The following is a 57,671-nucleotide window of genomic DNA, read 5'->3' on the forward strand; positions in this document are numbered from 1 at the left end:
CGACCGCTTGCCGGTGATTACCAACACCACCTCTAACGGCGTGACCAGCGAAAACGTCAATTATCAGGATGTGGGTTTAACGCTGAATGTGGAACCGACGATTTCGATTGATGGCGATATCAGCATGAAGGTAACGCTGGAAGTCTCCAATATCGTCGACACCATCACCACGCAAACCGGTTTGCGGGTTTATCAAGTCGGTACCCGCCATGCCGAAACCGTGATGGCTTCGCGCGATAGCGAAACCCAGGTCCTGGGCGGGCTATTAAGCCGCAATGATCAAATCAGCGGCAGCGCTATTCCGGGTTTGGGCGAAGTGCCCGTGCTGGACCGGATTTTTGGCAGCAAATCGACCTCCAAAGGCAAAACCGAACTGGTGCTGCTGATTACGCCGCACGTGGTGCGCAATCTGCCGCTGCCAAGCTCGTATATCACGCAGTTTGATAGCGGTACTGAGGGCTCGATTTCGACCGAACCTTTGCGTTTACGCAGCAAATCGACGGTCAATATCGATAGCTCAGGCAGTGGCGCGGGCAATCCGGGTATTCAGCAAAACCCGGCGATCGTGCAACAGCCGGTGCAACCGGTCCCCCAACCGCAAGCACCGCAACCGCAACCGCAGCAACAAGGCGGCAATCCGCCCCCGGCGCAGCCCACGCCGCCGCCGGCACCCGCGCAGCAAACCGAGCTCCCCAAGAGCGGCACCATGGGACGGCATTAAGCCATGCAAGGCGCGCGCGGTTTTACGCTGATCGAGTTGATGGTGACGCTGACCATCCTCGCCGTGCTGGCCACGGTGGCTTTGCCGCTGTGGCAGATCGGCGCGCAGCGTAATCGCGAAGAGGAATTGCAGCGCGACCTGCTGCAGATTCGCGCCGCCATTGATGCGTATAAACAGGCGGTGGACGATGGCCGTATCAATAAATCGATCGATGAAACCGGTTATCCGCCAACGCTGAATATCCTGGTGGACGGCGTCAAAGACCTGAAAGACCCCACCGCCAAAAAGATCTATTTTTTGCGGCGCTTGCCGCGCGATCCATTCTGCGATTGCGCCAGCCGCGCCAATGACGAAACCTGGGGCAAGCGCAGTTACGCCAGCCCGCCCGACTCGCCGCAAGAAGGACGCGACGTGTACGATGTTTATTCCTTATCTGAGGGCGTCGGTTTAAACGGCGTGCCCTATCGACAGTGGTGACCGATGTTGTGTCGTAATTTGCGCCGTGGCTTTACCTTGATCGAATTGCTGGTCGTTCTGGCCATCATGGCCAGTCTGTTAACGCTGGTGGTGCCGCGTTATTTTCAGCAAACCGACCGCGCGCAGGAAACCGTGTTGCGGCATAACCTGATCGCCATGCGCGACGCCATCGACAAGTTCGACGCAGATACCGGTCGCTATCCGGACAATCTGGACGAGCTGGTCAGCAAGAAATATCTGCGCGAAGTGCCGCTCGACCCCATAACCGGCAAACGCGATAGCTGGGTGATTTCCGCCCCCGAGAACGGCACCGGCGTATACGACGTAAAGAGTGGTGCAGATGGACAAGCGCATGACGGCACCAATTTCAAAGACTGGTAGGCACGCGACGGCGGCCCCGGCGCCACAGCGCGGCTTTGCCTATGCCTGGGCGCTGATGATGGTGCTGATTACCGGCATCTACCTGGCCGAGGTGGCCGATGTCTGGCAAACCCGCATCCGGCGCATGAAAGAAACGCAGTTGCTGGCCGATGGCGACGAAATCCGCATGGCGATCAAGCATTACACCGAGCAGGGCAACGCCAACAATCTGCAATATCCGCACACGCTGGACGATCTGGTCAGCGACAACCGCGTGCCGTTTCCGCGCCGCTTTTTACGCCATGCGTACAAAGACCCCATGACGGGCGAGGACTGGATGTATATCGGCGCGCCGGGCGGCGGGTTTATGGGCGTGTATAGCAAATCAACCGATAAACCATTAAAGCGCGATAACTTTCCGGCCAGCTACGTCGGCTTCGCCAACAAAGACAGTTATCAGGAATGGAAATTTGCGCAATGGCCCACCGGCGGGGCTCGCGTGCGCTAACGGCGCGCTTTGGCGCTGCGGCGGCGCTACCGTCTCTGCTCTGCGGCATGGGGTGGGTCAAGACCCACCTATCAAAGCCGATTGCCAGTATCCCCCTGTTTAGATGCTCGACACGCTAGTCCATGGTGGGCGATCTGCGCATGCTGATTTGTCAGTCCTTCTTTGGCGGCTTTGGGTGGTGGGTCTTGCTGCGGTGCATCCCGTTGCTATGCGCATCAGGCATAGGGTGGGTCAAGACCCACCCATCAACGCCGATTGCCAGTGTTCCCCCTCCTGTTTAATGCTCGACGCGCTAGTCCATGGTGGGCGATCTGCGGCACGCTGATTTGTCAGTCCTTCTTGGCCGGCTTTGGGTGGTGGGTCTTGACCCACCCTAAGTCTGACTGCGGCGTCAGCGTGTTGTGATCCGTATCACTTTGGCCGCTGGGGCCGCGTACCTCAGTTCTATCCATCTCGGCCCCGTTGCGGTGCGTCAGTGTCCTGGCTGACAGGGCCACGCACTGTCTTTGCCACCGCTTTTGCTGACAAAACCGCCTACAAGCGTGTCGGAACATATTCCTGGATACCCGCCATTGCTTGCAGCCTTAGAACCGGCTGCGAGCCAGGCTGCACGCCACATTCAGCGAAAAACTGGAATATTACTGTAAGCTAATACTCTGTTGTATCTGAAAGTTTCTACCTTTCGTCGGCATTCAGTATTTTTACAACGTTTTAAGAATTGCTTATAAACCAGCATTCATGCGGGTTACGTCAGATTTCTAAACAATTTGCTGTGATGAGTATTTCTTAAGTCGTCTTTAAGATATTGACTTATCTGACCGAAAATTTAATATCCGGGTCAGCAGTAGCGAACAACGATCATAAAACCTTCCGGAGCACTACCATCATGAAAAAACTTGCCGCAGTTGCAGTCCTGGGCATGGCCCTCGCGTCTGGCATGGCCAGCGCCAAGGTCATCGAGTCGGGTTCTTCGACCATCAAAAATGACATCTTCTGGAGCACCGGCCTGTTCGGTCTGGACTTCGGCACGCTGGCAGCAGGCGATTACAGCCTGACGTTCTCGTTCACCAACAAGGTGGCCGAGAAGTTCATGGCTGGCTATGCGCTGGTAGAAAACTGGAACATCTTCAAGCCGGTCAGCTATTCCTATGACAAGGTCAACGGCAAAACCTGGACCGAAACCATTGATTTCGATCTGAACAAGAGCACCGATGTCCGCCTGTTTGCCGCGCTGTACGCCAACTGGAGCAAGAGCCTGAGCTGGTGCGATACCGGCAAGCTCAATGGCAAATTCAACTGGGAACTGAGCACGGTGGACGTGTCCGCGCCGATTCCGGAACCGGAAACCTACGCGCTGATGGGTCTGGGCCTGGTGGCGCTGGTCGCTGCGCGCCGTCGCAAGGTCTCCAAGTAAACAGCTGTACCCGGGTTTGATGATCGCTGGATCGTTGTAACACCCGTTTCCGACTTGCCAATAAACGGCCCCCACGGGGGCCGTTTTCCGTTGCCGGGCGCCCTGCCCGCGCCCGCATTGCTTGCAGCCCACCTACAGCATTCCGGTCGATTCCTACCCTGCATTCATCCAGCCGTAGACAGTCTGGTGCAAGCAGCCCGGTTAAAGTCTGTTTGATCCCGATATCCCTAATCCTCTTGCGCGCTCGCCGCGCTTAACCGTGGAGACCTGCCATGCCTCAAAAACCCGGTAACCCTGTTGAACTGCCCGCTGTGGACGCCGCGCGCCGTGAGTTCGACCCGGTCAACATCACCACGCAGCAAGGCCTGAAAGAAAGCGATGACGCTAATTCTTTAAAAGCCGGCGTGCGCGGACCGTCTTTGCTGCAAGATTTTGTGCTGCGCGAAAAGATCACCCACTTTGACCATGAACGCATTCCCGAGCGCATCGTGCATGCGCGCGGCGCGGCGGCGCATGGTTTTTTCCAGGCCTATCCGGGCAACGAGAAATACACCAAGGCTGGCTTTCTGCAAGATCCGGCCAAACAAACGCCGGTGTTTGTGCGCTTTTCTACCGTGGCCGGTTCGCGCGGTTCGGCCGATCTGGCGCGCGATGCGCGCGGCTTTGCCGTCAAGTTTTATACCGATGAAGGCAACTTCGATCTGGTGGGCAATAACATCCCGGTGTTCTTTATTCAGGACGCCATCAAGTTTCCTGACTTTGTGCACTCGGTAAAGCCGGAACCCAATAACGAGATTCCGCAAGCCGCCAGCGCGCACGATACGTTCTGGGACTTCATCTCGCTAACCCCCGAATCGTTCCACATGATCATGTGGGTGATGTCAGACCGCGCCATTCCACGTAGCTATCGCATGATGGAAGGCTTTGGTGTGCACACCTTCCGCTTTATCAATGCGGCCGGTGAAAGCCAGTTCATCAAATGGCACTGGAAGCCGCTGCTGGGCACGCACGGCGTGGCCTGGGATGAAGCACTCAAAACCAACGGTGCCGATCCGGATTTCCATCGCCGCGATTTGTGGGAAGCCATCGAAAACGGCGTGTACCCGGAATGGGAACTGGGCGTGCAGATCATCAGCGAAGCCGACGCGGCCAAGCTCAAGATCGATTTGCTCGACCCGACCAAGATCATTCCCGAAGAAGTGATTCCGGTGACCAAGCTGGGCAAGATGACGCTCAACCGCAACCCGGACAACTTCTTTGCCGAAACCGAGCAAGTGGCCTTCCACCCCGGCCACGTGGTGCCCGGCATCGACTTTACTAACGATCCGCTGCTGGCAGGCCGCCTGTTCTCGTATACCGATACGCAATTGCTGCGCCTGGGCGGCCCCAACTTTGCCCAGATCCCGATCAATCGCCCGGTTTGCCCGGTACATAACTTCCAGCGCGATGGCTTTAGCCAGCAGAACGTGGATCTGGGCCGCGTGGCGTATGCACCCAGCTCGCTGCAGACCGACGCCCCGGCGCATATCGGCAAGCTGCCCGGCGGTTATGAAGAGTTTCCGCAGAAGGCCGAGGGCGAGTTTTTGCGCGCCAAGCCCGAACTGTTTGCCGACCATTACAGCCAGGCCACGCTGTTCTACGTGAGCTTGACGCCGGCCGAGCAAAAGCATTTGCAGAATGCACTGAAGTTTGAGCTCTCCAAGTGCGACACCCTCAAAGTGCGCGAGCGCGTGGTCGAAAACCTGGCGCGTATCGATGCCGAGCTGGCCAGCGAAGTGGCCAAGGGCCTGGGTCTGGTGGCGCCTGCCGTACCGGCGCCCAAGCTGGCGCCGCAATACAAACCGTCCCCCGCCTTGTCGATGGTGCATCCAGGCGGCTCGGTGGCCGGTCGCAAAGTGGCCATCATCGCCGGTGAAGGCCACGACGCCGCCGAAGTCGCCGCTTTGCAAGCCGCACTGAAGGCTGAACAAGTGAGCTGGCATCTGATCGCGCCGACCCTGGCGCCGGTGACCGACAACGCCGGTCAAGCGGTCACGCCGGACGCCACGCTGGAAAACACCCGCTCGGTGTTGTACGACGCCGTGTTTGTGCCGGGCGGCAAGCAGCATATCGATAATCTGCGTTTGCTGGGCAAGGCCAAGGCCTTTGTGGCCGAAGCGTTTATGCACTGCAAACCGATTGCCGTGGGAGTCGATGCAGCCGCCGTGCTGGATGACGCCAACCTGCCGTTGGCGGATATCGGCACCGATCCGCAAGCACTCAAGGATCAGGGCATTGTGGTGGCGGACGGCAGCGGCCAGAGCGTGCCGCAAGACCTGTTGCATGCCATGCGTTTCCATCGCTTCTGGGACCGTCCAGGCATCGACAAAGTGGCGGCCTGACAGGCTTTGCGCCACGTAGGCAGGCGGCCGACAGCGTGTGGCCGCCCGCCTACAAAAGAAGCAGACGCGGCCCAAATGTGATCACCCGCGGCAAGCTTTACTCTGACGTGGTCAGCCTGCCGATCATGCGACCAGGCGACCACCAGAACAGCACGCATCGGACAAGAATCACGGGGACACACGCAATGCTCAAGACGCACAACGAACGCATCGCCGGCTTTATGGAAGACGCGTTGCTGGGATATTCCGGCGAAGAGTCACGCGGCAGCCATCAAACCCGGCGCGCCAACCCGCATGAGGGCCAGCAACTGGGCCAGATGTTTGGCGGCAGCGCATCGTTGCGCCAGGCTTTTGCCATGATCGAACGGGTGGCACCCACCGAGGTGCCGGTGCTGATCCTGGGCGAATCGGGCGTAGGCAAAGAACTGGTAGCGCAAACCGTGCATGAAAAAAGCGCCCGTAGCGCTGGCCCGTTTGTGCCGGTGAACTGCGGCGCGATTTCGCCGACGCTGCTGGAAGCCGAATTGTTTGGCTATGAAAGAGGCGCGTTTGCCGGGGCGCAAAAAGCCCATCCCGGCGTGTTTGAACGCGCCGCCGGCGGCACTTTGTTCCTGGATGAAATTACCGCCATGTCGCCCGATTTGCAGGCGCGACTATTGCGGGTGCTTGAAACCGGTGAATTCATGCGCCTGGGCGGCAGCGAAGCGCTGACCTGTAGCGCGCGGATTGTGGCGGCCACCAATCGCGATCCCGCCGAGGCCATCCCGGCCGGTGCGCTGCGCCGCGATCTGATGTTCCGCCTGGCGGTGTTTCCGATTAATTTGCCGCCGCTGCGTGCGCGCGAAGGCGACGTGCTGATGCTGGCGCGCCATTTTCTGGCGGAGATGAATCGCCAGTACGGCACCAGCAAGAAATTTACCGCCGAGGCAGAAGCCCGGCTGGCCAGTTATGACTGGCCCGGCAATGTGCGCGAATTAAAAAACTGCGTGCAACGCGCTTATATCCTGGCCGACCACGCGCTGGATGCCGCTGCGGTGGCGCCCCTGAGCAGCTGGAGCGGGCCGGAGGCAGCATCGCAAGAAACGCTGACCTGGCGCGTGGGGCAATCGCTGGCCGAAATGGAACGCGATGCAATTCTGGCCACGCTGCAACATTTTGATGGCGACAAACGCCAGACCGCCATCGTGCTCGGCGTCAGCCTTAAAACGCTTTACAACCGCTTGAATGCCTGGGCAGCGCAGGCGTCCTGAACGCCCTGCCCGCCCGCGATTCAGGCGATCGCACAAGAAATGGATCGACGCGGAGATACAGCGCGCCGTACCGCAATTTGCGCAATGCGCGCGCTGAAACCCGCTGTATGACCACAGATCAGGAGTAGCAACCATGGCACTTTGGAACTTGAACAACGGCATCGAATTTGACACCCCGCACGTGCATGAAGCGCAAAACGACTTCTCGCACGACAGCCCGCATTTTTCCAGCCGCAGCAACCCCAGCCCGCGTCCGGCCAGCAGTGCCCGCGCGGCGTGCCCCAGCATGCGTCTGGCCGTTGCCGGCGAAATGGCGGGTGGTGAGGTTGTGGATTTTGAAGGCCTGGCACTGGGCGATGTGCGTGGTCTGGTCATCGACGTGTATCAAGGCCGCGTGGCCTATCTGATTGTGTCGCTGCGGCCCGATCTGCGCACCGACAGCGGTTCTTTGCGCATCGTGCCGTGGCACTCGGTGTCGGTGGACCCCAACCAGGCGTGCTTTACCCTGAATGTGGAAGAAGAAACCCTGGTCAACGCACCCGCCTGCCATCCGGGCGAGCTGCCGGATATGAGCCAGCCCGATTGGGCGCTGAACACCCACAAGCATTACGAAGCACGGCCGTATTGGGATTAAGCGGATTGCCGCGCCTTCACTGAATTTCATGTCACCGGATCCGGCAAGCCCAGGTATAAGCCCGGGCTTGCCCCGGCGCTCTGCCTGAGTCAACAGCACGTATAACAAACAACAACGGAGAAACTCACATGAAGACCCTGACACCCAAATCCACCCTGGTAGTGACCGCTGCCTTGCTGGCGCTGAGCCTGTCTGCCTGCAGCAAAAATGAATCCACCGATACCGCCTCCGCGCCCGCTTCGAGCGCAGACGCAATGTCGGCACCGGTGGCACCGGCCAGCACCACCGAGGTGACACCAGCCAGCGACAGCAGCAGCACCGGCAGCACGCTGTCCAATGACGCGTCCGCCGCTGGCGACAAGATCAAGAGCGAGGCCTCGGAAGCGGGCGACAAAATCAAATCCGCCAGCGCCGACACCAGCGACAAGGTCAAGGCTGAAGCTTCCGCCGCCGGCGATAAGATCAAATCCGCCACCGCAGATGCGGGCGACAAGTTGAAGCAGAATTCCGACAAGGCTGGCGCGGCACTGTCCGATGCGGGCCTCACCGCCAAGGTGAAGAGCGCGCTGGCCAAGGACGCCGGGCTGTCTACGCTCAAACTGAATGTGACTTCCAAAGATGGCGCGGTCACGCTCAGTGGCACGGTCGATACCGCTGCGCATAAAGACCAGATCAAAACCGTCGCCACCAATGTGGAAGGCGTGAAATCGGTGGATGACCAGACCAGCGTCAAGTAATCAGGGCAGCTGACCGCCCCGCCCCGTCCAGCCACGGGGCACCGAACGATAGACGCCCCGCTCAACCGATCGGGGCGTAACCCGATAAATGGACCGGCCGGCAAGGCCGGACCAGGGGACTGGAGCACATCATGAAGCGATCTCTTTTACTGGCCGCCGTGGCAGGCCTGGGTGTCATGCTGTATCGCAATGCGCGTGACCAACAGGCACACGGCAAACTGGTGGACACCGGTCGCGCAGCGGGCGCGACGCCGATCAGCGACTGGGAAAGCGAAGGCGGCACCGCGTTGACGCCAGCAGGCACCGGCACCAAACCCGGCGTGACGCAGACCACCACGCTGGAGTAAACGGCGTCGGGTCTGCTCACCCACTCAAACCCTCGCGTTTGCACGTTCCGTGTTCTGAACGGCAAGCGTTTCTACGCTCGCTTAATGCGAGCGTATTTTTGTCTAGCGCGCCCCCGGCATCCGGCGTTTTTTGCACGCGCTTGCTGGGGCGCAACATCTGGCGGTTTCCCTGTATTGGGGTTGCCTCGAATCCTGTCTATACCTCATAGACAACGACCGCCAGCCGCGGAGAAAACTGAATGGCAGTCAATCTGGCCGCAATCAAGGAAGGTTCGCCGGTGCCGCAAGGCGCCACCTGGGACGGCAACGGCGTTAACTTTGCGTTGTTCTCGGCGCACGCCACCAAAGTAGAACTGTGTTTGTTCGACGATAGCGGGCAAACCGAACTGGAGCGCATCGAGCTCCCCGAATACACCGATGAAGTCTGGCACGGCTATATCCCCGATATCGCCCCGGGCCAGGTCTATGGTTATCGCGTGCACGGGCCGTATGCGCCCGACGCCGGCCACCGCTTTAATCCGAATAAATTGCTGCTGGACCCCTATGCCAAACGCCATGTCGGGCAACTGGTGTGGGCCCCCGAAGTTTTTGCTTATACCGTGGGGCATAAAGACGGTGACCTGAGTTTCGACAAACGCGATAGCGCTAAATACGTGCCGAAATGCGTGGTGGTCGATTCCAATTTTTCGTGGGAAATCGGCAGCGGCGTGCGGGTGCCGTGGGACAAAACCGTGCTGTATGAGACGCACGTACGCGGCTTCACCCAATTGCACCCCAATGTGCCCGAGCATTTGCGCGGTACGTTCGCCGGTTTAAGCCAGCCGGAAATTGTCGATTACATCAAAAGCCTGGGCGTCACCTCCGTCGAATTATTGCCGATCCATTCTTTTGTTAATGACGATTATTTGCTGCAGCGCGGGCTGGCCAATTATTGGGGCTATAACACCATCGGTTTCTTTGCCGCCGACCCGCAGTATTTTTCTTCGAATTCGATTTCCGAGTTCAAGAATATGGTCGATCGCTTTCATCGCGCCGGTCTCGAAGTCATTCTGGACGTGGTGTACAACCACACCGCCGAAGGCAATGAACTGGGGCCGATGCTGAGCTTTAAAGGCATCGATAATGCCAGCTATTACCGGCTGCTGCCGGACAATCCCCGCTATTACATCAACGATACCGGCACCGGTAATACGCTTAATCTCAGTCACCCGCGTGTGCTGCAAATGGTGACCGACAGCCTGCGTTACTGGCTGACCGAAATGCGCGTCGATGGCTTCCGGTTTGATCTGGCCACTATTCTGGGGCGCGAACCGTATGGCTTTGATGAAGGCGGCGGCTTTCTGGACAGTTGCCGCCAGGACCCGATACTGGCCAGCGTCAAACTGATCGCCGAACCGTGGGATTGCGGCCCCGGCGGTTATCAGGTGGGCGGCTTTCCACCCGGTTGGGCCGAATGGAATGATCGCTTTCGCGATACCACGCGTTGTTTCTGGAAAGGCGATGAAGGCAAGGCCGCCGAATTGGCAACGCGCTTGACCGCATCGGGCGATCTGTTTAACCGGCGCGGGCGTCGGCCCTGGGCCAGCGTTAATTTCGTCACCGCCCACGACGGCTTTACGCTGAATGATCTGGTTTCGTATAACGACAAACATAACGAAGCCAATGGCGAAGGCAATCGCGATGGCAGCGACAATAATCATTCGTGGAATCATGGCGAAGAAGGCGAAACCAGCGACGAAAGCATCAACGAATTGCGAGAGAAGCAAAAGCGCAATATGTTGGCCACGCTGTTATTGGCGCAGGGCACGCCCATGTTGCTGGCGGGGGATGAATTCGGCAATTCGCAAGGCGGCAATAACAATGCCTATTGCCAGGATAATGAAATCAGCTGGCTGGATTGGGAACATATCGACACCCGCGGTGAGCATCTGACCGAGTTTGTGCGACGCTTGACGCTGGTGCGCAACGCCTTGCCGGTATTACGCCGCGCGCGCTTTTTGACCGGCGAGTGGAACGACAAGCTGGAAGTGCGCGATCTGACCTGGATTGCCCCGGACGCCACCGAACTTAGCCAGGAACACTGGCACGATCCGCATATGAAGTGCTTTGGCATGCTGATGGATGGCCGCGCCCAGGCCAGCGGGATTATGCGGTCAGCGGGCGATTCGACCTTGTTGCTGCTGATGAATGCGCATTACGAAACGGTGGATTTCACCATTCCGGAAGTATCGGGACCGTCGGAATGGACGGGCTTGATCGATACGGAAAATCCGCTGCCCGACGAATTGCCGCATTACCTGAGCGGCGATGTGATTGCGCTGGCAGGCCGCTCTTTGCAATTGCTGCGGCTGAAGAGCGAAGGCGATACCGAAGTGATCGGCCAACGCGTTGAAGCCGAATTGACCCGCCGCTTCTAACATAGGGTGGGTCGAGACCCACCATTCAAAGGCATCAACAAGAATAGATAGCGTTCTTGTTTGCGGCTTTGGATGGTGGGTCTCGACCCACCCTATGCGTCTAGATCTGGCCTAAAAACCAGTTCACGATATAGAAATGGTCTTCAAACAACTGCGCTTCCATGCGGTTGAATTCAAACAGCGGCACCCATTGCGCGCGGTCGGCGTCGTCGCTGCCGCGCACTTTGGGCAAGCCGTCGCCGGTGGGTACCAATTCAAAGAGAAACGCATGGGTAATGGTGCGACCGCGCAAACTGCGTTTGGGATGATCAAACACGCGATTTGCCCGGATCGAACCGGCTAATACCGGCGCGGGCACTTTCAGCCGCGTTTCTTCGCGCAATTCCCGTATCGCCGCATCGCGCACCAATTCATCGCCATTTACAAAACCGCCCGGCAAAGCCCATAAACCTTTGCCCGGCACATTTTTGCGCCGTACCAGCAGGATATGGCCCGAATGAATCACCACCGCATCGGTAGTGACAAAGGTGGGCGGATACGGCGCATTGGCCCACGCTTTGCGGTAATTCTGGATATAGCGGTATTCCTCGGCCAACTGCGCATAAGTGGCACTAGCGCGAAATTGCTGCAGCCAGCCATACACGGCGACTGGCAAACGCGGCGCCGATTGGGCAAAGCCAGCGCCATTTTCATTAAACAAACATTGGCGCACATGGCTGGCGTCGATACCGGGCTCATCGGCCACTTCCACGCGCTGCCATTGCGGAAATAAATCCAGATACCAGGTATGTCGGCGTGAGGGACTGCCGATGGTGCCAATGCGGAATTGCGCCTCGCTTTTGCCCAGGCTGAGCGTATCGACTGCAATCACCTTATCCACCAGGTTTTGCACTTCGGTGACCCATTGCTGATCGTTGTACATGCGGTCAGAACAACCCACCACAAACACACGGTCTTGCCATTCCGTGGGCAAGGCGGCGCGCAGCATGTCTTCGCGTTGATCCAGCGTAAACGGATTGCGTGGGCTGGACGCCTGGCGGGCCGAGCCGCAAATCACGATCAATTTGGCCGCCTGCTGCATGGCCGCCTCGATCACCTTTAAATGCCCAAGGTGAACCGGCTGAAACCGGCCAATAAACACCAGATAGTCGTATTGCATCGTGCGTTGCATCCCCTCGGCAATAAAAGTGCGGGCGGCATTCCGGGATCAGCCTGCGCTTCTCAGAATAGCCGCCCGTGCGGATGGCGCTATTTACGCGTAATAACGTTTCGAGAATTCAAGCATGCGTTCGATCGGCTGCCGCGCCAGATCCATCTGTGCTTCGCTTAGATAATCAATGCGGATGCCCTCGCCCGCCTGCGCGCGTTGCACCGCCTGCGTGGTGTTCAGCTTCATGTACGGGCATTGGTTGCACTGGCAACCGGCATAAATCGGCGCTTGCTCGATCTTCAGATCCGGCCGCGCCAGACGCATGTTGTAGAGTATGCCGTCTTCCGTCGCCACAAAAATGGTGGCATCGGGCTCGCTGGCGTAGCTTTTGATCCAGTTGAGCATGCCGGAAGTGGAACCGACGTAATCAGCCTGCTGCAACACCGGCAGCGGGCTTTCCGGGTGCGCAATCAGATACTTGGCGGTGCTGATGCTGGCAAAGGCTTCGTCCAGCGCGGCCTGGTTGAACTTGTCGTGCACTTCGCATACGGCCGACCACAGCGGCATGTCGTAGCCGTACTGAAAATTGAGATAAGCGCCCATATTGCGGTCGGGCGAGAAGATCACCTTTTTGCCCTCGGCATAGAGGTGGGCAATGATGTCGTCCACGTTGCGGCTGGTCACAATCCAGTCCGACAGCGCTTTGTGCTCGGCCGAAGAATTGATATACGACACATGCACGTGGTCCGGATGGGCCTCGCGCCAGGCTTTCAGCGCGGTGACGTCGGTCTGCGTGACCAGCGAACAGGTGGAACCGCGATCGGGCAGAATCACTTCGGCTTGCGGATTGAGAATCTTGGCGGTCTCGGCCATAAAGCGCACACCGGCAAACACGATGGTGTCGGCCTGGCATTCTTTGGCGTAGAGCGAGAGTTCCAGGCTGTCGCCGACTTTATCGGCCATTTGCTGGATGTGGGGCTCGGTATAGTAATGCGCGAGCGTGACGACGCGACGAGACATGGCATTCCTCCATGCAGACGTTGTGGATCACCCGACAACGGTTCTGGCTAGACATTAAAAACAGTTAAAACCGTAAAAACGCTTTCAGATCAGGGCCCTTGCAGCGCATGGCGTTTCCCGCCATCAACCCAGCCCGCAAGATTAGCACAGGCGCCCGCAAAGCTGCGCACACGCTCATCGCATCAGGGTGTTGACACGCTGAGCGGCCTTCTCCATAATGCGCAGCTCTTGCGGTGAACGCAGTGCGGGAGTAGCTCAGTTGGTAGAGCGCAACCTTGCCAAGGTTGAGGTCGAGAGTTCGAGACTCTTCTCCCGCTCCACTGAACGCACACAGCAAGAACGGTTGTACAAAATGATTTATCCGGGCGGGAGTAGCTCAGTTGGTAGAGCGCAACCTTGCCAAGGTTGAGGTCGAGAGTTCGAGACTCTTCTCCCGCTCCAGTTAAATCGTTTCAGGCAATCTGCAAATTACTCCGCTGCGGGAGTAGCTCAGTTGGTAGAGCGCAACCTTGCCAAGGTTGAGGTCGAGAGTTCGAGACTCTTCTCCCGCTCCAGATTCAAGATAAAAAGGGAAAGTGCCAATACTTTCCCTTTTTAGTCAGCACCACCGGTTCATATTGGCGCGATAGCAAAGCGGTTATGCACCGGATTGCAAATCCGTGTAGGTCGGTTCGACTCCGGCTCGCGCCTCCAGATACGCTGCTTGAAATTCAGGCAGCTACCGCAAAAAAGCCAACCCCACCGGGTTGGCTTTTTTGTTTTCTGCGCGCCGCAGACCATAGCGCATTACGGCTGCTGCCCCAGCTTCTGCCCAGCAAACCCGGTAGGTCATCACCCCGGCCGCACCTTGCTGGCGGATGCGCTTACGCGCCGCCCATCTCCCGAATCAAGTCAATCAGGGCGCGCAGGCTGCCTGGCATATGTCGGTTGGCCGGAAAATACAGCATCAGCCCAGGAATCGGTGGGCACCAGTCTGCCAGCACGGTGACCAGGCGGCCGTCGTCTAACGCTTTGCGGGCATAGGCTTCGGGCACATAGGTGATGCCCAGGCCCTGCAAAGCGGCGTCGACCATCAAGCCACTGTGGTCCAGCGTCAGTGCGCCCGGCACATCAATTTCCACCACATGTCCACGCTTGCTGAATTCCCAGCGATAGCGTTTGCCACTGGGCAAGCGCTGACGTATGCAGCGATGCTGCGCCAGCCCATCGGGCACCGTCGGCGCGGGTTGGCTGGCCAGATAAGCGGGAGAAGCCACCGCCAGAAAGCGCACATCCGGGCCCAGCGGCACTGCCACCATGTCTTTCGGCACCGCTTCGCCCAAGCGTATGCCCGCATCAAAGCCCTGCTCGACGATATCCACCAGCCGCCCCTCCGCGCTCAGGTCCAGCTCCACCCGCGGGTAGCGCGCCAGATAGGCGGGCACCACGGTATGCAGCAGCAGGCGCACGGCACTTTCGTTGCCGTTGATGCGCAACTGGCCTTGCACCTGGCCGTGCTCGCCCGCCACCGACTCCAGCGCCTGATCCAGATCGTGGACCAGTGGGTCCAGCCGCCGCAGCAGGCGTTCGCCCGCCTCCGTCAGTGCCACACTGCGCGTGGTGCGATGGAACAGCCGCGCGCCCAGATCGTCTTCCAGCCCGCGGATGGCGTGGCTGAGTGATGAGCGCGTCATGCCCATCAAATCGGCGGCGCGCCGAAAGCTGCGGTGTTCCGCCACTGCCATAAAGGCGCGCAGATCAGCAAGGGTAGGTTTGGCCATTGGTGGGTTTATTTCACCGAAACATGCAATTTATACCGTCTTATCGCAACGATGCTACGGGCCTAGCATGGTCTGCGAAATCCTTCTGATTACTGACCGGAGCAAACTCATGAGCAAAACCTGGCTGATTACCGGCACCTCCAGTGGCCTGGGCCGCGTGCTGACCGAGCAACTGTTGCAACGCGGCGATACCGTGCTGGCCAGCGTGCGCAATGCTGCCGCACTGGCTGACCTGGCGGCGCAATACGGCAAACGCTTGCAGATACTGACGCTGGACCTGACCGATACCACGGCGCTACGCCACACCGTGCAAGCGGCCTTTGCGCAAGCGGGCCGGATTGATGTGGTGGTCAGCAACGCCGCCTATGGCCTGCTCGGCGCGGCAGAAGCGCTGACCGATGCGCAGATCGAGCGCCAGATCGCCACCAATCTGACTGGCTCGATCCAGTTTATCCGCGCAGTGTTGCCCTATCTGCGCCAGCAAGGCGGTGGACGCATCGTGCAGGTTTCATCCGAGGGCGGACAGATTGCTTATCCCGCCTTCAGCCTGTACCACGCTACCAAATGGGGCATCGAAGGCTTTATCGAAGCGGTGGCGCAAGAGGTGGCGCCGTTCGGTATCGATTTTCTGATTGCCGAACCGGGCCCGACGGCGACGCGCTTCGGCGCCAACCTGGAGCAAGCGGAGCCGATTGCGGCCTACGCGGGCACCCCCGCCGACGTGGTGGCTAACATGATTTCAGCGCGCCAGTTTCCGATCAAGGGCGATGCTGAACGCACCGTGGCCGCCATCATCGCCGCCGCCGACGCCAGCAAGCCAGCGCTGCGCCTGCCGCTGGGTAGTTCTGCCTATGACAACATCACGCGGGAGCTGGCCCGGCGGCTGTCGGCGGTGGAGTCCTTGCGCGAAGTGGCGTATTCAGCCGATGCGGACAGCGGCCTGTAACGGCCACCGCCACGCGAGTCGGGCAAGCGGCCAAGTCGGATTGAATCGACAGCGACGAGGGCCGCCATGCTGCAGCAAGCCCATTGAAATTGGCGCGCGCTGCGCAATATTGAGGTCTGTACGCCCGCCGCGCGGCCTGCGCCGCGCAGGCCGGCGGCAACAATAAATTACGCGACCGCGCCGATCAGCCCGATTCCACCCCACCAGGAAATACATGCATGTCCGATTCCTCCAGCCTTAAAGGCCGTCTTGACTGGCGCTATGCCGCTAAAAAAATGGATCCGTCGCGCGTTGTGCCCGCCGACAAGATCGAACGCATCATCGAAGCCGCACGCCTGGCGCCAACGTCCAGCGGCCTGCAGCCGTTCGAGATCTTTTCGATCAGCAATCCGGCAATTCGCGAGCAAATCAAAGCCATCGCGTGGAACCAGAGCCAGATCACCGATTGCACCCGTCTGCTGGTTTTCGCTGCGTGGGATAACTACACCACCGAGCGCATCAACCATATGTTCGATCTGGTCAACGAAGTGCGTGGCTTTACCAATGAAGGTTGGGAAAACTATCGCCAGATGCTGCTGAACACCTACCCGCAGCGCGATGCTGAGGTCAATTTCCAGCATGCGGCGCGCCAGGCGTATATCGGCATGTCGGTGGCGCTGGTGGCCGCGGCGTATGAAGAAGTCGACAGCACGCCTATGGAAGGCTTCGATCCGGCGGCACTGGACGAAATCCTTGGCCTGAAAGCGCGTGGTCTGCGCAGCGTGGCCTTGCTGCCGCTGGGTTATCGCGATGCCGAAGGCGACTGGCTGGTCAACCTGCCCAAGGTGCGCCGTGCCCGCGAAGCCTTTGTCACCGAAATTGACTGAGATTGCCTGCGCGCCTGACTCGATCAGTCGCAGTCAATTCTGAAAATGGCGCCGCCACACGCGGCGCCATTTTTGCGTCCGGCCCCCTACTGACTGCGGCCATCTGCCCCTGCACATACAGCGCCAGCGGCGTTTTGCCGGGCTGGCGCGGTCGATGCATGCTGCGTTGCGCCACGTGCCGGCGTGGCCAGCTAGCGCGCCCGTACCAGCGCGTCGCGTCATAAGCTCAGACCTCTCCTACGGCCTCCCCTTACGCCTTTCCACCAGAATCCGCCCCACGCTGACGGCGCCATCGGCCGCGCTGTCCACTCGCCGCACTCCCCCGCGTCGAAGGGGCAGCGCGCAACTGGTGGCCCACGGGGTGGCGGTGCGAACGGTTTTGTTGTCAGCAAAACCGGCTCGACGCCGTCGCCTCGCCAGCACCCTTACAGGAAAGCCCTTCATGAAACGGATACAGAAATACGCACGCGGCCTGGCGCAGCAAAGCGGGCGCAGCTGTAGGCTGGCTGTGGCGCAGCCGCTGCACGTTGCGCTGGGCCACGCCGCACTGGCCACCGGTAGCCTGGTGCTGGCCGCCAGCGCCAACGCCGCGCCCGCAGTTCCCACCAACATACAGCCGCAAGCTGGCGCTTATCTGGCCAACCAGTATTTTGCCAGCACGCTGTTTAACAGCACGCTGCAAGATCGTGGCGGCCAGAGCCGCTTCAGCCTGGGCGATAACGACTATAAAAATCCCTCCAGCGCCTGGGCACGCATTGTCGGCGGCGAGTTCGATAGCCATGCCGTCAACAATCAGATCGCGACCGACACCGATACCGCGCTGGTGCAAATGGGACTGGATCTGCTCGATAACGAAGTCGCGGGCGGCCGGGTGATCACCGGTTTGATGGCGGGCTTTGGCCGGGCCAAAAGCAACAGCAAAGCCTGGCGCGCGGCAGACAGCGTCGACGCCGAGACCAGCGGCTACAGCGTGGGTGTCTACGCCACCTGGCTGGGCGAGGGTCAAAGCGAAGCGCGCCGCCACGGCCCCTATATCGATACGTCGCTGCAATATGCGTGGTTTGATAACCGCGTCAGCAGCAGCCTGCAGCACGATGAGAAGTATCGCAGCGACAACTGGACCGCTTCGCTCGAAGCTGGCTACGACTTGCCGCTGGTGTTTAATCAGGACGACGCGTTTTTTCTCAAGCCGCAAGCGCAGTTCAGCTACAGCACTTTCGGCCAGTCCGACCACATTGATCAGTTTGGCCGCCGCATTGCCAGCAGCGAGCTGAACGGCTGGCAAAGCCGCCTGGGCCTGCGTCTGTACGGCACATTCCGCGACAATGCCGGCACCCGGACCCAGCCCTTCGTGGAAGCCAACTGGCATCACGCGTCGCACGTCGGCGCCATCGCTTTCGACGGCAACCTGCTGCAGAACGATGCACCGGCCAGCCGCTATGAACTCAAGTTCGGCCTGGAACGGCAACAGAATCGCGACTGGAACTGGTGGTTCAATCTAGGCGTGCAAGTCGGCGACGCCGGTTATGAAAGCGTGCAAGCGATGTTCGGGTCACGTAATTTGTGGTGAGCGGTAAAAGCTGCCCATGCAAGCGCCAGGTCGCAAAGACTGGCGCTTTTTTTACGCCGCGACGCCTGTTTGATGCAGCGCGACCCAACTGCAGCGGAGCACTTGGGCAAGCCCGCGACGGCGAAAACCCGGATGGCGGCATGAATGATTGGGCAGGGTGTATTCAGGGAAATGTGCGGGTGTCCCCGCAAGCGAGGACAAGAACTCTGCGTGCTTGCGGCGGGTGGTGGATAGGGTTGGGCGTTCTTGCTGATGGCTTGGGTTGCTGGGTCTTGCCCCGCCCTGTTGGCGTTGTTACCCGGTCGTGTTCAATTAATTGCACGGTCTTTAACTGATCGTGTAGTCCAGAATATTCTGCAACACATTGATTTCATTCGACGAACGGCCTTTCTTACGGAATACCCGAATAGCATATCGCAGCGTTAGTGATGTCTAATACAGCTTCCACGCCCATACCCGAAGCTATAAAAAATGTCCCTGAAAACCCGATTGCTATTCGCCGTTGCCTTCCTGGTGGCGGTGGTTATTGCTGTATTGTCGTCCGTCGCTTATTTCCGCATGGAGACCGAGATTGTCGCTGGCGCGCGCAACGAGATCCAGGCGTCGGTGCGTGGCAATAGCCAGGCGCTTAGCCGCTGGTTTAGCCAGCATCAAGATGCGGTGACCGCCGTGGCAGCCCACCTGGGCGGCGTCGCCGAGCCGATTCCGTTTTTGCAGACCGGCCAGCAAGCGGCTGGTTTTGATCAGTTATTTATTGGTTATGCCGATAAACGCATGATCTACCACAAGGTCGACAAACACGCGCCCGCAGGCTACGACCCGACGTCGCGCACGTGGTACAAAAAGGCCGCGGCAGCCAACGCACCCATCGTGTCTGATCCCTATGTGTTTGCTTCGACCAAAGCGCTGGGCGTGACGTTTGCCGCGCCGGTGCAAGAAAACGGCCAGATGACCGCCGTGGTCGGTGGCGATGTCGCCCTGGAAGGCGTGATCAAAGTGGTTGGCGGCATTGAGCTGCGTGGCAACGGCTATGCCTTCCTGGTCACCCAGGACGGCAAGATCGTAGTGCATCCGGCGGCCGAATCGACCCTCAAGCCGGTGGCGGATGTCATGCCCGGCCTGACCATGGACACCCTGAGCAAAGCGGTGGCCCAACACGATCTGGTTGAAGTCAAAATCGGCGATGACGAGAAATATGTCACCGCCAGCGCCGTTCCCGGCACTGACTGGATCATGGGCACCGTCACCGACAAATCGGTGATGCTGGCCCCCTTGCACAGCATGCTGACCGTGTTGCTGATCAGCGGCATCGGCATGGGCGTGGTTGCGGTCATCCTGGCTGCGTTTGCGCTAACCAGCTTGCTGGGCGGACTGGTGCGTCTGCGCGATGCGCTGACTGAAATCTCCTCCGGCCATGGCGATCTGACCCGCACCATCCCCGTTACCCATCGCGACGAAATCGGCCTGACCGCCGAAGCCTTCAACCAGTTTGTGAGCAAGCTGCGCGGCATGTTTATTCAGGTGCGCGACAACGCGGTGGAGCTGTCAGGTGGTGTGCAGGATTTGCATAATGTGACCGAGCGCCTGAGCAGCGAATCGCAACGTCAGGCCGATATCTCTAGCGCAACGGCAGCCACCATCGAAGAAATCACCGTCAGCATCAGCCATATCGCCGACGGGGCCTCGCAAAGCGAAGCGGCTGCCAGCGAAACCGGCGCAGTCAGCCTGCAATCGGCGAGCGAAGTACAACAGCTGGCCACCGATATCGATTCGATTGCCACCTCGGTCGATCATCTGGCCGAGACGCTGGCGGCACTGGGCGAGCGCTCCAGCCAGATCACCAACATCATCGGCGTGATCAAAGAGATTGCGGACCAAACCAATCTGCTGGCGCTTAACGCTGCCATCGAAGCCGCCCGCGCGGGTGAACAAGGCCGCGGGTTTGCGGTAGTGGCCGATGAAGTGCGCAAGCTGGCCGAGCGCACCGGCAAAGCCACGGTCGAGATCGGCACGCTGATTGGTCAGACCGACGACCAGATCCAGACCGCGCTGGCGGATATGGATAACACCCGGACCTCCGTCGCAGGCGGCGTGCAGAAGTCGCATGATGTCGCCACGCAAATCGGCCGCATCCACGAAAAAATGGATGATGTTGTGCGCAGCATTCGCGACATCGCCGATGCCACGCGCGAGCAATCGATTGCCACCACCGACATGGCCAAAGCGGCGGAACAGGTAAATCGCTTGTCCACCGAGACTGATGCAGTGGTGCAACACGCGTCTGGCACTGTCGCCGCGCTGAACCAGCGCGCGCGTTCTTTGCATGCTTTGGTGGAGCAATTCCGGCTTTAATATTTGCTTCAAATGTAAGGGGCAGTACACTGGCGGGTGATGCTAATGGCATCACCCGTTTTTTATTCGATTGGCCACCGCACATGACTGAAGACCTGTCCACCGACAAGGCTGACAAGAACAACGAGCAGCTCAAGTCCCAGCGCTTTGAAATGCTGGAAAGCATCGCCGCCGAACTCTCGGGCGAAGTGGTGTTTCCCACCTGTTTTGATATCGCCATCCGCGTGCGCAACGCCATGCGCGACCCCAACGCATCGCTGCCCAAGATTGCCGGCGTCATCAAAACCGAACCGCTGGTGGTAGCCAAACTGTTGCGCGCCGCCAACTCGGCCGCACAAGGCAATAACCGCAAAATCACCGACGTTGAAAGCGCCATTGGCCGCCTTGGTATCGACGCCGCCCGCTCGGTAGCCCTGGCCACGGCAATGGACCAGTTGCTGCGCTCGCGAGAGCTGGTGGTGTTCTCCAACCTGGCGCGCAATCTATGGAACCACTCGCTGCTCAGCGCCGCCGCCGCCCGTGTGCTGGCGCAAAAGCTGACGCGGGTGAACCCGGACGACGCCTTGCTGGCCGGGCTGATCCACGATCTGGGCGCGTTTTATATGCTGTACCGCGCCGCCAAATATCCCGAACTGGTGGCGCGGCCCAATACGGTGGAATACCTGATCGCGCAATGGCACGGCAGCATCGGCGAATCATTGATGTATGCGCTGGATATTCCCGAACACATCATCGAAGCCACCCGTGAAAACGACAATCCGCGCGATGAAGTCACCGAATTACGCAACCTGACCGACGTGTTGTTTGTGGCCAATTTGCTGGCCGGCGGCTTGATCGAGATGGAAAGACTGGATTTGGGCGAAGTCAAAGGCCGCCCGGAATTAAGCAACCCGCTGTTCACCGAGCAAATGGAAGAAATCAAGGTGGTACACAAAGAGCTGCTGTCGACGTTTTCGATGTAAGTGCGGCGCGCGAGAAATCGATAACAAGAACCCCTCGCCCAGCCGCAGCAAGCCCTGTTACAATGCCCGACCTTCCCGCCCGGGTGGTGAAATTGGTAAACACAGCGGACTTAAAATCCGCCGGCTTACGCCTTGTCGGTTCAAGTCCGATCCCGGGCACCAGGAAAGCTTCCGAATTCTTCCGTAAGAGCCGAAAAGCCGCATCAACATTAGGTTATGCGGCTTTTTTGTTTCCGGGACCATCCAAGACCTACGGTTGAATCCGCGGGTATATGGGGTAAGTCCGGTTCAATTAAGAAGTTACCCCCAGATGCCGCTTACAGATATCCAGATTCGCAAAGCCATTGCGGAAAATGGGTCATGCGTTCATTGAACGCCGCCAGATGAGCCCGGTACGCGGCCCAAGCCTCCTCAAAGCTTTGGGGTGCCGTGCTGGTGGCCAGCGGGGTTTCACGGAGCGGGTAAGTGGTTTTTCTTTTGAACATGCTGGTCCTTGGTTCAGGCGTTACGGAATGCGCTGATGCGCTCGTTCCTCCAGGTGCAAGATTTAGAGGTGCCAAAAAACCCGGATGGCGCCAGTACTGGCGCGGCTTGAGGGGTGCCACATGAGTGCGAGAAAAGCGACCGATTTAGCCTGCAGGCGTGGCGGGTAGACGATTGCGCGCGCTGGGAGAGTAAGGGGATCGAGCATAACGCCGACTTGCGGTCAGCCACGCGAGAACCGCGGCAAGTAATCGGCCAAAGCGGACTTTGATGTCAGTAAGTTAAAATGGCCGCTGTAGCGAAGAAGGGATCATTTGGAGGCACCTACCTCAGAATCATCCATGCCGTAGTTTTTTTACGGCTGCGCGAAAGAATGGTAGTCTCACCCGATCGATCAAACGGGGTTACTCAGATGCTACATAAATTTTCAGTGAGACATTTCCGCAACTTTTCAGAGTGGTTACATTTCGATTTAACCAGCCAACAATACGAATTTAATGAGAGCGCGGTCAACAAAGGCATTGTAAGACATGCCATGATTTATGGGCCTAACGGTGGCGGCAAGTCCAACTTGGGTCTTGCAATGGTTGACCCAGTTTTGCATTTGATCGATTCTCCAAGTTACTTTTCCTCATTGGAAAACAACTATCTTAATGGAAAAAAACAAGACATCATCGCGGAGTTTGTTTTTGAATTTCGCATTGACGACGTCGATATAATATATAGCTATGGAAAAAAATCTATAACAAAGTTAGTTTATGAAAGTCTTTCGATAGATGGCATTGATATTCTTCACATAGATCGCCGCAATTCACATTTAGCGAACATTGAATTGAAAGGCGCGGAACATTTAAAGAAAGATGTTGGCGACTCTGGAATATCACTACTTAAATACATCAATAGCAATTCAATTCTAGATGACACAAAAACAAACAAGACATTTGCCAAGCTACTAAAGTTTATTGAGGGCATGGTTTTCTTTCGTTCGTTGCATGCGAACAACAAGGGGGAATATATAGGCAAAAATATTGGTGTTAAGCGCTTATCGCAAAGCATCATCGAGACCGATTCCCTTTCGGATTTTGAAAAATTCCTAAATGATGCTGGCATAGAATGCTCGCTAATTGTTGATGTCGACGCAAGTGGCAACAAAGCTATATATTTTGATTTTGGCGAAACAAAACTTGAATTCGGAACGGTTGCATCCACAGGCACGTTATCTTTAGGTATTTTCTATTTTTGGTGGCTCCGATTAAAAAGTGGAGCGGTGACTTTCGCATATATAGACGAATTTGATGCGTTCTATCATCATTCTTTAGCTTCAACTATAGTTGAAAAAATAATTGCGTCTCAAGCTCAAACCATCCTGACCACTCACAATACTGGGGTTATGAGCAACGATCTTCTGAGGCCTGACTGCTATTTCGTACTGGACAGGAATATTGCGCCGATAACTGAGCTAACTGAGAAAGATCTTCGCAAGGCTCATAATTTAGAGAAAATCTACAAAGGACTATCGAGCTAATGGAGCGCACCCTATTCATATTTGAAGGTGAAAAAGCGGAGAAACTCTACTTTAAAAGTTTAGAGCGTGCATTTTTCCATGACCAAGAAAATCGGATCTTGGCGAGTTTTCAAAATGATCTCTATGAACTTTATGAGCAAATCTCGGCAGACGAAGACCTGGATCTTTTTGAACTAATTAAAGAGTTAAATCCGAGCGCGAATGAAGACGAGCAAATTAAAGGGCTCAGGCGCGACCAAATTGGCCAAATTTATCTCTTTTTTGATCTCGAACCAAATGACGAAAAGTTCACCGGGGAAAACCTGCTAAAGATGCTGGCTCGATTCAACAACGAGACAGATCATGGGAAGTTGTTCATAAGCTACCCGATGATTGAAGCCATACGAGATTTTCAAGACATTGACGAATATCTCGTTAGGACTGTGGCTCTTTCCGACTGCGTGGGTGCGCGTTATAAACAAATTTCCGCCGATCGGGGCAGCCACGCTTACCAAGACGCAAAAAAAATTGACAAACAAGGATGGCTTGTTTTGATTGAGGCCAATCTTCGAAAGGCCAACATACTTACGACTCACATAGACACCCCAGCTCCTGTGAGCGATCAGGCATCCATTGCCGAGGCGCAACTAACAAATGGCTCGCCGAATGATCCCATGTCCGTACTCAGCGCGTTCCCGATTTTTCTTGCCGATTATTTTGGGGACGCTTTGAGACAGGTTGCGTCAACTACGTAAGTTATAGACTTTAATGAATAGGTGACAACGCTCGCGAAAGGTGCAACAGCGCCCCGGATTTAAGTAGTTCGGCGATTCAGTCACAATAGATACATAGGTCAGCAATCAAACCTAGTTCCTGATGGGTTTTCGTTGGACCCCAACCGGAAAAGTGTTTCCGCAACGCGAAGAACACGCGTTGATTTTAAAGGATTTGTTTGATGTTTTTGATCACCCGTTATAGAAGCAAAATGGCGACAACCCCCTGATTCTAAAGCAACATCGCCCAGGCAGTTGAAAACTGCCGAGAATGTGAGTCCATGGGAGGCTGCCAGTTTCGTGGACACCTTGTTAAGCGGTATGGACTGCCTTAGCGTCCATAGCCCCTGGTGACCGCACACAGAGCAGACTCGAGTTACGGCGTGCTCCACCGTCCGCTCAGGCCAATTACCTGCCTAAGGCCAACGCTCAATAATCGTTCAAATGGAAGTTAGCTGCACGCGCCTGCATCTGCGCAGAAACGTGTACTGAAAGCTCTGACGCAACCTTTTCATCGAAGTGCTTCTTTCCAATGCCAGGACGTTTCAGCGCGTGGAAGTAATAAGCTTGCCGAAATCTCTGGCCTTCCTAATGAGTGCTGTGCATGCGAACGCTACCTCCAATTACATATGGGTCGGCCCCCAAGGCACCATGATAAAAACAAGCGTGGGGGGTAACATCGGGGGTATATATCAATTTCATACTCCACGAATACCAAACAAATAAAGTGTTACAACCCGCCTTTTCAAGTCCGATCCCGGGCACCAGGTCAAATACAACGCAGCACACCGCAGTCCAGAATCCCCCGCCAGGCTTTGCTTTCGGGGGATTTTTGTTTTGGGGCGCTCTGGCGGAACCGGGCCGTTGTGATGCGGAAGACGAATACCGTCGTCTCACGCTCAAAATGAGCAATAGGTTGATATTTTCGACCGCTTTTTATCATTATTTTGATATCTCGCCGCTCTCGCCCAAGCGTGTGGGCCTGAAAAGACCTGAGCCTGCGGCAGCGCCTCATGCCGCCTAACTCAGGGGCCGCCCAAAGGCAGCAGCACTGCATCGTCCTCATGCACCCCGTCCGGCCGCGTCACGATACTCGTCTCATCCACCGCCACCCACCGTCCCGTCGCCAGTTCGCGCAAATACACCCGCCAGTTGCGCGTCAGCGCTTGCAGTACGGCGGGCGTGGCGTGGCGGATTTCGGTCATGATGGCGTAGCTCTGCAGCCCCGCCAGAAAACCCTGCGCACCCAGCAGCACAAATGGCTCCACGCCTTCCACATCGATCTTGATGCACGCGCGCCTGGCGGCAGACCCGGCAAAGTACGCGTCCAGCATTGTCGTCGGCACCTGCAGCGCCGTAATGCGGTTGCCGCTGCCGGCCGTGCGGGGCAGCGCCAGTGACGATGCGCCCGACCAGTCCGTGTCGATATTCAGTGGCGCGGTGCCCACTTTCTCGCAAACCGCCATCGCCTCGATCGTCACGTTGTGGCGGTAGGCCAGCGTGGCGCGCAGATACGGCAGCAAGGCCGGATTGGCTTCAAAGGCAACGATCCGGCCGTCGAATTGGTCGGCAATTTCCAGCAACATCTCGCCGTAATTGGCGCCGATATCGATGATCAGATCCCAGTCCGCCAGCGCCAGCACATCGCGCCACAGCGCTTGCGCCACCGGGCTGAACGGTTGGCCGGATTGCAGCAAGCGGCGGCCGCGTTGGTCGTCCGGGTTAAGGTATAGCGCATGACCATTCAGCTGGATTGAAGCAAAGCCGCCGTCCATAACTCCCCACTTGTTAATCACACGCCATGCAGATAAACCAAGGGGCCCGCCCCACGGCAAGCCCCTCGTGCTTCTATCAAGTTAGGCAATGCAGCCGCGTCAGAACGATTTGCGCAGCTTGACCGACACCGTCTGGTTGTAAAAGTCCTTATGCCCTTCGCCGTCGTAGCGCGCGGTAATTTCCAGGCCGTTACTGCGATGTAGCACCAGGCCCGCGCCGCCGCGGAACAGCCATGGCGACGGGTTCAGCCCGTACGTCACAAAGGCCGGGCCGCCGCCCACAAACGCCGACGTCACTTGCGCCTGGCGCGCCATCAAGTCATAGCCCGCGCCAAAGTTGGCCGTCCATGACACATCGTCATTGATGGTCTGGAACAGTTTGGCGTCGGCCGACACGATGAACTCCTGCGTGCTTTGTTCCGCCACGTTCAGGTTCAGGCTGTCTGCGCCGGTTTCGCTATAGCTATCGTTGTGCACGCTGCGGTAATCGGCACGAATCGACGGGGTGAGATTGGTGTTGGCGTTGTATGCAATCGTCTTGCCCAGGCCCACACCGGCATGGGCGTTCCAGCCGTTGTAACTGCTGTCGGCGGTGCGGATAACGTCACCAAAATCAATGCCGCGATTGCCACTGGTGTGGTTGCGGCCGTAGTCGATCTGCCAGCTCAAATCGGTGGCTGGCGCCAGGCTGTGGCTGCCATAACCCATCAACTGATAGTTGTTGATGCTGGCCGATTGCGGCGCGTCGGTGCTGGCGCCGCTGACGTGAGTATGCGCATAGGTAAACGCAATACCGGCGCGGTCTTTGGCGGTGACGCCACCATCCACGCCCACAATCACACCGGCGCTGTCGGCGTCATAACCGGCCACCGCGTCTTCCTGGTCTTGCTTGGCCCACGAGCCAAACGGCTTCAGCCATATTTGCCGATCAGTCACATAGCCATCACCCGCCGACAAACCACGGTTGCTTTCCTCGCGCGCCTGGATCACGCGGTCGGTCAGGTTCAGCGTCATGGCGGTGGCGCTGGACGTCCCCCCCGCCACCAGCGGCACCATTTGATGCACGGCTTTGTTGATATCGGCATCGTTGGTCAGCTGGCCCAGCTGGCTGATCACGTGGTTCATGTCCGCGCTGCCGCCGCCGTTGCTGATGATGGCATCCAGCGCGCCCGCCGCCCCACCGGCCGCGCCGCTATTGGGACTGTTGTTGACCACGGTTTGCACTTGCACGCCGCGCTTCACGTTCAGATCCACGTTGTTGCCGTCGATAACGCCTTCAAAGTCGAACAGCACGCTGTTGTCGGTCACGTTAAACGTGGACGCAGTCAGCCCGCTTGAAGTAATCACGCCCGGCAGCACGCCGCCTTTAACCAACGTTGCGCCTTGAGTTACGTCCACCGCGATATTGGCGTTGGCCGGCAAGCTGGCGGTGCCGGTTACATGCAACTGACCGTATTGCGTGGGCGACGTGGCTTCCATGCTGTAGACACCGCCCGCTTGCTGCACGTAATTGCCGGTCAGCGTAATCGGCGTGGCCGAGCGCACGTCCAGCGTGCCGCTGTTGGTCAGCGTGCCGGTCAGGTTGTGGCGTGCGTTCAGCAAGCCATCGCTGCTGATATTGATGGCGCTGGCGGCCAGCGTGTTCTCGGTGGTGTAAGTGCCGTTGACGTTGATGGCCGAAGCGCCACCGCCATCCGCCACCGCGCCGGTCACGCGCGAACCGTTAACCAGATTCAGCACACCGCCATTCAGCGTCAGCCCGCTGTCGATCAGCGCCGAGTTGTTCACCGTGCCCGCCACGTTAAACACGCTGCCCGCCACGGTGTTCTTGACGTTGAAAACGCCTTCGCCAGCCACTTCCAGATCGCCCACATTGATGGTGTTTTCAGTGCCAAAGGTGCCGTTGACCTGCACCGTGCCGGGGCCGCTGATGGCGCCGGTTACCCGGCTGCCCAGGCCATTCAGCGCCAGCACGCTGCCGCTTTGCGCCGTCACCGCGCCATTGATCACCGCCGTGTTCTGCACATTGCCTGCGTTAACCAGCGCGCCGGTCAGGTCATCATCCAGCGTCAGCGTAGCGGGCGCGGCCACGTTAACGCTGCCCGCCGTGATGGTGCCTTCCGAGGCGAAATTGCCATTCACGTTAACCACGCCGCCGCCGGTGATATTGCCGGTAACGCGGGAGTCGGCGTCCAGGTTCAGCGTGCCGTTGTTGCCTACGGTGGGCGCGGTGATGGTATCCACCACTTCCAGCGTGCCGCCCGTGCCGACATTCACTGCGCCAACGTTGATCAAGCCGGTGTTGATATAGCTGCCATTCACGTTAACGGTGGAACCCGCGCCGGTAATGTCGCCTTCGACCACGGCATTGTTGCCATCCAGATTAAGCACGCTGCCCGCCGCGCCCACCACGCCCACGCCCAGCGTGCCGCTGTTGTTGATGGTGCCGGCGTTGGCAATCGGGCCAGCGGCAAACACCGCGTTGTTGTTGCTTAAGGTACCGGCGTTGCTGATGGTGCCGGTGGTGGTGACGGCGTTGTTTACCGTCAGCGCGCCACCGCTATTTACATTAAGCGTGCCGGTGTCGATGGTGTTTTCAGTGGCGAAAGTGCCGTTGACGTTAACGGTGGAGCCGGTGCCGGTAATCGCGCCCGTCACGTGCCCGCTGGGGCCATCAAGATTCAGCGTGCTGTTGGCCAGCTCCACCGTGCCGTTCAGCACGCCGCTGTTGGTCACGGTAGTGGGTGCAGCCGGGTTGCTGATCAGGATGGCTTGCGGCGCGTTGATGGTGCCGGTGTTAATGATGCCGCCGCTGATGGTGGAGGCATCCACCGCAATGCCGGTCTGCCCGGCCGTGATGGTGCCGTTGTTGGTGAGCGTGCCGCTGATGGTGGTCGGGTCAATACTGATGCCGGTGCCGTTAACGGACGTGATCTGGCCAGAGCTGATCACACTGCCGTTGATGGTGGCGTCGATCAAGCGCACGCCGTAGCTGTCGCCGCTGATGCTGGCGCTGTTGCCGCTGCTGCTCAGATCGCCATTCAGCGTCGAGTTACGGAAATACACGCCGGTATCATCGCCGGTCAGGCTACCGGTATTGCTGATGCCGGTGCCGATAGTGGCCGCGCCGTTGACCGACAACGCGGTCGGGCCGCTCACGCTGCCGGCATTCTGCACGCCGCCTGCCAGCGTGGCGTCGTTAATGTCGATGCCGCCTGCATCGCCAGCGATATGACCGGTGCTGGTGTTGATAATCGCAGCCGCCGTGCTGCCGCCATGCAGATCAATGCCACGGCCGCCTTCCCCGCCGCCTTGCAGCGATCCCGAGTTGCTGATCTGGCCAGTCACGCTGGAGCTGCTTACTTCGATGGCCGACGCTTGCGTGGCCACCACCTGGCCGCTGTTGAGCAGATTGCCGGTAACAGTACTGCCGCCGCCCACAAAGATACCGCCGCCATACCCGGCCGAGCCAAAGGTCACCAGGCCTTCGTTATTGATATCGCCCGTCACGTTGGCATTGCTGTTGACGTCGATACCCAGCGAATCCGCCTTGATCTGGCCGCTGGCGGTGTTGTGGATGCCGCCCGCGCCAATCACGCCGCCATCCAGATAAATACCTTCCGAGCCGGTGTTGAGCGTGCCGCTATTGCTGATGCCTTGGGCGATGCTGCTGCCGTCGTGCACATAAATGCCATAAGCCACCTGGGCGTTGCCCGCACCGTGCGCGTTGACGGTGCCGCTGTTCACCAGCGCGCCGGTCACGGTGCCCTGGTCCAGATTGATGCCGCTGTTATTGATGGCATCCAGCGTGCCGCTGTTGGTGACATTGCCGTTGACGGTGGAATGGTTCAGCGCCAGCGCGTCACCGGCGGCATTGATGGTGCCGCTGTTCAATACATTGCCGGTTACGGTCGAGGTGGTATCGATGCTGAAGCCGCCCCCATCCACATCGCCGTTAACGCGGTTGATATGGCCCGCGTTGATGACATCGCCCACCACCGTGCTGCCGGTCAACTGCAAACCGTAGCCATTGGCATTGATGGCGCTGGCGCTGCCCAGGTTGATGCCGCCCGCCAGAATGTGGCTGTTGTTGGCGATGACGATGCCGCTATTGCCGCCGGTGTTGATGGTGCCGTTGTTGATGACGCCGTTACCCACGGTGCTGTTGTTGACGTTAATGCCGGTGCCCACCGCCGCGGTCAGCGTGCCGCTGCTGGAACCCACCTGGCCATCGACCGTGGCGCTCGCAATATTGATGGCGTTCAGGTCCGGCGTATTGATGGTGCCGCCGGTATTCAGCACCGCGCCGTGCACGTTGGACGTATCAATATTGATGTTGCCGCCGTAGTCGCCCACATTGCTGTGCAGATTGCCCGCGTTGCTGATGTCGCCGCTTACGTTCGAGTTGTTGACCACATCAATCGCGGAGCCCGAGCTGGCAATCTCGCCGCCTTGGGCCACGGTAATCCCGCCTGCTGACACCGTGGCGGCATTCAGCTCGATGCCCGCCATGGCGGAGGTGATCGCGCCGCTATTGCTGATGCCCGCGGCCACTGCGCTGTTATCCACCCGGATGCCGTAGGCGGCCGTATAGCTATTGCCGCCCAGCGCATTGACAGTGCCCGCGTTGCTGATGCTGCCCACCTGGCTGCTGCCGGTAATGCTGATGCCCGAATCGCTATCGCTGTTCAGCGTGCCACCCAGATCATTGCGCACCGCGCCCGTCACCGTACTGTTAACCACGGCCACGCCATTACCCAGGGCCGAATTGCTGCCGCCCGGGGTGCTGTTAACGGTGCCGGTATTGATCAGGTTGCCGTTAATGATCGACGTGCTGATGCCGATGCCACCGCCGTAGCTGGCCGCGCCCACATTAATCTGCCCGCCATTCTTGACGTCGCCGGTTACCGCCGACCCGGCAACGTTAATGCCCAGCCCGTTGGCGTTAATGATGGAACTGGGTCCGGTACTGATGCCGCCGCCCTGGATGGTGGCGCCATTGCTCACCAGGATGCCGTCACCGGCGGCATCGATGGTGCCGTTGTTGACGATGCCCGCCCCCGAAATACTGCCATCCAGCCCGATGCCGCTGGATGCGTTGGGCTGCGTCGCCCCACTGGCCACGATATGGCCCGAGTTGGTAATGGTGCCCGTTACCGTACTGCTATTGGCGACGCTGACTGCCACGCCCTGACCACGCGTAATGCTGCCCTGGGCGTCGTTAACAATACTGCCGGTAATCACGCCGCTGGTAACGCTGATACCGCCGCCATCCGAAGTCTGGCCGCCGTAGCTGTTGACCATGGTGCCGTTGTTGTAGATACCGCCGACGACCTGGGTGCCGGTGACTTCAATCCCCAGGCCGGTGGTACCGATGGTGCCGGTATTGTTGATGCCGTCGGCGTTCACCCCGCCCCCGTTAATCACGCGGATGCCGACGCCACCCACGCTGATCGAGCCCGCGTTATTGACGGAGCCCGCATGGCCACCATCCAGCAAGATGCCATCGCTGAACGCCGTAATCTGGCCCGTGCTGCTGCTGGTGATATGGCCGGTGACCGTGCCATTCACCACCAGGGCGTTGCTCAGTGCATTCAGCAAACCGCCGTTGTTATCAATGCTGGCGGCGGTAATGCCGTTGGCGACGTGCACCAGCGGCGCATCGCTATACCAGCCGCCCCCCTGGCTGATAACCACGGCTTCGCCGCTATCCACTTCGCAACCGGTGCCGGAATTAACGGCGGTGGTGCAGGTGGCTAATGCTTGTGCGCCTGCTAGACCAAAGCACGCGGCGGAAATGGCGAGGGCCAGTTGGGAGGGCCTGGGTTGGCGGGTTTTTGTAGACATGAGTAAGCGCCTCTTGCGGACTAAGCGGAAAGATTTGCGCCCAAAGCAAGCAACACGGCCCCGCGTAGAGCAGGGTCCGGCCGGGATGATCGTTACGATCTGATAATTGTTCTGCTCACCCAATATAGAGGCGGCAAACCGCGCCACGGTGACGTTTGTCGGGGTCTGACAGGGCTGTAGGTCAAGGCCGACGCCCTTAGCCTGCTCTGGCTGACGCGGCAAAGCAGACGGCCTCAACTATGCTGGGAGCATTGCAAAAACCTGCGGCGGAACTGGTCTTGCTGACTTTTGTAACCACGTGCAAAGGCCGTCTCAGCCATTTGCAACTCACGCTGCCGACGTGGCTGGCGCAACGCGACTGCGCCGTCATCGTGGTGGACTACGGCTGCCCCGATGGCGCGGGCGACTGGGTGGCGGCGCACCATCCGCAAGTAGCGGTGGTGCGCGTTAGCGATGACGACAGCTTTTGCCTGGCACGGGCGCGCAATGCCGCATTGCCCCATATCCGCACCGAGTGGGTGTGTTTTATCGATGCCGATATTCGCGTCACCGGCGCGCTGGCGGGCTGGTTTGCTCAACAGCCGCACCCGGCCGGCTTTTACCGGCCAGATCCCTTTGATTTTGATACCGGCGGTACCGTGTTGTGTCGCGTGCAAGACGTGCAACGCGCCGGCGGCTACGACGAATTGATCCGCGGTTATGGCGGTGAAGACACCGATCTGTACGCGCGCTTGTTGCGTATCGGCGTGCCGCGCAAAACGTTTAACGGCGCCTGGCTGGCGCCGATACGCCACGATACCGCAGCGCGCCTGCGCTTCTATCCCGACCAGGATCTGGACCAGCATCGACGACTGTTTCTGCTGTACCGGACCATCAAGCTGGATCTGATCGATCTGCATAAACGCATGCTCAGCGCCGAAGAAATGCGCACGATATTTGGCCTGGCGCAGCAAGCGCTGGCGGCTAACGCACCGCTGTCTATCAATCTGGGCGAACAACCCGAATTTCCCGCCTTTGAGGGCTTCAGCCTGCAGCGCAGCCTGGTCTACAACCTCACACCGCGGCAAACATCATGAGCCGCATCCTGTTTGCGTGGGAACTGGGCGACAACCACGGCCATCTGTGGCGCTTGTTGCCGATTGCCTTGGCGGCGCGCGCGCAAGGCCATGACATCAGCTTTGCCCTGCGCGCCATGCGCAGCGCACAACGTTATCTAACGCCGCGTAGCGTGCCCTTTGTGGCCTGCCCCAATCCGTACGATGTGCCCGCGCTGGGGCGCGACCCGTCCACCTATGCCGACGTGCTGGCGCTAAATGGCGCCACCGATGTGGATTTGCTCGGCGGCATGGTGCGCGGCTGGCGGCAGTTATATCGGCTGGTGCAGCCCGACGTGGTGGTCATCGACCATGCGCCGACGGCCTTGATGGCCAGCCGCGTGGCGGGCATACGCAGCGTGCAGATCGGCACCGGCTTTGCCATCCCGCCCAGCCTGATGCCCGCACCGTGCTACCGCGCCTGGGATAGCGATATCGAGGCACGGCAACACACCCAGGCGGCGGTGGAGCACGCCGTGGCCAGCGTCTGCGAAATGCCCTTGTCCACCGCCTTGCAAGCCGACCATACCCGCTTGTTATCGCTACCCGAACTCGACCATTACGCCACGGTGCGCCCCGCTGGCGCGCTGTTTCTCGGTGGCATGCCGCAGCCGCCCGCAGGCCAGGCGGTGCAATGGCATACCGACAAAACCCACATCCTGGTGTATCTGCAAAGCGGGGACTGGCTGGGCACGGTGCTGGAAGGCCTGGTCAATAGCGAAGCCGAAGTGATCGCCGTCGTGCCCGGCATTGCGCTGGCGCAGGCGGCGCAGTTTCCGGAATTGCGCATCTACCCGCAGCCGGTGCAGCTGGAGCCCTTATTGCCGCGCTGCGATCTGATCATCAGCCACGGCGGCCACGGCACCGCGCTGAATGCCTTGCGCGCCGGTGTACCGCTGCTGATGTTGCCGCAGCATATGGAACAACTGCTGGTGACCGAACGTGTGGCCGTCGCTGGCGCGGGGCTGGGCGTGTTTCCCACTCATATCGAAAGCAGCTTTGAACACGTGCTGTTTACGCTGCTGATGTCGCCGCAATATCGCGCCGCCGCACAACAAGTGGCCACGCGCTACGCCGAATGGCGCGATGAATTTGCGCTGCAGCAGATGCTGGCGGTGCTCAACACGGCGTGCGCCGAGGCCGCTTGAATGAGCGCGTCGGCTGCATCATTCGTCGTCGCGCCGTCCCCACGCTGCGTTGTCGGTTTTGATCGGGTGATACAGCAGATTGGGCAATTCAAAACTGGCCGGGTCTTCATGAAAATACGCGGGCCGCGCCGGCCGCCACACATAAGTGCCGGGTGCGAGAAAGGGTTCGCTGGGCGTATTCAGATAATTGCGCGCCAGCCGCTGTCCGGGCCGCCGCGCCAGATCCAGCGTGCGCAAGCCGCACACGGCGGCCACGGTGGGCAGAATGAATTCGTAATGCCCCGCCCAGGCCGGGTCGGCCACGGCGTGCTGGTAGGCCAGCGCCAGGGTTCTGGAAACGCGAATCAGCGGATGAAAACCACGGCAGAACAAATGCGGGTCTACCGCAGCGGGCGCGCTGGCTTGCTGCCAATGAAACCACTCGATATCACGATCCCGCGGACGCAACGACGAGCTCAGCAAATCAGCGGGCTCGGCATGGTACTGGCTGAACAGATCAGCCCAGTTGCCGGCGAAATCGACGTCGTATTCCATAAACCACACCTGCGGCTGCGGCAGCGCCAGCAAACACGGCAGCATGGCGGCATCGAGCAAACCGCGCTGCACGCCGTCGTTGCGCAGCATTTGCGCATGGCGCTGTGGCAATACCGTGGCCGGGTCGGCGATGGCCAGATCGCTGTCCAGATCGATAAAGCGGCTGCGATTAAACACCAGCCGCCATTGCACCCACGGCGCACTCTCGGCGGCCAGCCGCGCAAAATGCGCGCGCACGCGCGGGGTATCGATATGCGAAAAAAACACGCCACCGGCGCGCTGATCGGGCAAAGGGGGCTGCGGCACAGTCATGGGGGTGATTACACACGGTGGATTGGGCGGGCTAATGCCAACAGCATAGCGGCTGGCGACGCAATATGACGCGGATTTGCGTGGTACTGGCCACCTACCACGGCGCGGCCTTCCTGCCCGAGCAACTGGCCAGCCTGGCGCAGCAAACGCGGCTGCCTGATGAATTGATCATCGCGGATGACGCCTCCAGCGACGGCAGTCTCGACACCGCCAAAAGCGTGGCGCTGCCGTTTACCGTGCATTACTTTCGCCAGGCGCAACGTGTGGGCTACGCGCATAACTTTGCCGCTGCAGCGGGCCAGGCGCGCGGTGATCTGATCTTGTTTTGCGATCAGGATGATGTGTGGTTGCCGCACAAAATTGCGCAGATCGAGGCGCTGGCGGCCACGTCGCCCGCGCAGGTGTTCACGCATGATCTGAGCTGGTTTAGCGCCGAACGCCCCGCCGCCATTCCGTCCTATTTTGCGTATCTCCAGCAACTGGGACTGGACCGGGCCGTGTGCCTGAAAGGCTGTGCCCTGGCGGTGCGCGCCGAATTTATTGCGCAACACGGCTGGCCCGACCCGGCGGCGCAAATGCCGCATGATTTCTGGTTTGCTTTTTTGGGCACGGCGCTGCAACAACGCGCGTTTATAGAGCAGCCACTGCTGCGCCATCGCATGCACGGTGGCAATGCCTCAGCATGGTTGCCGCAACAAGCTGATCTGCAATTTGTGCGGCCCGAACAACTGGCCCACACCAGCGCCGTCGCGCAATTGATCGACCTGTGCATCAAGCCGCGCACCGTACGCTGGATTGCGCCATTGCTTGAAACCTTGGGGCGCATCGATACGCCCGCCGCCCACGCCGCCATCGCTCAGTTGCAATCCCAGCGCGCCAGACTGGGTGATCCCCAGCCCTGAACTGATCGCCCCCGCGGCAAAAAAACGCGTGCTGCGCTGCGCAAAAAGTGGCCTCGCATGATACCGTCCGCATATCCACTGACCCCGCCGCTGATGACGCGTTAGCCAAGGCCTGCGCCCGGTTGCAACCGAGCGCCACAACACTTGCGCAACGCCCTTCCCCGTCAGCACATCCACGAGACATTTGATGGAATCGAAGATTGACCCCCTTGATCATGAGCTTGCCACCGACCCCACCCACACCCCGACCGCTCTGGTCCAGCCACCGCATGGTCTGGCGTTTGCCGAGCTGGCATTGGCGGTGGGCGGCTTTGCCATTGGTACCGCCGAATTCGCCGCCATGGGCATCCTTCCCGAAGTCGCCAGCGATCTGCACGTAACCATTCCCGAAGCGGGCCACATGATCAGCGCCTACGCGCTGGGCGTAGTGGTGGGCGCGCCGCTGATCACCATCCTGCTGGCGCGTATGCCGCGCCGCGCTTTGCTGATTGTGCTGATGTTGTTGTACGCCGTGGGCAATGGCGCCACCGCCTTGCTGCATCACTACGGCCTGATGCTGGTGAGCCGCTTTGTGGCGGGCTTGCCGCATGGCGCTTATTTTGGCCTGGCCGCCCTCGCCGCCGCCGCGCTGGTGCCGCCACATAAACGCGGTGCGGCCATCGGCAAAGTGATGTTGGGCTTGAGCGTGGCCAACGTCATCGGCGTGCCCGCCGCCACCTGGCTGGGCCAGGCGCTCGGTTGGCAGGCGTGCTTTGCCGGTGTGGCCCTGATCGCCTTGTTTACCGCAGGCATGATTGCGTACACCGTGCCGCCGCTGCCGATGGCGCAAAAAGCCAGTCCGCTGACCGAACTGGGCGCGTTCAAACGTCCACAAGTATTGTTGACGCTGCTGGCCTGCGCCATCGGCTTTGGCGGCATCTTTTCGGTGTACAGCTATGTGGCCTCCACGCTGACCCAGGTCACCGGCATGAACGCGCAGCATGTGCCGTTTGCGCTGGGCTTGCTCGGCGTCGGCATGATCGTCGGCAATATCGCTTGCGGCTGGTTTGCTGATCGCTGGCTGGAACGCACAATGCTCGGCTGGTACGGCTTTACCGTGCTGATGCTGCTGGTGTTTGTGCTGGCCGCACCGCATCTGTGGGCGGTGTTGCCGGTGCTGTTTGGCATCGGCGTGGCCTCGGCTTGCAATCCGGCCTTTCAGTCGCGCTTGATGGACGTGGCGGGCGACGCGCAATCGCTGGCGGCGGCGCTGAACCACAGCGCCTTCAATATCGCCAATGCGTTGGGCGCGTGGCTGGGCGGCATGGCGATTGCGGCGGGTCTGGGCTGGACCTCGACTGGCTGGGTGGGCGCCATCCTGGCCGTGCTGGGAATCGTCGTGGTGCTGTGGTCGTTTGGCCTGGAACGGCGCACGCTGCAGACCGCGTAAAACGCTTTTTCCTGCTATTTATGCGGGTTAGCTCGCTTAAATAGCGGGATTTTGGTAGTTACATACGCAAATAAAACACCCGGCCAGAGCCGGGTGTTTTGCATTACAGGGACCGCTTTACGCCGGGGCGATTACGGATTAACCAGCGGCTTCATCTGATTGGCAAACGGCCAGCCCTGCGCGTAATCGGTATCAATCTGCCAATCGAACACACCCAAGGTGGCTGGATACGCCGCCTTGATGGCATTCCACGTGCTGGTGGCCTGGCCGATGCTCATATAGTTGGTCACGCCCGGGTTTACGCCAAAGCCGACCACCACATGGCTGGGGCCCAGCAACGTCATCCAGGTTGCGATATTGCTTTGTACATAGCTCGGGTCCGCCAGGTTGGGGCCGTCGTAGTACTGCGGCGCGCAATAATCCAGCGCGTTGCCCTGCAGCAGTTGCTGGCAGAAGGTCTGGTCCACCGCACTCCACGGCGCGGGTGCGGAGGTGATGATAAAGCCCGGCCAACGCGCTTTCAGTTGCTGGCCTATCCACACCATTTCGCTGGTATTGGGGTTGTCGGACGCCTCGTAATTGTCCCAATCAATCCCGTCAAAACCGCCCAACTGGCTGTAGATGCTGATGATGCTGTTTACAAACGCCTGCGAGCGCGCGCGCGTTTCAAAGGTAACGTTCTCGTTGGCCCCGCCTATGCTGAGGATCACCTTGCGGCCTTGCGCACGCACCGTGGCGATATCGGCCACCAGATTGGCGGCGGCGGTGGCGTTCTCAGGGGCAATCCATTCCACCGCGCCCGTGCTGCCCGGCTGCCCATCCACGGGCGTGGCGGCAAACAGATAGATCACGTTGTAGTTGGCGTTCACGTTGGCAATGCGCACCGGATCGCTCAGCCAACGCGGCCAGTAGCCGCCCACCACATGCGCGGGCAAGCCGCCGGAAGGCGTCGGGGTGGGCGTGGCGCTGCCGCAAGTGGTTTGCGCCCAGTAATAAGTGCTGATGGTGGGATTGGTGGCGTCGCTACCATTGGTGCCGACGGCTTTTTCCAGATAGTAGAGACCGTTGGGCGTGTATTTGACGATGGTGCCCAGCGGATAGTTAACGCCCGCAGTCCACACCACGTAGTTGCACGACGCGCTGGGCGTGGGCGCTGGCGTTGGAGCCGGAGTGGGCGCTGGCGTGGGCTTGGGCGTCGGGGCCGGTGTAGGAGCCGGTGTCGGCGCTGGCGTGGGGGCAGGCGTCGGCGTGGCGCTGCCAGTATCTACGCCCAGATCTTTCCAGAGCGAGCCCACCGTCACAGCCGGATTCCAGCCCGCCCCCACATAAGCGGTATGCGCAATCAGCGCCTGATAATCATGCCCGTTGTAGCTGACGATGGTGCCCACGGCGTACGTGGTCCCTTCTTGCCAGGCCGGATAAGTAGCCGCGCTGCTGTACGCGACCGGAACGGCCAGCGCAGCGCTGACCAGCCAAAGTTTGCTGTGTTGCATCTGTCCACATCCTCAGTTGGGGTTAAGCCCAGGGCGGTGGCGCGCCGAATCGGCCTTTGCGGCTCTATGGGGCGGCCGGGCGAATTTGGTATCCCGTGGCTGGATACTAGCTTGCAGATTCTGTAATTTCAGTGCCACTCAGGCGGCAAATCGGGCCGCCAGGCCATTGCTTAGCGGTCCTACCGGCCGTGGGTGACCCCGCGCGACCAGCCAGAAAACTTTAATAGCTAGGCTGCTTATTAAAGCTTTCTGGTATAAACCTTTAATTAGGCCCTACGCTATTAAAGGTTTCTGATGCGCAAAAATGATCTCCATCCGCGTCTTCGCGCCACCGCTGTGCCCATTCCAGAGCGCAGTGGCGCGTTTGCGGTGATGCCATTGCCTGTCCCGCACCGGCTGGATACCGGCGTGGATGCAGCATTGATCGCGCATGCCCGACGCGAGCTGGATGGATTGTCCGACGCCATGCGGCGCTTTCCGTACGCCGATTTACTGATCCGCACACTCAATCGCCGCGAGGCGGTAGGCAGCAGTCAGATCGAGGGCACGCGTACCGGCTTTGATGAGCTGCTGCTGTATGAACTTGCGCTGGGTGCCGAAGATGCGCCGGACGACGCCGATGCCAGTGAAACGCTGGCCTATGTACAGGCCTGGATGCATGGCGCGGAGGCTATCCAGCAAAACGGCGTCGCTGCATTAAACCAGGCGCTGATCTGCAACCTGCATGCGATCTTGATGGCGCGCGAACCCCGTGCGCAGCCCGGCGAATACCGGACTATTCAGAACTACATTGGTAGCACGCTGGAACTGGCGCGTTACGTACCGCCCCCGCCCGAAGCCATTCCCGCATTGATGGCCGACCTGGAGGGTCTACTGCAGTACGAGCCCGAAGACGTGATGTTTGCGCCCGTGCTAACCCGCGCTGCGATTGCCCACGTGCAGTTCGAGGCCATCCACCCGTTTCGTGATGGAAACGGCCGGACCGGCCGCATGCTGTTACCGCTGATGTTTCTCGCGGAAGGTGACCCTCCCGTCCATCTGGCGAGCTTTCTCAAACTGCGGCAGCAGGCCTATTACGATGCGCTGCTTGGCGTACAGATGCAGCTGGATTGGGGCCCATGGGTGGCGCTGTTTCTGGAGTGCGTGATCGCATCTTGCCAACACACGGTGGGATTGATCGCTCAGCTGGAAACATTGCTCGCGCAATGGACGCAGTTGCTGAACGACGCGGGCAAGCGCAAACACGCCACCGTGCGCAAATTGCTGCCCCTGCTGGCTGGCCATCCGGTGTTGTCCACACGTGAAGTGGCCAAACTGCTGGACGTGAGTTTTCCCGCAGCCAACACTGCGATCAATGATCTGGTGGAGCTGGACATCTTGCGGCTGGCGCGAGGCCAGCAACGCAACCGTTATTTTCAGGCGCATCAGGTACTTAACGCCATGTACGCCGGCATGGACGAGGTTTTACGCAATGCCGAACGTCACCGCCATTTTTGAATGATCTTCCACCTTATCGCCTGAGAGAGATTCATGCTGTCACGCCGTACTTTCGTCACCAGCCTCACCCTGTTGGCCGCCCTTGCGCTGGCCGCTTGTGCCGATTCCAACAACGCCGACCCCAAGGTCTATCACAAGCTGGAAATCCGGCTGGATAAAAGCCTGAAAGAAGCCAGTGACATCCACTGGAGCTACGGCCCCGATGTGCCGGCGGGTTATATCGCCAGTGCGCGCGATATCAACAACTTTGAAAACCACTTTGCACCGATGCGGATTCCGGACGAATTCAGCATCAGCTGGCAAACGCCCGATGGTGTGAAACACAGCGCACGCGCGCCGGTAAAAGGCCATCTGCCCAAATCAGCCAGCGAACGCGTGGTGGGTATCCTGGTGTTTTACGACCATATCGAAGGCTATCTGGTGGAGCGCGGCGCATTGGGCGAACAGGAATGGCGGTTTTATTGAGCGCCATCGGGCAAATGCCGTAACTAGTAATTTACCGCGCGTTATAACGCTTTAACCCCTTAACCCGTTGTATTTCAATTTTTATGGACATCTTTGAACTGGGTGCGGCGCTGAAAGCAGCGCACATCGCAACGGAAATCACACAAGCCGAACTGGCTGCCCGCACCGGCGTCAGCCTGTCGACCATCTCGGCGCTGGAACGCGGCCGCCTGGGCGAAATCGGCGCCAGCAAACTCGGCCAGCTGTTTCGCGCCACCAATATGGAACTGACGGTCAAGCCGCGCGGCCAGCGCCGGACCCTGGACGATGTGTACGAAGAACAACGGCTACGCAGAGTCGCGGCGGCGGAGGCCCAGCAGTATCCGCCAGGTAGCCGGCGAAAAAACCAGCCGCGCCAGCGTGTGCGCAAAAGTACTAAAAAAGCGCCCGCAGACTGAGCATGGCGTCGCCGCGCATCGGGTCATCATCCAGTTACCCGCTTGCCACGCGCGGTGCCCGCTCAGCAGCCAGTACGCACCCGCAAGCGCGCACGCCGCCAGCCGCGTAGCACGTCCGCCTCAGTTCTCAAACCGATAGCCCGCCCCATAGACTGACTTGATCCACTCCTCGCCCACTTCCCCCAGCTTGCGCCGCAGGTTTTTGACGTGGCTATCCACGGTGCGGTCGGTGACGATGCGGCGGTCGAGGTAGAGGTGGTCCATCAACTGGTCACGCGAGAAGATCCGGCCGGGTTCGGCGGTCAGGGTGTTGAGCAGGCGAAACTCGACCTGGGTCAGGCCCAGATCGCGGCCGAACAGGCTGGCACGCGCGGCCGCTTCGTCGATGCTCAGGCCGCTGGCGACGTTGTCGCCGGGGGCGCGGTGGTGGCGGCGCAACACCGCTTTGACACGGGCGACCACTTCGCGCGGGCTGAACGGTTTGCAGATGTAATCGTCGGCGCCAACGTCCAGCCCCAGCAGGCGGTCTACCTCATCGACGCGTGCGGTCAGCATGATGATGGGGGTGTCCGAAAACGCGCGGATTTCGCGGCAGATCTGGATGCCGTCGACGTTGGGCAGCATCAGATCAAGGATGACCAGGTCAGGTGCCTGAGCGCGAAAACGCGGCAACGCCTCGGCGCCATCCAGCACTTGGGTGCAGCGGTAGCCGCTGGCTTGCAGGTAATCGCGCACGATGGCCGATAGATTGGGTTCGTCTTCGACGATCAGGATATGCTCAGCGGGCTGTTCGCTCATTTCCCCTCCACGCTATAGATTTTTCCAGCCCCCGGCAGCGTGACCGCAATCCGCAAGCCCCCCAACGGCGAGGCACTGGCGCTGATCTGGCCATCGTGGGCTTCGACGATATTGCGGCAGATCGCCAGGCCCAGACCGCTGCCGCCGCTATTGCGGTTGCGCGAGCCTTCGGTGCGATAAAAGCGTTCAAACAAGCGCGGCAGTTTTGCCGCGTCCACGCCGGGTGGGCTGTCGTCAAACAGCAGGCTGATCTGGCCACCCGCGCGTTCGGCAGTCACGCGCACTTCGCCACCCCGGTCGGTATAGCGCAGGGCGTTTTCCAGCAGATTGACTACCAGTTGCTGCAAGCGGCGTTCGTCTCCATCCACCATCAGCGGCGTGCTGGCCAGGCGCCAGCTCAGTTGCAGGCCGGCGGCGTGAAAGCGCGCCTGCATGCTGTCGAGCAAAGCCGGCAGCAGCAAAGTCAGATTGAGCGGTTCGCGTCGATAAGTAAGCGCGCCGACATCGGTCAAGGACAAGTCGTGCAGGTCATTCACCAGTTTGCCCAACTGGCCGATTTGCTGGGCGATCGGCTCCAGCGCTGCTTGCGTCAGCGGGCGGATGCCGTCCTGGATGGCTTCGACTTCGGCGCGCATTACCGCCAGCGGCGTGCGCAACTCGTGCGAGATATCGGCCATAAAATTACGCCGCGCGCGTTCGGTATGTTCCAGCGCCTGCGCCAGATGGTTAAAGTCGCGGGCCAGCGCGCCCAGTTCATCCTGGCTGGTTTCGGGCACGCGGCTGGCGTAGTTGCCGCTGGCAAGGCGATGGGTGGCGCCGGTCAGGCTGTGCAGCCGCAGCAGCAAGGTGCGGGCCAGCAAATACGCCAAAGCAGCGGCGAACAGCACCGAAAACACGCCGATTAACCACCAGACATGCAGCTGTGCTTCGTAAAACCGCACGTCCCCGGCCGCAATGGCTTTCTGAAACGGCACCATCGCCAGCCAGCCCACGGTGCGGCCCGCCACCACCACCGGCAACAAAATCGATTCGCGCCCCACGCCGGGGTTGCCGACCACTTTTTTGTAATCGGCATCCAGCAAGCCAAAGCGCGCAACGGCGCCGGTCTGATCCGAGATCGGCGGCCCGCTGAGCGCGCGGTTGGGGTCGGGCTCGGGGCGCATCAGATGAAACCAGCTTTCCAGATCGCCGCGCAGATATTGCCAACTGCCGTGCTGGCGGTAAGCGTCCTGCATATGCGGCAGCACCTCGCGCATGCGTTCAACGCCCTGATCGTTCAGATAACCAAGAAAGCCGCGCTGGAAACTGATGCGCGCCGCTACGCCGTTGACCAGCAGCACAACGGCACAGGCGGCCACGATGGCGATAAACAGCTTGGCGGTAATGCCGAGTTTCATAAGTGAGTCGCCGCGTCAGAGAGTGGATTGTTTTTTAATGATTACCGCGCCAGCGCGGCTAAGTCCATGCGCGCGGGCAGTGCCGGGGCAAACTCCATATTCACTCCACATTGTGTGCTTAGCGTATGCGCTGATTCTTATACAACCGGCGGATCCCGCGCATGCTTTTCTCAGCTCAGTCTCTTGCTCCTGTTCGATTGCTGGCCATCCCGGCCCTGCTGGCGCTGGCCGCCTGCAATGATCAACAAGCCCCGCAACCACGCCAGGCCCAGGTCGGCGTAATCGCCGTACAAGCGCAACAACTGGCGATGAACCAGTCGCTGCCCGGTCGCACCGTGGCCTATATGACTTCGGATGTGCGGCCGCAAGTCAGCGGCATTATCCAGAAGCGCCTGTTCACCGAAGGCCAGGATGTGAAGGCGGGCCAGGTGTTGTATCAGATCGACCCGGCCACCGCGCAAGCTGCCTATGACAATGCCAATGGCACGCTGCAACAGGCGCAGGCGGCCGTGCTGTCGGCCAAACCGAAGGCTGAACGCTACGCCAATCTGGTCAAGCTGGACGCCGTCAGCCAGCAGGATCTGGATGATGCCAACGCCACGCTGCGCCAGAACCAGGCCGCCGTGGTGGCGGCACAAGCAGCCCTGCAGACGGCAAAGATCAATCTGGATTACACCCGCATCACCGCGCCGATTTCCGGCCGCATCAGCGCCTCGACCTATACCCCGGGCGCACTGGTCACCGCCAGCCAGACCACGGCGTTAACCACCATCCAGCAACTCGATCCCATCTATGTCGACGTGACGCAGTCCAGCAGCGAATTGCTGGCGTTGCGTAAACAACTGGCCAGCGGCGCGCTGGCGTCTTTGCACGGCAAGATTCCGGTGCAGATCCAGCTGGAGGACGGCAGCCTTTACGCGCAAAAAGGCACGCTGGAATTCGTCGGCACCGCCGTCGATACCAGCACCGGCAATGTCACGCTGCGCGCGCTGGTGCCCAATCCGGACAAGTTGTTGCTGCCCGGCATGTATGTGCATGCGGTGCTGCCGATGGCGATCAACAACGCCGCCATTCTGGTGCCGCAAGACGCGGTCAGCCGCAATACCAAGGGCGAGGCCACGGTCAAGCTGGTAGGCGCTGACGGCAAGATTGCCGACCGCGTGGTGCAGACCGGCGATGCCGTTAATGACCAATGGGTGATTAGCGCGGGCCTGAAGGCGGGCGAGCAACTGGTGGTGGAAGGCGGCAGCAAAACCCACACCGGCCAGGTGGTGGGCACCCATCCCGCAGCCAGCGGCCACGCCGCGTCGGCCCCGGCGCAAGCCACTAACGCGTCGGCAACTGCCGGCCAGCAAAGCTAAGGCGGCGCCATGTCTCGTTTTTTTATTGATCGTCCGATTTTTGCCTGGGTGATTGCCATCGTGATCACGCTGGCGGGTGCGCTTTCGATCAGCCAGCTGGCGGTCGAGCAATACCCCAATATCGCACCGCCCACGGTATCGATCCGCGCCACCTACACCGGCGCTTCGGCCCAGACCGTCGAAAACTCAGTCACGCAGGTGATTGAACAGCAGATGTCCGGGCTGGATAACCTGATGTATATGTCGTCGTCGAGCACCTCGGCCGGCAGCGCCAGCGTGCAACTGACCTTCAAGGCCGGCACCAATCCCGACGTGGCGCAGATGCAGGTGGAAAACAAGCTGCAGCAAGCCGAAGCAATGTTGCCGCAGATCGTGCAAAGCACCGGTCTGACCGTGAGCAAATCATCGGCAGGCAGCTTTTTTGAAGTGCTGGCGTTTACCTCTGACGACGGCAGCATGAGCGGCACCGATATCGCCGACTTTATGAATTCAACGCTGCAAGACCCGATCAGCCGCGTTAACGGCGTTGGCAAAGTGCAGGTCATGGGCTCGCAATATTCGATGCGCATCTGGCTGGCGCCGGACAAGCTGCGCACCTATTCGCTGATGCCGTCGGATATCACCGCCGCCATCACTGCGCAAAACGCGGATGTGTCGTCAGGCCAGCTCGGCGCATTGCCCGCCAGCAAGGGCCAGGCGCTCAATGCCACGATCACCTCGCGCAGCCGCCTCAAGACGGTGGATCAGTTCAAACAGATCGTCGTCAAATCCGGTACTAACGGCGCCGTGGTGCATTTGTCGGATGTGGCCAGCATCGAGCTGGGCGGTGAGGATTACACCATCACCAGTTTGTTCAATGGCATGCCCGCCGCCGGTATTGGGATCGAACTGGCCAGTGGCGCCAATGCCATGGCGGTGTCCAAAGCGGTGGAAGCGCGGCTGAACGAACTGAAGCCGTATTTCCCGGCCGGCGTCAGCTACAAGATCGCCTCCAGCACCACGCCGTTTGTAAAAATCTCGATTGAAGAAGTGGTCAAGACCCTGCTCGAAGCCGTGGTCCTGGTGATTGCGATCATGTATCTGTTCTTGCAGAACTGGCGCGTCACCCTGATCCCGGCGATTGCGGTGCCGGTGGTGCTGATGGGCACGTTTGGCGTGCTGGCAGCGCTGGGTTACTCGATCAATACACTGACCATGTTCGGCATGGTGCTGGCGATTGGTTTGCTGGTGGATGACGCCATTGTGGTGGTGGAAAACGTCGAGCGCGTGATGAGCGAAGAAGGTCTGTCGCCGCGCGACGCCACACGCAAATCGATGGCGCAGATTACCGGCGCGCTGGTGGGCATTGCGCTGGTGCTCACCGCCGTGTTCTTGCCGATGGCCTTCTTTGGCGGCTCCACCGGCGTGATCTATCGCCAGTTTTCGGTGACCATCGCCTCGGCCATGTTGCTGTCGGTGCTGGTGGCGATGACGTTGACGCCCGCGCTGTGTGCCAGCTTGCTCACGCCCGTGGAAAAAGGCGGCCACACCACCCGCCGCGGTCCGCTCGGACGCTTCTTTGCCTGGTTTAACGATCGCTTTGATCGCAGCGCCAATCGCTATCAGCACGGCGTGCAACGCGTGCTGGGCCACCGTCGTATCGGCGTGGGGATCTATCTGGCGCTGATCGTCGGCATGGGCCTGCTGTTCTGGCATCTGCCTACCTCGTTCTTGCCCGATGAAGACCAGGGCACCTTGATGGTGTCGATCAAACTGCCGCCGGGCACCACCAAAGAAAAGACCCAGCTCGTGGTCAACCAGGTGTCGGACTTTGTACGGGCACAGCCCGAAGTAAATACGGTGATGGCCATCAGCGGTTTCAGCCTTGGCAGCATGGGGCAGAACGCGGGCATGGCGTTTATCCAGCTCAAAAACTGGAAAGACCGCAAGGCCGACGCGGCCAGCATCGGCAACCGGATTACCGGGGCCATGATGAAACGCTTTGCCGACGCACAAGTGTTTGCCTTTGCCCCGTCCGGCATCCCCGGCCTGGGCCAGGCCAGCGGCTTTACCCTGGAACTGCAGGATTTTGGTGGCGCCGGGCACGAAGCCCTGGTGGCCGCACGCAAACAACTGCTGGATCTGGCCGCCAAAGACCCGCTGCTGAGTTCGGTGCGCTATTCCGCACTGGAAGACGCGCCCACCTTTGATGTGAAGATTGACGACGCCAAGGCCGGCGCGCTCAGCCTGACGCAAAGCGATATCAACAGCACGCTGGCCACCGCGTTTGGCGGCACCTACGTCAACGACTTCATCGATAAAGGCCGCGTCAAAAAGGTCTATGTCCAGGGCGTGGCCAGCGCGCGCATGTTGCCGCAAGACATCAACCAATGGGCCGTGCGCAATAGCGATAACGCCATGGTGCCGTTCTCGGCCTTTGCCAGCAGCGGCTGGAGCTATGCCCCGGCCACCCTGGCGCGCTTTAACGGTACGGCGTCGATGGAAATCAGCGGTCAACCGGCCGATGGCGTGAGCTCGGGTACGGCCATGGCCGAGATGGTCAAACTGGTTGGCCAGTTGCCGGCGGGCTTTGGCTATTCGTGGTCGGGCCTGTCGTACGAAGAACAAGCCGCTGGCGCGCAAGCGCCGCTGCTGTATGCCGTGTCCTTGCTGTTTGTTTTCCTGTGCCTGGCCGCGCTGTATGAGAGCTGGTCGATTCCGTTCTCGGTGATGCTGGCCGTGCCGATCGGCATCGTCGGGGCGCTGGTGTTCACCGCCACGCGCGGGCTGAACAACGACGTGTACTTCCAGGTTGGCTTGCTGGCCACGGTGGGTCTGGCGGCCAAGAACGGCATTCTGATCGTCGAATTTGCCCGCGAACTGGAGCACAAAGGCGCCACGGTGTTCAACGCGGTGCTCGAAGCCGCTCGGCAACGGCTGCGCCCGATTCTGATGACATCGCTGGCCTTCTTGTTGGGCGTGCTGCCGCTGGTGATCAGCAGCGGCGCGGGCTCGGGCGGGCGCCATTCGCTGGGTACGGGCGTATTCGGCGGCACGCTGGCCTCGACCGCACTGGGCATCTTTTTTATTCCCCTGTTCTACCTGATCGTGCGCACGCTCGCGCCGGGCAAAAAGAAACAGACGCAGATCGCGCATACGGATGAACATCATGACGCTGAATAAACTCACTTCCCGCTTGCTGCTGAGCGCGCTCAGCGCCAGCATCCTGGCCGGTTGCGCCAGCATGGCGCCGCAATATCAACAGCCTGCTGCGCCGGTACCGGCGCAATTTGCCGGCGCCGATGCCAGCGCCCCGGCCACGGCCACAGCGGCGCTGACCAGCCTGGACTGGCGCAGCGTGTTTGTGGATGAGCGCTTGCGCCAGGTGATTGCGCTGGCGCTGCAAAACAACCGCGACCTGCGCGTGGCCGTACTCAATATCGAAAAAGCACGCGCCAGCTACCGCATCGATCAAGCCGATCTGTTCCCGGCGGTGACTGCGGGCGCCAGCCAGACCACCAGCGGCAATGGCAATACGGTCAGCCGTAGCGCCTCGGCCACTGTGGGCTTCAGCGCGTGGGAGCTTGATCTGTTTGGCCGCATCCGCAGCCTGAGCGACGAGGCCCGGCAAACCTGGCTGGCCACCGCGGAAACCCAACGCAGCACGCGCATGAGTCTGCTGGCGGAAGTGGCGGGCGACTGGTTGACCGTGGCGGCCTACCAGCAGCAAGTGGCGCTGGCACAGCAAACGCTGGCCAGCCAACGCCAGACGCTGACGCTGACCGAACAGATGCACGCCGCCGGTTCGGCCTCGGGCACCGATTTGTCTGCCGTGCAATCCACCGTCGAAAGCGCGCGCGCCGACGTCGCCAATTACGCCACGCAACTGGACGAAGCGCGCAACGCGCTTGATCTGGTGGTGGGTACCGCCGTCCCTGCGGCATTGCTGCCGTCTGCCAACGACAGCAACACCGCCATTGCGCTGGCCCCCGTCAACGCTAATGCGCCATCGAGCCTGTTATTGCAGCGGCCCGATGTGCTCTCGGCCGAACACACCCTGCAAGCCGCCAACGCCGACATTGGCGCGGCGCGCGCAGCGTTCTTTCCGAGCATTAGCCTGACCGGGGCCGCCGGGGTGGGCAGCGATGCGCTGTCCACGCTGTTTAGCGCGGGCACCCGCACCTGGTCATTTATCCCCAGCATTACTGTGCCGATTTTTAATGCGGGATCGCTCAAAGCCTCGCTCGATAGCGCCGAGATCAGCAAGAACATCGCGGTGGCGCAATACGAAAAAGCCATCCAGACCGCGTTTAGCGAAACCTCTAACGCGCTGGCCGTGCGGGCCCGGCTGAACGAACGCCTGGCGGCACAAACCGCCCTGATCACCGCCCAGACCCGCACCTACAACCTGGCGCAAGCGCGCTACCAGAACGGCGTGGACAGCTATCTGCTAACGCTGACGGCGCAACGCGCGCTATACAGCGCACAGCAAGACCTGATTACGCTGCAACTGAGCGAAGCCACTAACCGCGTCACGCTGTACAAGGTGTTCGGCGGCGGGGCCGATGCGCAGGGGGATGTGGTGGCTAGCCGCTGATCATCAAGTCGCTGCAGTGCAAAAGCCGCTGACGGGACTCAGCGGCTTTTTTTTTCGTGCTGATCAAGCCGGCAAGCTCGCCACGCCCGCCTTCCTGGCCAGATGCAGTAACGCGGCGGCATCAAATGCATTGATCTTGCCCCGCCACAACGCGGTTGCCGCCTCCGTCGACAACCCCAATTGGACTGCAATTTGTGTAACTGGCTGGCCACTGTTTTTGATATGAGCCTTCAACAGCATCATCAGATGGGCGCGTTGCTTCATCTCCTCAGCGTGTCCAGGCGTAGCTTCGATCGCGTCCCAGACGCTGGCGTAGTGGTGGATATCCATGGACTGCTTCCTTGATGCGTGCAAGAAGCCATCGGACTGGGCAAAAGCGTGCGCGTTCGGAAGATTCTGACGGCAACTTTTGGCCTCACGACGGCACATGCATTACGCGATCCGGGCATCCGCTTTTTTTGCGAAACCCCGCTTGATCGCTTGCGCCGACGATACCGATGCGTTCGGGCCCAGGACTTAGTCTGGTGGGTCTAGACCCACCCTATCTCCGCGCTCTCATAGGGTGGGTCTGGACCCACCGGCCAAAGTGGCCTGCAAGGAGTCGGCAGCCAGCGTCCGCGCAGCCAGCTGCGCCGCAACACGCCACAAAAACACAGCCCCCGCGCTCCAATCATCCGGAGCCGCGGGGGCCGTTTGCTGCCTTGAGTGCCGGGCGCAGCAAGCGCCCTGCCCTGCGCTTAAAAGTCTTTGCGCAACTTCAGCGATACCGTCTGGTTGTAGAAGTCCTTATGCCCTTCGCCGTCATAACGTGCCGTTACTTCGAGCCCGTTGCTCTTGTGCAGCACCAGGCCTGCGCCGCCGCGGAACAGCCATGGCGACGGATTCAGGCCATAGGTCACAAAGGCCGGGCCGCCGCCGACAAAGGTCGACGTTACCTGGGCCTGCTTCGATAGCAAGTCATAACCCACGCCAAAGTTGGCGGTCCATGACAATTCATCATTGATGGTTTGATACAGCTTGGCGTCGGTGGACAGCAGCAGCTCGTTGGTGCTCTGGTCATCCACATGCAGGTTCAGCGCATCGGCCCCGGTTTCGGTGTAGCCCTCGTTGTGCACGGTGCGGTAATCCAGTCGCACCGAGGGGGTGATATTGGTCTTGGCGTTGAGCGGCATGTTCTGGCCTATCCCGGCGCCGACGTGGGCGTTCCAACCGTCGTAACTGCTGTCGGCGGTGCGGTTGATATCGCCAAAATAAATGCCGCGATTACCGCTGGTATGGTTGCGACCGTAATCCACTTGCCAGCTCAGATCCGTGCCCGGTTTGATGCTGTGGCTGCCGTAGCCCATCAACTGATAGTTGTTGATGCTGGCAGATTGCGGCGCATCGGTGCTGTCACCGCTGACGTGTGTGTGGGCATAGGTAAACGCCACGCCCGCGCGGTCTTTGTCGCTCAGGCCGCCATCCACGCCGATGATCAAACCGGCGCTGTCGGCGTTATAACCCGCCACGTCATAATCGCCCTTCTGATCCGCCCATGAGCCAAACGGCTTGACCCACATTTCGCGCTCAGTCACATAGCCATCGCCCGCCGACAAACCGCGTTGGCTTTCGATGCGCGCCTGCACCACGCGGTCGGTCAGGTTAAGCGTCATGGCCGTGGCTGAGGTGGTGCCGCCCGCCACCAGCGGCAGCATTTGCGTGACGGCTTTGTTGACCTGATCCTGGCTGGTGAGCCCGCCCAACTGATTGATCACATGCGCCATATCACCGGTTGCGCCTTGCGCGATGATGGCGTCCAGCGCACCGGCCGCGCCGATCGCGGGACTGTTGCTGGCGTTCTGGGCCACTTGCGTCACCGACAAGCCCCGTTTCACATCCAGATCGACGTTGTTGCCGTTGATGACACCGGTAAAGTCGAACAGCACGCTATTGTCGGTCACGTTAAAGGTGGATGCCGTCAGCCCGCTTGAAGTAATCACGCCGGGCAAGACGCCGTTGGTAAGGCTGGCACCCGAAGTCACATCGACAAAGATATTGGCATTGGCGGGCAAGCTGGCGGTGCCGCTCACATTAAGCCGGCCGTACTGGCTATTGGATTGCGCCTCCATGCTGTAAATGCCGCTGGCGCTTTGCACATAGTTGCCGGTCAGGCTGATCGGGGTGGCGGCGCGCACATCCAGCGTGCCGTTGTTGTTGAGCGCGGTAGTCGCGCCCAGCGCATGCCGCGCATTAAAGACGACGCCGTTGGCGATATTCAGCGTGTCGGCGCCAAAGGCGTTTTCGGTGGTGTAGTTGCCATTGACGTTAATCACCGATCCCGCCGTGCCCGTCACCGCGCCGGTCACGCGTGCGCTATTGCCAATCAGATTAAGCGTGCCGCCATTCAAAGCCACGGCGCTACTGAGGACGGCGCTGTTGTTCAGCGTGCCGGCGTTGCTGATGCCGTTGGCGGTGGTCACGCTTTCATCCACATTGAATACGCCATCCGCGCCCACGCTGAGCGTGCCGACATTGATGCTGTTGTCAGTCGAGAAAGTGCCGTTCACCACCACGCTGGAACCCGCACCGCTAATGGCACCAGTCACCCGGCTGTTGGCGCCCTCCAGCGTCAGCGTGCTGCCATCGGCGCCTACCACGGCGCCATTGATGGCGGCCGAGTTGCTGATGCTGCCGCTGTTGTTGACGGTGGGCGCGGTCAGATCATTGGCGAGCGTGAGGGTTGCACCGCTATTCACATTGACGGCGTTGGCGGCGATGGTGTTTTCGCTGCTGAAATCGCTCAGCACATTCACCGTGGCGCCGCTGCCCGTTACTGCGCCGGTCACGCGAGAGCCGGTACCGAGGTTCAGGCTCGCTCCATCTGCATTCGCGACCGCGCCATCAATCAAGGCCGTACTGAGCACAGTGCCGCTGTTATGCAAGGTCGGCGTGGTGAGCACATTGGCTTGAGTCAGCGTGGCGCCGCTGGCCACGGTGACGTCGTCGGCGCTGATGGTGTTTTCGGTGCTGAAGTTACCGTTGATATTGACCAGCCCCCCATTGATGGCGCCGGTCACGCGTGCAGTACCGCCATTCAGATTCAGCGCGCTGCCGCTGGCATTGGTGACGGCCGCATCGATCAAGGCGCTGCTGCTCAAGCTTCCATCGTTGTTGACGCCATTGGTGGCGGTCACAGCAAAGCCCGTGGTCAGCGATTGCCCGCTGGCGACATTCAGTGTGCCGGTGCTGATGGTGTTTTGCGCGGCGTAGCCGGTATTGATATTGACGGTGGAACCGGTACCGGTAATCGCCCCCGTCACCGCGCCGGCATTCAGGTTAAGCGTGGCATTACCCAGCTCCACCGCGCCCGCCAACGTGCCGGTGTTGTCGACCGTCAGCGGCGTGTTGCTGCTGGCGATCACCAATGCTTGCGTCCCGGTAATGGTGCCGCTGTTGATCACGTGGCCGTTGATGGTGGCACCGTTGATATCCAGCCCAACCGCAGTGCCGGTAATGCTGCCGCTATTCACCAGATCGCCATTGAGCGTGGATGGCCCCACCTCCGCGCCCTCTACCCCGGTAATGGAGCCGGTATTGCTAAAGCTCTGGTCCAGCACCGCGTTATTGCTGATCAGCAAGCCCACGCCGTTAGTAGACGTAATGCTGCCGCTATTGGACGCCGTACCGCCCACATGCCCGGCCAGCCACATGCCGCCCTGGCCGACGTTGATGGTGCCCTGATTCAGCACATTGCCATCCACACCCGCCTGCACCAGCGCAATGCCGTAGCCGGTGCCCTGGATGGTGCCGGTGCTGGTGTTGACCACATCGCCCTGAATCAAGGCGGTGTTGGCCACGCTGTTCACCACGCTGCTGGTGGCGCCCATGCCTGCAATGGCGGCGTTGATGCTGCCGCTATTGGTGATCGAACCGGTGATGGTGGCCGCGCCCACCGCAAAGATACCGGCCTGATCCGAGGTGATCTGGCCGCTGTTGTTGATACTGCCGTCCAGGGTGACGGCCTGATTGCTGACGCCGCCGATTTCAATGGCGGTGGCCGAGAAACCGTTGTTGTTATTGCCGGTGTGGGTGATGGCGATGGTGCCGCTATTGTTGATATCGCCGGTCTGGGTGGCGCCGTCGGCCAGCCAGATGCCGCTGCTGCCGCTGATATGGCCTTCGTTGCTGATATTGCCGGTCACCGTTGCGCCGGTACCGGTCACCAGAATGCCGTAGTCGGTAACCGCAATGGTGCCGCCGGACAGGTTGTCGATGGCGCCGGTGGCGGAGGTGTCCACCATGATGCCGCGCCCGGTGCCGTTGATCGTGCCGTTGTTGAGGATGCCGCCCGCCACGGTGGAGTTGTCGCTTAACAGAATGGCGGCATTGGCACCGGAAATGGTGCCGCTGTTTTCGATGGAACCCGTCTGGCTTTGCGCCAGTTCAATGCCGTAATCCGCCCCGGTGATGCTGCCGCCGGTGCGGTTAAGAATCTGGTTGGCGTTACCGTTGTTTTGCAAATACACCCCCGCGCCATTGGCCGAGGTAATCGTGCCGCTGTTATCGATATTGCCGGTGGTGCTGTTGTTCAGGTAGATGCCGTTGGCGTTGCCGTTGATGCTGCTGTTAACCGCATTGCTGATCACCCCGGTGGTGCTCTGGCCGGTAACGGCAATGCCCGCGCCATCCAGCGCCGTAATCGTGCCCGAGTTGGCGATATTGCCATCCACGGTGGAGCTATCCACCTGCACCGCCGCCGAGCCTGGCCAGTCCGAATGCAGCGTGCCGGTATTGCTAATGCCGCCGTGCAAGGTCGTGTTGTTGTTCAACACGATGGCGCCTTCCGAGCCATCGATGCTGCCGTGGTTGACTACGTCGCCGGTGATATTGCTGCCCAGCAGATAAAACCCGTGCGAATCGCCGCTGATCTGGCCGTTGATGTCATTAAGCAAGCCGCCGTTGCTGATGGTCGCGTTATCAAAATAAACCGCTTCCTGCCCGTGTATCGATCCGTTGTTATAAAAGCCGCTCTGCACGGTGGAATTGGAATCCACATGCACGGCGATATACGCGTTATCGATCACGCCACCGCTTTCATTGCGCAACGCGCCTATGCTGCTGCCGTTGGCAATATGCAGCGTGTCGGCGTTATTAGCCTGCGTCATTGAGCCGCTATTGGAAAAATCACCCGTCACGGACGAATTGTCGATCAGCAGGCCAGCCGGATCGTCATTGATGTTAATCGCCTGAAACGTGGTGTGGATGCTGCCGGTATTGATGATATTGCCGCCAATCTGGCTATTGGTAATGCGCGCCCCGCCACCCGAGCTGGAAGACCCGCTACGCTCGGTGATATTGCCGTTATTGATCACGCTGCCCTGAATCTGCGATGAATCGACGATCAGCGCCAGATCGGGGCCCACGCTGGAAACTTCGCCCGCGTTGTTGAGATCTCCCTGCACCACGCTGCCATTGGTGATTTCAACCGAAGTGACATCCGTGGGCGCCACCGAGCAACCGGCATCGGTGGTTACGTTGTTCAGCGACAGATCGTTGGAAGCCGGGGCCGGGCATGGTGCGCCGTAGGCGGCGGTGGACACCAGGCCGACAAAAGCGGCGGACAAAACGGAATTGATCGGCGACAGCCGAAACGCGGACGAGCGGGTTCTCATGGCTTCTCTCTACGTAGAAAACAAGGGATTTCCGACGCCCAGGATCAAACGGATGCAGTAACGGTTTATTCTTATGTACGGCTGTGTACCGGAGTATTGGCGACAATTTTCAAGTTCGCCAAGCCGCTGGCTACCGCTAGTCTGGCTGACAAATCAAACAGACAAATTCTTCAAATTTGCCATTACTTGACAGCGGCAAACGATCATCAAATTGCACGAATTGCAACTGGAATGGATGGCCTAAAGCCTGCTGGATGACCGTGGTTAAAGCTTGTTGTTGCGCGCTATTCAAAGGCGTGGCGCAAACCAGCCGTACCTCGATCAATTGCTCACTGTGTTGCAGCAATTGGTACTGAATAATCGGCGCAATATCGCGAAAAGAATGAAACCCTACCAACGGCCAATAACGTTGATTGCCGATGCGTAATAAATTGCGTTCGCGCCCGGCAATCGCACTCAAAGTGGTATGGGCCCGACCGCAAGCGCAGCGCGGCCCCGGCGTGGCGTAATCGCCGATGTCGTAACGTATCAAGGGCATGGCGTAGTTATGCAGATCGGTCACCACCACGCGGCCGGTTTCACCGACGGCACACGGCGTGTTGTCCGGGCGCAGGATTTCCACGATGTAGCCTTCATCCATCACGTGATACAGCCCGCTCAAGGGGCACTGGATGGCCAGCACGCCCAGTTCTTGCGAGCTATAGGTATCGGCCACGCTCACGCCCAGTTCAGCCTGTACGCGTTGGCGCAAAGCCGGACTCAAGGTTTCGCCCAGCGTGCGTACCTGGCGCAGCGCGCGGAAGGCGCCGCGCTCGGGCTCATCCAGCAAAGCCGCCAGATTGTTGGGATAGGTCAGCAGATAATGCGGTTGGACCGCGCTCAGCCACGCCATTTGCGCGTTGATCGGCGTATTGATCGGTAAGGCAAAGCCCGGCCCGGAGCGATACAACAAGTTAACCGGCTGGCCCCAATCGGGCGTGCAGACCGGGCCCGTGCCGGCCAGGTTGGCACGGATCGCCGCCAGCCGCCCGCTAAAATCGCGCTCCTGCCACAGATGCTCACGCAGGGTAAACGCCAGCCACATCAACTGATTGATGGCGGTGCGCGTAACGCTGACCGGTTCGCCGGTCGAGCCCGACGTTTTGACCACGCCGGTGGGGCCATGCTCGGGCGGCAACACATCGGCCAGCAACGATGCGGCCTGTTGCTGCAAGGTGCGGCGCGGCAATAACGGCAAATGGGGCAGCGTGTCGACGCGGTCGATATCGGCCACGGTCAGCCCGGCGCTGCGCAGACGTTGTGGCAGTTGGGTGGTATGCGCCGCAGCGTGTTGCAACAGCAGACGCAAGCGCGCGGACTGCAAGGCGCGCAAAGCCTCGGCCGACCATGCTTCGGATTGCGCCAGCGTCTGCATTTGCGCTGCCAGCGCCTTAGCCAGCGCCATCGCTAGATCCGCTTTTGCAGAACCAGCACCGGACAGCGCTCGGCCAGTTCGTACTGACCGTGTGCGACGCTGATTTCCTGCCAGCCCTGGTCATAGCAGGCGCGGACTTCGGCCAGTGTGGGAAAGCTGTAAACCAGCGTCGATTGCGCATACACATCGATAGTATCGAGCACCGGGCGTGGCCAGCCAGCGCGCGCGGCCAGTTCGTCACGGTCGGGCGCATGTTCAGCAAAATAATGATGGATGTCAGCCACGGCGATATTGGCATCGCCCTGCGCGCTGCACAGCGCCATGGCCAGGCGCCACTTGAAGGCATGAAACGATCCGATTGCGCCCGCCCGCGCCGCGGTAAAAACATCGCGCATGCTTTCAGCGGCTTCGGGCCGCACAAACACCCGCAACGCCACCCGTCCCCGCGGCCGCAACACACGGGTCAGCTGGCTGAGCACCAGCCGGTATTCGTCGCTGTAATCAACATTGTTCAAAGCGCCATCGCCCACGGCAAAATCAAAGCGCGCCGGCGAGAACGGCAGATCGCGCCAGTCGGCCTGCACTTCCTGGCCATTGCTGCCGGCCTGGGCGCGGCGGCGTTGCACCATGGCCGGATCGCGGTCGACGCCCGTCATATCGCCCAGACCCCACAACTCTTGCGTCATGCCGAGCAACAAACCGCGATTGGCCGCGGGATCGACGTCCAGGCCCGTGCGCATCAATGCAATGTCTTCCGGCCCTGGCCGCAAGGGCGCCGCAATCTGTTGCCATTGCGCGGCGTGTTCACGCCAATGGTCATGCGGGGACGGTAACGGAAGACTGAAGTGGACGGCGCGATGCATAACACTCTGCCCGGGCAGTTAGGGCTTTGTTTATATGGCATGGCAG

40 protein-coding genes, 5 tRNA genes and 1 pseudogene are annotated in these 57,671 nt (G+C 59.9%); 33 read left to right on the top strand and 13 right to left on the bottom strand.

The annotated features are described in order from the left end of the window. The 11 genes and pseudogenes from ACYQ1A_RS15710 to glgX all read left to right on the top strand — a co-directional run. Positions 1–721 (top strand): type II secretion system protein GspD (locus ACYQ1A_RS15710; protein ID WP_499363461.1); only part of this gene is annotated, 721 nt, incomplete at its 5' end. A gap of 3 nt (positions 722–724) precedes the next feature. Then, complete coding sequence (locus tag ACYQ1A_RS15715) at positions 725–1,198, top strand: type II secretion system protein (RefSeq protein ID WP_499363462.1); 474 nt, start codon at positions 725–727, stop codon at positions 1,196–1,198. A 3-nt stretch (positions 1,199–1,201) separates the two neighbouring features. Next, the gene (locus tag ACYQ1A_RS15720) at positions 1,202–1,579 is read left to right on the top strand and encodes a type II secretion system protein (RefSeq protein WP_062222789.1); all 378 of its coding nucleotides are present in this window, start codon (positions 1,202–1,204) and stop codon (positions 1,577–1,579) included. Continuing rightward, entirely contained in the window at positions 1,551–2,066 is a 516-nt protein-coding gene (locus ACYQ1A_RS15725) for a type II secretion system protein (protein ID WP_499363464.1), read from the top strand. The genes ACYQ1A_RS15720 and ACYQ1A_RS15725 overlap by 29 nt, the downstream gene beginning before the upstream one ends. A 1,318-nt stretch (positions 2,067–3,384) precedes the next feature. Beyond that, a pseudogene (locus ACYQ1A_RS15730) lies at positions 3,385–3,480 on the top strand (PEP-CTERM sorting domain-containing protein); the annotation flags it as partial. A 272-nt stretch (positions 3,481–3,752) separates the two neighbouring features. Continuing rightward, positions 3,753–5,861, top strand: coding sequence for a catalase (locus ACYQ1A_RS15735; protein ID WP_499363466.1), 2,109 nt, complete (start codon positions 3,753–3,755; stop codon positions 5,859–5,861). Positions 5,862–6,046: 185 nt separating this feature from the next. Continuing rightward, positions 6,047–7,111: a sigma-54 interaction domain-containing protein gene (locus ACYQ1A_RS15740; RefSeq protein WP_499363468.1), complete on the top strand. Its 1,065-nt coding sequence runs from the start codon at positions 6,047–6,049 to the stop codon at positions 7,109–7,111. A 133-nt stretch (positions 7,112–7,244) separates the two neighbouring features. Further along, the gene (locus ACYQ1A_RS15745) at positions 7,245–7,745 is read left to right on the top strand and encodes a PRC-barrel domain-containing protein (RefSeq protein ID WP_499363470.1); all 501 of its coding nucleotides are present in this window, start codon (positions 7,245–7,247) and stop codon (positions 7,743–7,745) included. Positions 7,746–7,873: 128 nt separating this feature from the next. Then, on the top strand, positions 7,874–8,482 hold the full coding sequence (locus ACYQ1A_RS15750; protein WP_499363471.1) for a BON domain-containing protein: 609 nt from the start codon (positions 7,874–7,876) through the stop codon (positions 8,480–8,482). 131 nt (positions 8,483–8,613) lie between these two features. Then, positions 8,614–8,829, top strand: a complete 216-nt coding sequence (locus ACYQ1A_RS15755) for a hypothetical protein (RefSeq protein ID WP_499363473.1) — start codon at positions 8,614–8,616, stop codon at positions 8,827–8,829. A 239-nt stretch (positions 8,830–9,068) separates the two neighbouring features. Further along, positions 9,069–11,246, top strand: coding sequence for a glycogen debranching protein GlgX (gene glgX, locus ACYQ1A_RS15760; protein WP_499363474.1), 2,178 nt, complete (start codon positions 9,069–9,071; stop codon positions 11,244–11,246). 100 nt (positions 11,247–11,346) lie between these two features. Here the strand turns inward: glgX and ACYQ1A_RS15765 are convergent, their stop codons facing one another. Together ACYQ1A_RS15765 and nadA are read right to left on the bottom strand one after the other, a co-directional pair. Further along, positions 11,347–12,417 (bottom strand): bifunctional nicotinamide-nucleotide adenylyltransferase/Nudix hydroxylase, encoded by a 1,071-nt coding sequence (locus tag ACYQ1A_RS15765; protein WP_499363476.1) that lies wholly within the window; start codon positions 12,415–12,417, stop codon positions 11,347–11,349. Positions 12,418–12,498: 81 nt separating this feature from the next. Beyond that, positions 12,499–13,416, bottom strand: a complete 918-nt coding sequence (gene nadA / locus ACYQ1A_RS15770) for a quinolinate synthase NadA (RefSeq protein WP_499363478.1) — start codon at positions 13,414–13,416, stop codon at positions 12,499–12,501. Positions 13,417–13,660: 244 nt separating this feature from the next. On the opposite strand from nadA, the gene ACYQ1A_RS15775 reads away from it, so the two are divergent. The 4 genes from ACYQ1A_RS15775 to ACYQ1A_RS15790 all read left to right on the top strand — a co-directional run bounded on the left by ACYQ1A_RS15775 (position 13,661) and on the right by ACYQ1A_RS15790 (position 14,109). After that, a tRNA-Gly gene (locus ACYQ1A_RS15775) sits at positions 13,661–13,736 on the top strand. 45 nt (positions 13,737–13,781) lie between these two features. Further along, positions 13,782–13,857 (top strand) — tRNA-Gly (locus ACYQ1A_RS15780). A gap of 37 nt (positions 13,858–13,894) precedes the next feature. Further along, a tRNA-Gly gene (locus tag ACYQ1A_RS15785) sits at positions 13,895–13,970 on the top strand. A gap of 65 nt (positions 13,971–14,035) precedes the next feature. Further along, a tRNA-Cys gene (locus ACYQ1A_RS15790) sits at positions 14,036–14,109 on the top strand. A gap of 170 nt (positions 14,110–14,279) precedes the next feature. Here the strand turns inward: ACYQ1A_RS15790 and ACYQ1A_RS15795 are convergent. Beyond that, positions 14,280–15,176 (bottom strand): LysR family transcriptional regulator, encoded by an 897-nt coding sequence (locus tag ACYQ1A_RS15795; protein WP_499363480.1) that lies wholly within the window; start codon positions 15,174–15,176, stop codon positions 14,280–14,282. Between the two features lie 109 nt (positions 15,177–15,285). Here ACYQ1A_RS15795 and ACYQ1A_RS15800 point away from each other — a divergent pair, with 109 nt between their 5' ends. The 8 genes from ACYQ1A_RS15800 to ACYQ1A_RS15835 all read left to right on the top strand — a co-directional run bounded on the left by ACYQ1A_RS15800 (position 15,286) and on the right by ACYQ1A_RS15835 (position 24,614). Next, positions 15,286–16,122 (top strand): SDR family oxidoreductase, encoded by an 837-nt coding sequence (locus ACYQ1A_RS15800; protein ID WP_499363482.1) that lies wholly within the window; start codon positions 15,286–15,288, stop codon positions 16,120–16,122. Between the two features lie 218 nt (positions 16,123–16,340). Then, positions 16,341–16,988 (top strand): NAD(P)H-dependent oxidoreductase, encoded by a 648-nt coding sequence (locus tag ACYQ1A_RS15805; protein ID WP_062225887.1) that lies wholly within the window; start codon positions 16,341–16,343, stop codon positions 16,986–16,988. Positions 16,989–17,430: 442 nt separating this feature from the next. After that, on the top strand, positions 17,431–18,558 hold the full coding sequence (locus ACYQ1A_RS15810) for an autotransporter family protein (protein ID WP_499363484.1): 1,128 nt from the start codon (positions 17,431–17,433) through the stop codon (positions 18,556–18,558). 471 nt (positions 18,559–19,029) lie between these two features. Next, positions 19,030–20,910 carry a methyl-accepting chemotaxis protein gene (locus ACYQ1A_RS15815; RefSeq protein ID WP_499363486.1) on the top strand — a complete coding sequence of 627 codons (1,881 nt, stop codon included), beginning with the start codon at positions 19,030–19,032 and terminating at the stop codon, positions 20,908–20,910. 83 nt (positions 20,911–20,993) lie between these two features. Continuing rightward, positions 20,994–21,872 (top strand): HDOD domain-containing protein, encoded by an 879-nt coding sequence (locus tag ACYQ1A_RS15820; RefSeq protein ID WP_499363488.1) that lies wholly within the window; start codon positions 20,994–20,996, stop codon positions 21,870–21,872. A 77-nt stretch (positions 21,873–21,949) separates the two neighbouring features. After that, positions 21,950–22,034: transfer RNA gene (locus ACYQ1A_RS15825), tRNA-Leu, on the top strand. A 607-nt stretch (positions 22,035–22,641) separates the two neighbouring features. After that, positions 22,642–23,880, top strand: coding sequence for an AAA family ATPase (locus ACYQ1A_RS15830; protein ID WP_499363490.1), 1,239 nt, complete (start codon positions 22,642–22,644; stop codon positions 23,878–23,880). Next, entirely contained in the window at positions 23,880–24,614 is a 735-nt protein-coding gene (locus ACYQ1A_RS15835; RefSeq protein WP_499363492.1) for a hypothetical protein, read from the top strand. Before ACYQ1A_RS15830 ends, ACYQ1A_RS15835 begins: the two co-directional genes overlap by 1 nt. 1,043 nt (positions 24,615–25,657) lie before the next feature. Here ACYQ1A_RS15835 and ACYQ1A_RS15840 read toward each other — a convergent pair. Both ACYQ1A_RS15840 and ACYQ1A_RS15845 read right to left on the bottom strand, forming a co-directional pair. Next, positions 25,658–26,407: an FkbM family methyltransferase gene (locus ACYQ1A_RS15840; protein ID WP_499363494.1), complete on the bottom strand. Its 750-nt coding sequence runs from the start codon at positions 26,405–26,407 to the stop codon at positions 25,658–25,660. A gap of 99 nt (positions 26,408–26,506) precedes the next feature. Continuing rightward, positions 26,507–32,254, bottom strand: coding sequence for an autotransporter domain-containing protein (locus ACYQ1A_RS15845; RefSeq protein ID WP_499363496.1), 5,748 nt, complete (start codon positions 32,252–32,254; stop codon positions 26,507–26,509). 239 nt (positions 32,255–32,493) lie between these two features. Between ACYQ1A_RS15845 and ACYQ1A_RS15850 the strand changes: the two genes are divergently transcribed. Together ACYQ1A_RS15850 and ACYQ1A_RS15855 are read left to right on the top strand one after the other, a co-directional pair. Continuing rightward, complete coding sequence (locus ACYQ1A_RS15850; RefSeq protein ID WP_499363498.1) at positions 32,494–33,330, top strand: glycosyltransferase family 2 protein; 837 nt, start codon at positions 32,494–32,496, stop codon at positions 33,328–33,330. Further along, positions 33,327–34,496, top strand: a complete 1,170-nt coding sequence (locus ACYQ1A_RS15855; RefSeq protein WP_499363500.1) for a glycosyltransferase — start codon at positions 33,327–33,329, stop codon at positions 34,494–34,496. Before ACYQ1A_RS15850 ends, ACYQ1A_RS15855 begins: the two co-directional genes overlap by 4 nt. 18 nt (positions 34,497–34,514) lie before the next feature. Here ACYQ1A_RS15855 and ACYQ1A_RS15860 read toward each other — a convergent pair whose 3' ends face one another. Continuing rightward, positions 34,515–35,342, bottom strand: a complete 828-nt coding sequence (locus ACYQ1A_RS15860; RefSeq protein ID WP_499363501.1) for a hypothetical protein — start codon at positions 35,340–35,342, stop codon at positions 34,515–34,517. 65 nt (positions 35,343–35,407) lie between these two features. Here ACYQ1A_RS15860 and ACYQ1A_RS15865 point away from each other — a divergent pair, with 65 nt between their 5' ends. Continuing rightward, positions 35,408–36,244 (top strand): glycosyltransferase, encoded by an 837-nt coding sequence (locus ACYQ1A_RS15865; protein WP_499363503.1) that lies wholly within the window; start codon positions 35,408–35,410, stop codon positions 36,242–36,244. A 187-nt stretch (positions 36,245–36,431) separates the two neighbouring features. After that, positions 36,432–37,673, top strand: a complete 1,242-nt coding sequence (locus ACYQ1A_RS15870) for an MFS transporter (protein WP_499363505.1) — start codon at positions 36,432–36,434, stop codon at positions 37,671–37,673. A gap of 131 nt (positions 37,674–37,804) precedes the next feature. On the opposite strand, the gene ACYQ1A_RS15875 is transcribed toward ACYQ1A_RS15870, so the two are convergent. Further along, positions 37,805–39,166, bottom strand: a complete 1,362-nt coding sequence (locus tag ACYQ1A_RS15875) for a carbohydrate-binding protein (protein ID WP_499363506.1) — start codon at positions 39,164–39,166, stop codon at positions 37,805–37,807. A 372-nt stretch (positions 39,167–39,538) separates the two neighbouring features. Here ACYQ1A_RS15875 and ACYQ1A_RS15880 point away from each other — a divergent pair, with 372 nt between their 5' ends. The 3 genes from ACYQ1A_RS15880 (at position 39,539) to ACYQ1A_RS15890 (ending at position 41,565) form a co-directional block, all read left to right on the top strand. After that, positions 39,539–40,663 (top strand): Fic family protein, encoded by a 1,125-nt coding sequence (locus ACYQ1A_RS15880; RefSeq protein WP_499363508.1) that lies wholly within the window; start codon positions 39,539–39,541, stop codon positions 40,661–40,663. A 33-nt stretch (positions 40,664–40,696) separates the two neighbouring features. Then, positions 40,697–41,128, top strand: a complete 432-nt coding sequence (locus tag ACYQ1A_RS15885) for a hypothetical protein (RefSeq protein WP_062225440.1) — start codon at positions 40,697–40,699, stop codon at positions 41,126–41,128. An 83-nt stretch (positions 41,129–41,211) separates the two neighbouring features. Next, the gene (locus ACYQ1A_RS15890) at positions 41,212–41,565 is read left to right on the top strand and encodes a helix-turn-helix transcriptional regulator (RefSeq protein ID WP_499363510.1); all 354 of its coding nucleotides are present in this window, start codon (positions 41,212–41,214) and stop codon (positions 41,563–41,565) included. Positions 41,566–41,685: 120 nt separating this feature from the next. Here the strand turns inward: ACYQ1A_RS15890 and ACYQ1A_RS15895 are convergent, their stop codons facing one another. Together ACYQ1A_RS15895 and baeS are read right to left on the bottom strand one after the other, a co-directional pair. Then, positions 41,686–42,363 carry a response regulator gene (locus ACYQ1A_RS15895; protein WP_499363512.1) on the bottom strand — a complete coding sequence of 226 codons (678 nt, stop codon included), beginning with the start codon at positions 42,361–42,363 and terminating at the stop codon, positions 41,686–41,688. Further along, positions 42,360–43,760 carry a sensor histidine kinase efflux regulator BaeS gene (gene baeS / locus ACYQ1A_RS15900; protein WP_499363513.1) on the bottom strand — a complete coding sequence of 467 codons (1,401 nt, stop codon included), beginning with the start codon at positions 43,758–43,760 and terminating at the stop codon, positions 42,360–42,362. Before baeS ends, ACYQ1A_RS15895 begins: the two co-directional genes overlap by 4 nt. Before the next feature lie 161 nt (positions 43,761–43,921). On the opposite strand from baeS, the gene ACYQ1A_RS15905 reads away from it, so the two are divergent. Genes ACYQ1A_RS15905 through ACYQ1A_RS15915 form a run of 3 tightly spaced genes read left to right on the top strand, consistent with a single transcriptional unit; the run spans position 43,922 to position 49,697 of the window. After that, entirely contained in the window at positions 43,922–45,121 is a 1,200-nt protein-coding gene (locus ACYQ1A_RS15905; protein WP_499363515.1) for an efflux RND transporter periplasmic adaptor subunit, read from the top strand. A 9-nt stretch (positions 45,122–45,130) separates the two neighbouring features. Further along, positions 45,131–48,283, top strand: coding sequence for an efflux RND transporter permease subunit (locus ACYQ1A_RS15910; RefSeq protein WP_499363516.1), 3,153 nt, complete (start codon positions 45,131–45,133; stop codon positions 48,281–48,283). Next, positions 48,270–49,697, top strand: a complete 1,428-nt coding sequence (locus ACYQ1A_RS15915; protein ID WP_499363518.1) for an efflux transporter outer membrane subunit — start codon at positions 48,270–48,272, stop codon at positions 49,695–49,697. Before ACYQ1A_RS15910 ends, ACYQ1A_RS15915 begins: the two co-directional genes overlap by 14 nt. Before the next feature lie 63 nt (positions 49,698–49,760). On the opposite strand, the gene ACYQ1A_RS15920 is transcribed toward ACYQ1A_RS15915, so the two are convergent. The 4 genes from ACYQ1A_RS15920 to ACYQ1A_RS15935 all read right to left on the bottom strand — a co-directional run bounded on the left by ACYQ1A_RS15920 (position 49,761) and on the right by ACYQ1A_RS15935 (position 57,625). Further along, positions 49,761–50,027 (bottom strand): hypothetical protein, encoded by a 267-nt coding sequence (locus ACYQ1A_RS15920; protein ID WP_499363520.1) that lies wholly within the window; start codon positions 50,025–50,027, stop codon positions 49,761–49,763. Positions 50,028–50,434: 407 nt separating this feature from the next. Then, positions 50,435–55,348, bottom strand: a complete 4,914-nt coding sequence (locus ACYQ1A_RS15925) for an autotransporter domain-containing protein (protein WP_499363522.1) — start codon at positions 55,346–55,348, stop codon at positions 50,435–50,437. Between the two features lie 136 nt (positions 55,349–55,484). Continuing rightward, the gene (locus ACYQ1A_RS15930) at positions 55,485–56,792 is read right to left on the bottom strand and encodes a phenylacetate--CoA ligase family protein (RefSeq protein ID WP_499363524.1); all 1,308 of its coding nucleotides are present in this window, start codon (positions 56,790–56,792) and stop codon (positions 55,485–55,487) included. A 2-nt stretch (positions 56,793–56,794) separates the two neighbouring features. Continuing rightward, positions 56,795–57,625: a class I SAM-dependent methyltransferase gene (locus tag ACYQ1A_RS15935; protein WP_499363526.1), complete on the bottom strand. Its 831-nt coding sequence runs from the start codon at positions 57,623–57,625 to the stop codon at positions 56,795–56,797. Positions 57,626–57,671 lie beyond the last annotated feature (46 nt).

This window comes from Silvimonas sp. JCM 19000 (assembly GCF_054652575.1).

What these genes read in the sequence shown, in the direction of transcription:
- ACYQ1A_RS15715 (WP_499363462.1), top strand. Translation starts at nt 725, where the DNA reads ATGCAAGGCGCGCGCGGTTTTACGCTGATCGAGTTGATGGTGACGCTG.
- ACYQ1A_RS15720 (WP_062222789.1), top strand. Translation starts at nt 1,202, where the DNA reads ATGTTGTGTCGTAATTTGCGCCGTGGCTTTACCTTGATCGAATTGCTG.
- ACYQ1A_RS15725 (WP_499363464.1), top strand. Translation starts at nt 1,551, where the DNA reads ATGACGGCACCAATTTCAAAGACTGGTAGGCACGCGACGGCGGCCCCG.
- ACYQ1A_RS15735 (WP_499363466.1), top strand. Translation starts at nt 3,753, where the DNA reads ATGCCTCAAAAACCCGGTAACCCTGTTGAACTGCCCGCTGTGGACGCC.
- ACYQ1A_RS15740 (WP_499363468.1), top strand. Translation starts at nt 6,047, where the DNA reads ATGCTCAAGACGCACAACGAACGCATCGCCGGCTTTATGGAAGACGCG.
- ACYQ1A_RS15745 (WP_499363470.1), top strand. Translation starts at nt 7,245, where the DNA reads ATGGCACTTTGGAACTTGAACAACGGCATCGAATTTGACACCCCGCAC.
- ACYQ1A_RS15750 (WP_499363471.1), top strand. Translation starts at nt 7,874, where the DNA reads ATGAAGACCCTGACACCCAAATCCACCCTGGTAGTGACCGCTGCCTTG.
- ACYQ1A_RS15755 (WP_499363473.1), top strand. Translation starts at nt 8,614, where the DNA reads ATGAAGCGATCTCTTTTACTGGCCGCCGTGGCAGGCCTGGGTGTCATG.
- glgX (WP_499363474.1), top strand. Translation starts at nt 9,069, where the DNA reads ATGGCAGTCAATCTGGCCGCAATCAAGGAAGGTTCGCCGGTGCCGCAA.
- ACYQ1A_RS15765 (WP_499363476.1), bottom strand. Translation starts at nt 12,417, where the DNA reads ATGCAACGCACGATGCAATACGACTATCTGGTGTTTATTGGCCGGTTT.
- nadA (WP_499363478.1), bottom strand. Translation starts at nt 13,416, where the DNA reads ATGTCTCGTCGCGTCGTCACGCTCGCGCATTACTATACCGAGCCCCAC.
- ACYQ1A_RS15795 (WP_499363480.1), bottom strand. Translation starts at nt 15,176, where the DNA reads ATGGCCAAACCTACCCTTGCTGATCTGCGCGCCTTTATGGCAGTGGCG.
- ACYQ1A_RS15800 (WP_499363482.1), top strand. Translation starts at nt 15,286, where the DNA reads ATGAGCAAAACCTGGCTGATTACCGGCACCTCCAGTGGCCTGGGCCGC.
- ACYQ1A_RS15805 (WP_062225887.1), top strand. Translation starts at nt 16,341, where the DNA reads ATGTCCGATTCCTCCAGCCTTAAAGGCCGTCTTGACTGGCGCTATGCC.
- ACYQ1A_RS15810 (WP_499363484.1), top strand. Translation starts at nt 17,431, where the DNA reads ATGAAACGGATACAGAAATACGCACGCGGCCTGGCGCAGCAAAGCGGG.
- ACYQ1A_RS15815 (WP_499363486.1), top strand. Translation starts at nt 19,030, where the DNA reads ATGTCCCTGAAAACCCGATTGCTATTCGCCGTTGCCTTCCTGGTGGCG.
- ACYQ1A_RS15820 (WP_499363488.1), top strand. Translation starts at nt 20,994, where the DNA reads ATGACTGAAGACCTGTCCACCGACAAGGCTGACAAGAACAACGAGCAG.
- ACYQ1A_RS15830 (WP_499363490.1), top strand. Translation starts at nt 22,642, where the DNA reads ATGGCCGCTGTAGCGAAGAAGGGATCATTTGGAGGCACCTACCTCAGA.
- ACYQ1A_RS15835 (WP_499363492.1), top strand. Translation starts at nt 23,880, where the DNA reads ATGGAGCGCACCCTATTCATATTTGAAGGTGAAAAAGCGGAGAAACTC.
- ACYQ1A_RS15840 (WP_499363494.1), bottom strand. Translation starts at nt 26,407, where the DNA reads ATGGACGGCGGCTTTGCTTCAATCCAGCTGAATGGTCATGCGCTATAC.
- ACYQ1A_RS15845 (WP_499363496.1), bottom strand. Translation starts at nt 32,254, where the DNA reads ATGTCTACAAAAACCCGCCAACCCAGGCCCTCCCAACTGGCCCTCGCC.
- ACYQ1A_RS15850 (WP_499363498.1), top strand. Translation starts at nt 32,494, where the DNA reads ATGCTGGGAGCATTGCAAAAACCTGCGGCGGAACTGGTCTTGCTGACT.
- ACYQ1A_RS15855 (WP_499363500.1), top strand. Translation starts at nt 33,327, where the DNA reads ATGAGCCGCATCCTGTTTGCGTGGGAACTGGGCGACAACCACGGCCAT.
- ACYQ1A_RS15860 (WP_499363501.1), bottom strand. Translation starts at nt 35,342, where the DNA reads ATGACTGTGCCGCAGCCCCCTTTGCCCGATCAGCGCGCCGGTGGCGTG.
- ACYQ1A_RS15865 (WP_499363503.1), top strand. Translation starts at nt 35,408, where the DNA reads ATGACGCGGATTTGCGTGGTACTGGCCACCTACCACGGCGCGGCCTTC.
- ACYQ1A_RS15870 (WP_499363505.1), top strand. Translation starts at nt 36,432, where the DNA reads ATGGAATCGAAGATTGACCCCCTTGATCATGAGCTTGCCACCGACCCC.
- ACYQ1A_RS15875 (WP_499363506.1), bottom strand. Translation starts at nt 39,166, where the DNA reads ATGCAACACAGCAAACTTTGGCTGGTCAGCGCTGCGCTGGCCGTTCCG.
- ACYQ1A_RS15880 (WP_499363508.1), top strand. Translation starts at nt 39,539, where the DNA reads ATGCCATTGCCTGTCCCGCACCGGCTGGATACCGGCGTGGATGCAGCA.
- ACYQ1A_RS15885 (WP_062225440.1), top strand. Translation starts at nt 40,697, where the DNA reads ATGCTGTCACGCCGTACTTTCGTCACCAGCCTCACCCTGTTGGCCGCC.
- ACYQ1A_RS15890 (WP_499363510.1), top strand. Translation starts at nt 41,212, where the DNA reads ATGGACATCTTTGAACTGGGTGCGGCGCTGAAAGCAGCGCACATCGCA.
- ACYQ1A_RS15895 (WP_499363512.1), bottom strand. Translation starts at nt 42,363, where the DNA reads ATGAGCGAACAGCCCGCTGAGCATATCCTGATCGTCGAAGACGAACCC.
- baeS (WP_499363513.1), bottom strand. Translation starts at nt 43,760, where the DNA reads ATGAAACTCGGCATTACCGCCAAGCTGTTTATCGCCATCGTGGCCGCC.
- ACYQ1A_RS15905 (WP_499363515.1), top strand. Translation starts at nt 43,922, where the DNA reads ATGCTTTTCTCAGCTCAGTCTCTTGCTCCTGTTCGATTGCTGGCCATC.
- ACYQ1A_RS15910 (WP_499363516.1), top strand. Translation starts at nt 45,131, where the DNA reads ATGTCTCGTTTTTTTATTGATCGTCCGATTTTTGCCTGGGTGATTGCC.
- ACYQ1A_RS15915 (WP_499363518.1), top strand. Translation starts at nt 48,270, where the DNA reads ATGACGCTGAATAAACTCACTTCCCGCTTGCTGCTGAGCGCGCTCAGC.
- ACYQ1A_RS15920 (WP_499363520.1), bottom strand. Translation starts at nt 50,027, where the DNA reads ATGGATATCCACCACTACGCCAGCGTCTGGGACGCGATCGAAGCTACG.
- ACYQ1A_RS15925 (WP_499363522.1), bottom strand. Translation starts at nt 55,348, where the DNA reads ATGAGAACCCGCTCGTCCGCGTTTCGGCTGTCGCCGATCAATTCCGTT.
- ACYQ1A_RS15930 (WP_499363524.1), bottom strand. Translation starts at nt 56,792, where the DNA reads ATGGCGCTGGCTAAGGCGCTGGCAGCGCAAATGCAGACGCTGGCGCAA.
- ACYQ1A_RS15935 (WP_499363526.1), bottom strand. Translation starts at nt 57,625, where the DNA reads ATGCATCGCGCCGTCCACTTCAGTCTTCCGTTACCGTCCCCGCATGAC.